The organism is Sulfuricella denitrificans skB26 (genome assembly GCF_000297055.2).
GTDB classification, from domain to species: domain Bacteria; phylum Pseudomonadota; class Gammaproteobacteria; order Burkholderiales; family Sulfuricellaceae; genus Sulfuricella; species Sulfuricella denitrificans.
In genome coordinates this window covers 2,431,198-2,488,868 of the sequence record NC_022357.1, presented here as the reverse complement: position 1 = coordinate 2,488,868, position 57,671 = coordinate 2,431,198, and the positions used below count along the sequence as shown (strand labels likewise).

Below are 57,671 nucleotides of genomic sequence, written 5' to 3'. Positions count from 1 at the left end.
CGGCCAAGTGCCGATCAGGGTCTGGTAGAGCAGATACTCGTCGTTGCGGGATGGCGCCTCGATGCCGTCGATCAGGCGTTTGCGGCCGCGGTTGAGGCGGCTCCAGCGCTTAAGTATCAGCTTCCACGCCGCCGGTATCTCGGAGAGTACGTTGAGTCGGGCGCGCACGTCCTCGGAGCGCTTGCTGTCGTGGGTGGAGGTAGCCAGCATGTTGTGCGGCCAGCGCATGGCGCGAGCACGCGTTGCGGCGTGGAAGGCCGCCACTGAAATGCCGAAGCGACGTGGCTCGCCGCCAACGTCGTTGAGCGATGTCAGGCGGTGGTAGCGGTAAAAGGCCGTGTCCTCGACGCCCTTGGCCATGACTGGAGAAGAGACCTGCTGGAACTTCATGGCGAAAGCCTGCAATGGCTCGCGGAACGAGGCGCTGCGGCCGCAGCCGATATCGGTGGTCAGTACGCTTTCGAGGAAATCGTAGATGCCAGTGTCGGCATCCGGGCTGCGCTTCTTGGCCACCGCCACCGCCCAGGCAATGTGGCGGCGGTCGTCGGCGGACAGTTCGCCGTGGGCGACGTAGCTGCGATAGATCGGGAAACAGGCCACCACTTCTACCAGCGCCTCGCGTAGCCCGTTGAGGGTGAAGTCGAAGGTGTCCCGGCTGGCGGCGGCAATGCGTGCCAGGCGGTTGGCGAGGGCGTTGAACTCGCTCGACAGGGCGGTGTGCATGATCAGCTTCTTGGCGTCGTAGGCCAGCTCTTCGAAGTCGCTGGTTATGCCGCTGAAGTCGCGGTAGATACGCGTCATGCGCCGTTCGGCGGAACTGTCGACGAACAGATTGTTGACCAAGTTGGCGAAGCGGTAGCCGGTTGCACCGTGGATCGGCCAGTCGTCCGGCAGGCGCTCGTGATCGGCGAGGATTTTCTCGATCACCAGGTACAGCGGCAGCGGCTCGCCCGGCGCAAGGGGCTTGCCGCCGACGACCTGCTGCAGGTGACGGAAGTACTCGCCCGGATCGTAAAGCCCATCGGGATGGTCGATGCGTAGCCCCTCGACTTTGCCCTGGGCGACGAGATCGAGAATGAAACGGTGAGTGGCGTCGAATACCGCCGGGTCTTCCATGCGTAGCGCGGCGAGGTCGTTGATGTCGAAGAAACGCCGGTAGTTGATCTCGTCGGAGGCGACACGCCAGTAGGCAGGGCGGTATCCCTGGACCAGGATCAGCTCGTGCAACAGGTCGAAGCTGGCTGGCTGGCTGGGGTTGCCATTGAATTCCGCGAGATTGTCGGCGATGTGATGAGCGATATCGGAACAAGCTTCGCTCAACGCGGCGAGGTGGCGCTTATGCACTTCCTTGTCGCGCTGGCGCTCGGCCATGCGTGCCGGGTCCGTGTCAGTGCGCCCCGGCAGGTGGCCAAAGGCGGTGAGCAGGGCTTCCAGCTCGCCGTAGCGCTCGTGGTTTTCCCCGATGGCGGCCTCCAGGCGCTCACGGCGATGGCCGATGATGCTTGAATAACTCGCCGGGTCCACCGGCAGACGGTGCTGGTAGTAGAAAACACTGAATTCGCCGCGCACTGCATCGAAGTTCAGGCGCAGTTCGCCGCGGTTGAGCACGGCGCCGTAGTGGTCGCCCAGCAAGGGCAGCAGCACTTTGCCCTTGAGCTCCGGATTGAGTGGATCCCAGTCGATGTCGAAGAATGCGCCCCAGGCCGAAGCCGGGCCGTTCTCCAGTACGTCCAGCCACCAGGCGTTATCTGAGCCCATGACACCCATATGATTCGGCACCACGTCAACGATCTGGCCCAGTCCTTTCTCCTTGAACGCGGCAACAAAATCCTCATATTCCTGCGGCGTGCCGATTTCCGGATTGAGGGCGGCGTGGTCAACGATGTCGTAGCCATGTCCGCTACCCGGTCTCGCCTTCAGATAGGGCGAGGCGTAGCAATGGCTTACTCCCAGTTCGGCGAGATAAGGCGCCAGGGCAGTTGCCTGCGCGAAGGTGAACTCGCGGTTGAACTGCAGCCGGTAAGTGGCGCGCGGTATCACCGCCACGCGCGTTGGCAACGGTTCTTCAGCGTGAGGCACTACCGCGCTGCCCCGCTCCCTGAGCAGCATCTCACCGATGGCGGCGAAGCGACTGTCGTCCCGCCAATCCTCCAGATCCAGGGGCAGGCGCCGCCGCCAGTTAGGATGCTGCTCATCGCGGCTCCCTGGCAAGTTGGTCTGCTCGATAATGCCAAGAATGTCTTCGGGCTGCACCACCAGTATCTGTGCCTGCGTCTTCGCCAGGTAAGCATGGATGGCGACCATCAAGGCCGGCGTCATCTCGGGAACAGTATTCGGATGGATGCTCGCCCCCGAGGGCAGTAGTCCCTCGCGCTCCAGTGCCACCAGGAAGCGTGCTCGATCCTGGGCACGCTCCACCACCAGTTTGTTGCGTTGTTCGTCCGAGGGGAAGAGATGCAGGGCGCTACGGGTGTCGAGGTCGCTGCCTTTCCAGAAACCGCTAAGCGTCGGCAGATCGTGGGTGCTCACCGACACCAGGGCCTGACGCATGTACTCGGCTGGCGGCTTGAATCCGCCGTCTTCTGTCCTCTCGAACAGGAAAGGCCGGTAGGACAGCACGCCGATCGTGGCGAGATGGGGTCGGAAGCCATCGGGAACGGTGCCCAGATCCTCGCCAATGACCATGCAGCGATTACGCTGACTTTCCAGCGCGATGATGCCGAGCAGATCATCCAGCGGATAGGCAACATAGGCACCCTGTGTTGGCGACATGCCGACAGGCACCCAGAACAGGCGTATGAATTGCATCACGTGGTCGATACGCAGCGCGCCGCAGTGGCGCATGTTGGCGCGCAGCACATCGATAAACGGCGCGTAGGCCGCCTCCCGCAAGCGATGCGGCACCAGGGGCGGCAAGCCCCAGTCCTGGCCAGCAAGATTGAAGTCGTCGGGCGGTGCGCCGACATAGGCGCCGATCGCGTAGGCATCCTGCCAGGCCCAGACTTCCGATCCGCCCGGATTTACACCCACTGCCAGATCCTGATAGAGGCCCACGCCCAAGCCGCGGCGACTCGATTGCCGGCCCACGGCAGCGAGTTGCTCGTCGGCGAGCCACTGCAGCCAGACAAAAAACTCGACGGCATCGGCATGTTCGGTCGCGAACGCCGCCACTGCCGGCGCTTGCGGATGGCGGTATTCCTCGGGCCATGCCGGCCAGCCCCAGACAGCGGGATTCTCGCGCCGAAAGTGCTCCTGCAAGGCTTCGAAACGCGCGTGGAATTCCAGCTCTTCGCCCATTTTTTCTCGAAACAGACGGAAAGTGCGCGCCCGGTCACTGTCGTTGGCGAGGTGCTGGTCGAGGAAGTAGCGGTAGACTATGCCGAGTACCTCGCGCTTGGCCGCCGCCACCTCCTCATAGGCGACCTGCTCGCTGGCGCGCAGCCGCCTCAATCGGCCCTGAAAGAGATCGGAGGCGACGAGGTTGCGCGCTGCATCGCACTCGATGAATTCCGGAACCGCCTCCACGTCTATGTAGAGGACGTTGACGAAACAGCGACTGGACGGGCTGTAAGGGCTGATTCGATCAGGGGCATCCGGGAACATGGCGTGCAGGGGGTTGACCCCGATTACGCCGCCCCCTGCTTCTGCCGACAGATCGACCAGGGCGCGCAGGTCGCTAAAATCTCCGATTCCCCAGTTGCGCCGCGAGCGCAGGCCATAGAGCTGTACCGTCGGGCCCCAGACGCGGCCTTCCCCTTGTATGGCTTCAGGCTGGTAACAGCTCGAAGGTGTGACGATGAGCGTCATCGCTGCTTGATCTTGTACTTCGCGTCCCGGTTGTTCGACTTCAAGACGGTAGTAGCCAGGCGTTACCAGCGGCGGCAGGCTCAGTTCACCGCGCAGGAAATTTGTGCGGCCCAGACGTTGCTCACCCAGTCGAGGCAATTCGGCTGGCAGAAACTCGCCTGTCGTCTGCACGCCGTCCTCCGCTGTCAGTATCCAGCGATGCGGGCGGCTCGCCCTGTTCGCAGACAGAGAGAGCGGCACCGCCGGCGCCGAGCCGGCCTGCAACACCATGACCGGAGGCAGAGGCCGTCCCCACTCCTGTTCCTCCATATTCCTCAACAGGACCGCAGGGTCCGCCTCGGCAGGGAAATGCATGGCGGCCAGCAGGGCGCGGAGCGTTTGCTCCGAGGTCGCATGGCGCGTGCCCCAGATGTCGATATACTCGGCGGCGATCCCGCAGTGCGCGGCGAGTTGCACCAGCGCATCCGGGGTGTTTGAGGTGGAACGTGTCATGAAGGGTCTCCAGATTGCAGATGCCAGGCCACCGACCAGGGTGGTAGTTGCCCGGCTTTGATCATGGTGTCGTCGAGGTTGGTTGTGGCGAAGATCAAGGAGCCGGTGGCGGGTGCCGCCTCGACCACGTCTTCGCCAAAATTGGCATCCAGCATCAGCAGACTGCCGTCACCGAGACGCCAGCGCAGGTTAAGCGCGCGCGCCGACAGCAGCGTTGTTTTCGGATCACCGTTGCCCATGCCGGCCAGACGCGGAGCTATCCACTGCCGGCGCAGCGAGAGCAAAGCCCGGTGGAGTTCGAGCACGGTGCGGTGAGGTGTGCGATCGAGGCCGCTCCAGTCAAGCACACAGAGCTCGAAGGTGGCCTCGGCATTCGGATCGGGAATGCGTTCGCGCGCGGCAGGGTCGGCGAATCGGGCGAAGCGCGAGAACTCGCGCCGCCGGCCTTCGGTTACGGCACGGGCCAGTTCAGGGCCGAAGTCGCAGAAGAACAGGAAGGGCTGAGCGGTGGCAAACTCCTCGCCCATGAACAGCAGCGGCGGTTGCGGTGCGAGCAGCAGCACCGCCGTGACGGCTTCCATCACTACAGGGGAAGCGAGCTGGCTCAGGCGTTCTCCGAAAGCGCGGTTGCCGATCTGGTCGTGGTTCTGCAGGAAATTGATGAACGCCACAGGTGGCAGGTGGCTGCTCGGTTCGCCGCGCAATTTGCCGTGCGCGAAGGCCGAAGCTTCGCCCTGATAGGCGAAACCCTCGGTGAGGCAGCGGCCCAGTAGCCGCATCGGTTCGGCAGCATAGTCGGCATAGTAGCCATCGCTTTCACCCGTGGCGAGGACATGAAATACATGATGGATGTCGTCGTTCCACTGCGCCGTGGCATGGCGTAATACACCGGTATCTTCGCGGCCCAGGTAGCGGGCCTGGTTGTGCTCGTTTTCCAGCACCATGTGGACGTGGCGCCCGCATCCTCGGACTGACCTGAAAGCTTCGGCGAGTTCCTCGATGATGTCCGGCGAACTGTCGTCGCAGATGGCGTGAATGGCATCCAGACGCAGACCGTCGAGATGAAATTCCTCCAGCCAGTAAAGGACGTTGTGGACGAAGAAGTCGCGTACCGCACGATTATTTTTGCCGTCAAAGTTGATCGCCGCGCCCCACGGCGTTTTATGGTGCGGATTAAAGAAGTCCGGGGCGTAGGCATGCAGATAGTTGCCCTCTGGACCGAAGTGGTTGTAGACCACGTCCAGCAGCACCATCAGACCGCGTTCGTGGGCGGCATCGACCAGACGCTTGAAGTCTTCCGGCCGGCCATAGGCAGCATCGGGTGCAAAAGGCAGCACGCCGTCGTAGCCCCAGTTGCGGCGGCCGGGAAAATCCGACACCGGCATGATCTCCAGCGCGGTCACTCCCAGCTCGGCGAGATAGTCGAGGCGCTCGATGACGCCGTCGAAGCTGCCCGCCGGCGTAAAGCTGCCGACGTGCAGTTCGTAGATTACCGCCTCCTCCCAGGGCCGGCCGCGCCAGCCGCCATCAGACCAGTCGAAGGCGGCCGGATCGACCACCTCGGAGGGGCCATGAATGTCCTCTGGGTTGTAGCGCGAGGCCGGATCGGGCACCAGCAATCCGTCAGGTAGCCTGAAACTGTAACGGCTGCCGGCATGCGCCGTGGGCACCGTCAGTTCGAACCATCCTGAGTCCGCGGCCGTCATGGGCAGTTCCTGCGTCTCGTCGAGTTGCAACACGACGGCCGCGACGCCGGGCGCCCAGAGGCGGAAGCGAACGCCGCCGGCGTCGAGCAGATGGGCGCCGAAAGGCATGCTGTGATGGCGCTTCATGATGAACTCCGCTGGATCAAGAGGGCGAGCGAGCGGCCTGCGAGGGGGTAAGTGTCTCCATCCTGGAATTGGCCGTCAGGTTCCAGGCCGCCGGCGAGGTGAGTGTCCAGGACGCTCTGCCACACGCCGCCTTCACATAGTACGGGCAGGCTGAAGGGTATGTTTTCGTGGTGGCTGTTGAAAAGCAGCAGGAAATTATCGTCGCGTATGGGTTGACCGCGCCGGTCCTGCTCCTGCATGCTTTCGCCGCCCAGAAAGACGCCGAGACAGCGCGCGAAATCGTGAGCCCACTCTTCGTCGTTCATCTCGCTGCCGTCGGGCTTGAACCAGTGAATGTCCTTGGTGCCAGAGCCGTGGATGGCGCGGCCCTGGAAGAAGTTGCGACGGTGGAATACCGGGTGTTCGCGTCGCAGAGCGATGACGCGTTGCACGAAGGCAAGGAATTCCTGGTCGTCCGTGGAAAGATTCCAGTTCACCCAGCTGATCTCGTTGTCCTGGCAGTAGGCATTGTTGTTGCCGTGCTGGGTGCGGCCCATCTCATCGCCGGCAACCAGCATCGGTACACCCTGGGAGAAGAACAGCGTCGCCAGCAGGTTGCGCTTCTGCTGCGCGCGCAGGGCGTTGATGTTGGCATCTTCGGTAGGACCTTCGGCGCCGCAGTTCCAGGTGTTGTTGTTGTCGGTGCCATCGCGGTTGTCCTCGCCGTTGGCCTCGTTGTGCTTGTCGTGGTAACTCACCACGTCGTGCAGGGTGAAACCGTCGTGGGCGGTGACGAAATTCACGCTGGCGTAGGGCTTGCGACCGCTGTGATCGTAGAAATCGCTGGAGCCGGTGAGACGTTGCGCAAAATCGCCGATCAGGCCGCCATCGCCCTTCCAGTAGGAGCGCATGTTGTCACGGTAGCGGTCGTTCCACTCGCCCCAGCCCGCCGGAAAGTTGCCCACCTGGTAGCCGCCCTCACCCAGATCCCAGGGTTCGGCGATGAGCTTGACCTGTGACAGTATCGGGTCCTGGAGCAGGATATCGAAGAAGGCGCCGAGGCGGTTGACTTCGTGCAGTTCGCGCGCCAGGGCCGAGGCCAGATCGAAGCGGAAGCCGTCGACGTGCATCTCCAGTACCCAGTAGCGCAGCGAGTCCATGATCAGCTGAAGTGCGCGCGGCTGCTGCAGGTTGAGGGTGTTGCCGCAGCCCGTGTAATCCATGCAGTAGCGCGGATCGTCGCCGACCAGTCGGTAGTAGTAGGCGTTGTCGACGCCCCTGAAGGAGAGCGTCGGTCCGAGGTGGTTGCCCTCGGCCGTGTGATTGTAGACCACGTCAAGGATGACCTCTATCCCGTTCGAGTGCAGGGTCTTGACCATAGTCTTGAACTCACTCACCACGCCGCTGGAACTGTAACGATGATCGGGGGCAAAGAAACCGATGGTGTTGTAGCCCCAGTGGTTGGAAAGCCCCCGCTCGAGAAGATGGCGGTCGTCGAGAAAGGCGTGCACTGGCATCAGCTCCACCGAGGTAATCCCCAGGCGCTTGAGATGGTTGATGACCGGCGCCGTCGCCAAGCCGGCATAGGTGCCGCGCAGGGGCGGAGGAATGTCGGGGTGGTTCTTGGTTAAGCCGCGCACGTGCAGTTCGTACACCACCATGTCGGACCAGGGGATGTTCGGAGACTTGTCCTCGCCCCAGGTGAAGGCTGGATCGATAACGCGGCACTTGGGCATGTCGGCGGCGTTGTCGCGGCGGTCGAAGGACAGGTCCTCGCGGCGGTGCCCGATCTTGTAGCCGAAGTGCGCATCGCTCCAGCGCAACTGGCCGAAGAGGTCCTTGGCGTAAGGCTCGATCAGCAGTTTGTTGGGGTTGAAGCGGTGACCGTTCGCCGGGTCGTAGGGGCCGTGAATGCGGTAGCCGTAGAGCATTCCTGGGCGCGCCTCCGGCAGGTAGCAATGCCAGATCAGGTCGGTCCGCTCGCGCAGCTCGATACGCTGAATCTCGCGCCGTCCGGTGGGGTTGAACAAACACAGTTCGACGCGTGTCGCGTTCTCGGAAAAGATGGCGAAGTTGACCCCCTCGCCATCCCAGGTGGCGCCGCGTGGGAAAGGGGCGCCGGGCCAGATGGCGCTGATGGGTAGACTCATAACAGATATCCTAGATTTGGTAACGGGTTACGTCTGGTATGTCCAGACCCTTGGGAACCACCACCACACCACCCTCGCTGACGGTATAGCGGGCGCCGTCCGCCGCCGCATCAAAACCGATCCGGCTGTTCGGCGCGATGTCGTTATAACGGTCGACGATGACGCGCTTGAGACGCGAGCCGCGGCGGATGATACTGTAGTCCATGATCACGCAGTCCTCGATCTCGACATCCTCTTCCACAATCACCTCGCGGCGCAGGACGGAGTTGTGGATGCGCGCACCCTTCACCATGGAACCGGCGCCGATGGCGCTGTTAATGATCTCACCCGAGACGATGCGGGGCGCCGGCCCCTGGTAATTGCTGGAATTGACGAACCATTGCGGGTTGAAGAGATCGAATCGCGGATGCTCGCCCAGCACGTCCTGGTGTGCGGCATAAAATGCATCGATGGTGCCGACATCGCGCCAATAGGGCTGCTCCTCGTAGCTGGAGGTGCCGGGGATGCGATTGTCGGCGAAGTTGTAGGCAAACACCCGGTGGCTGTGGATCAGGCGCGGCAGAATATTGCCGCCAAAATCGTGCTCGCCTCTTTCCTTGGCTTCGTACAAAGCTTTCAGCAGGACATCGGTGTTGAACAGGTAATTGCCCATGGAGCCGTAGGCACGGCTTGGATCAGAGGGGATGGGCGGTGGATTTTTCGGCTTTTCCAGAAAACCCTTGATCTGGCCCTGTGCGTCGGCGTCGATGATGCCGAAGGCCGACGCTTCAGCCAGCGGCACGGGCAGCGCCGCTACCGACACATGGGCCGATTTCTGTTGGTGGAAGTCGATCATCTGCCGCACATCCATGCGATAGATGTGATCGGCGCCAAACACTGCGACCATGTCGGGCGCATGGTGCTTGATCAGATTGATGTTCTGAAACACGGCGTCGGACGTGCCTTGGAACCATTCCGGCCCTTCGCGCATCTGCGGCGGCACCACGGTGATGAACTGTCCGGGGCAGGAGTTGGCATATCCCCATGCCTTGTTTACGTGCTCGATCAGCGACTGTGACTTGTACTGCACCAGCAGGTAGACGCCGCGTATATTTGAATTCATCATGTTGCTGAGGACGAAATCGGCGATGCGGTAGCGGCTGCCGAAGGGCACGGCCGGCTTGGATCGTTCCGCCGTGAGGGGATGGAGTCGGGAACCCTGGCCTCCGGCCAGAACCATGGCGAGCACTTTCATGATATTTCTCCTTCTTTGTGGACTAGTGTTCTAAGCAGGCTGAAAAGCGGGATGGGCAGCCAGTCGGGCCGGTTGTCCATTTCGTAGCGCAACTCGTAGAGGGCTTTTTCGATGACGAAAAACTCGATCAGCCGCTCCGCCGCGCCGGGGGCTGCCGGCCAGGACGGGCAGCCCTGAATGGCATCGCGGTAGCCCTTGAGGAAGGCCTCGCTCGCCTCTTTCTCCCAGGCTTGCACCAGGGGGCCGAGACGGTGCCGGTCGGCGGGGCGCTCAGTGGTGGCGCGATTGGTCGCCATCGCCGAGACGTAGCTGAAGGAGCGCAGCATGCCGGCGACATCGCGCAGCGGTGAATGCTTCTGGCGCCGCTCATCCAGAGTCCGGGCCGGTTCTCCCTCGAAGTCGGTAATGATGAAGTCGTTTTCCACCAGCAGTACCTGCCCGAGGTGATAGTCGCCATGGTAGCGCATCTTGGCGGCGGAAATGCCCGCGAGGGCCTGCGGGGAAATTCGATCGAGCAGCGCGAGCCTCAGCGACAGCAGGCGGTCGCAGGCCGAGTGCAATTCGCCCGACAGGCCGTCGCGGCGATTCTCCAGTCCGTCGAACGTGGCGACAGCTTCTGCGTGTGCCCGGGTCGACCAGGCGGCGAGATCTTTCGGCGTGATCGGTTCGGGTTCGAAATCGGGGTCGCCGGTGGAATGGCAGAAAGCCCGGTGCAGTTCGGCGGTGCGGCGGCCGAGCACGTCCATCAGGGCGAGGCAGTAGCCGTGGGGGCTCTCTGTGGATTCAGTCGAATGGGGTGCTGGCTCGGCCAACTGCCCGGCCAGAAATCGTTCCAGGTAATCCACCGCGAAGTTCCAGCCCATGCCCTGGTTCTCAACATAGGCCTGGAGCAGCGCCAGCGTCATCGTCTGGCCATCGGCGCGGCGGAATTCCACCGCACCACCAACGGGCACGATGTGCGGGAAGGGCGATTTCTCGGTAAGGAAGCGACCGACTTCCACCTCCGGGTTGGTGCCGAGTTGCAGGCGACGGTAACATTTGAGGAAGAGCTTGTTGCCGAAATAGACCGCCGTGTTGCTCTGTTCCAGCGCCGGCTGGCGCACCGGCGCCTCGATCCCGTCAGCCAGTTCGCCAAACGCGCTGCCGGCGCGAAATTCGACTTGTCCCTTGCCTAGCGGGAGATCGATATTTTGACCTATGCCTTTAACCAGTTCGCGACAGAACCGGTCGTCGCCGAAGGCGCCGTAGAGCACGCCGATGTGTTCCTTTTGCCGCACCTTTGCCAGCGTCCATGGTGCCAGCGTCTGGAGTTTTTCTTCGCCAGCCTCTTCCTCCCAGCAGATAGCCAGGGGCAGGAAATAGTGCTGGGGTGGCAGGCCGGCGCAATACACCTCGATGATGGTGAGCAGCCAGCTGCCCTGAGCGGTGTTCCACTCACCCTGCTCCAGGATCTCGATGCGGTCGATGCGGCGGCCCTTGGCAGCGAACCAGCGCTTGTTGGCGATGTAGGGAGCCAGTACCTTGTGCTGAAGTTGTTCCTGGGTTGCGGCCGCGATGGCGCCGCGAACGGTGCCGGCCTGGCTTTTCGAGAAAGTGAGCCAGCCCTCGGTGAGCACCAGCACCGGCAACTCGGGACGTGCCAGGCGCTCCTCGTGCCAGTAGGGGACCTCGGCGTCGGTAGCGAGGCGGAACCCGTAGGTGCCGTAACCCTTGAGGGTCAGCAGATAGGGCAGGTCGCCGATGGGCGGAAAGGCGGTGCGCCCGAGCAATTCCACCGGCACCCGGCCCTTGAAGGCGGAGAGATCCAGTTCCACTGGCTGGGCGGTGCGCGAGAGATTCACCACGCACAGCAGGGTCTCGTTCTCCCACTCGCGCACATAGGCGAGGATCTTGCGGTTGCCGGGTTCCAGGAAGGTGATGCTGCCGCGGCCGAAGGCTTTGTAGTTCTTGCGCACGGCGATAAGGCGCTTGATCCAGTGCAGCAGAGAGGAAGGATTGCGCGCCTGGGCTTCGACGTTGATGGCCTCGTAACCGTAGATCGGGTCCATGTTGGGTGGCAGGTAGAGCCGCTGGGGGTCGGCCTTGGAAAAGCCGGCGTTGCGGTCCGGGCTCCACTGCATGGGCGTGCGCACGCCATTGCGGTCGCCAAGATAGATGTTGTCGCCCATGCCGATCTCGTCGCCGTAATAAAGGATGGGCGAGCCAGGCAGGGTCATGAGGAGAAAATTCACTAGCTCGATCTTGTCGGTGTTGTTTTCCATCAGCGGCGCCAGGCGGCGGCGAATGCCGACGTTGACGCGCATGCGCGGGTCAGCGGCGTACATCTGGTACATGTAGTCGCGCTCGCGCTTGGTGACCATCTCCAGGGTCAACTCATCGTGGTTGCGCAGGAAGATGGCCCACTGGCAGTTGGCGGGGATGTCCGGCGTCTGATGCATGATCTCGACAACGGGATGGCGGTCTTCCTGGGCTACGGCCATGAAAATGCGCGGCATGACCGGGAAATTGTAGGTCATGTGGCATTCGTCGCCGTTGCCGAAGTACTCGCGCACGTCCTCGGGCCACTGGTTGGCCTCGGCCAGCAGCATGCGGTTCTGGTAGTGGGCGTCGATGACCGCGCGCATCTGTTTGATTACGGCGTGGGTTTCGGGCAGGTTCTCGTTGCTGGTGCCCTCGCGTACGCACAGGTAGGGAATGGCGTCCAGGCGCAGGCCGTCGACGCCAAGGTCGAGCCAGAAGCGCATGATGCGGATCACCGCCTTCACCACCTCCGGGTTATTGTGGTTCAGATCGGGCTGGTGCGAGAAGAAACGATGCCAGTAGTAGGCGCCGGCCACTTCGTCCCAGGCCCAGTTGGATTTTTCTGAGTCGGTGAAGATGATGCGCGTCTCGGGAAACTTCTTGTCGGTGTCCGACCAGACGTAGAAGTCGCGTTTCTTTGACCCGGCCGGCGCGCGGCGCGCTGCCTGGAACCAGGGATGCTGGTCGGAGGTGTGGTTGATGACCAGTTCGGTGATGATTTTCAGGCCGCGCCGGTGAGCTTCGCGGATGAAGTTGCGAACGTCGGCACGGGTGCCGTAGTCCGGATGGACGTTGCGATAGTCGGAGATATCGTAGCCGTCGTCCTTGAATGGCGAAGGATAGAACGGCAGCAGCCATAAGGTGTTGATGCCGAGATCCTGGAGGTAGTCGAGTTTTTCGGTCAACCCCTGGAAATCGCCGATGCCGTCGCCATTGCTGTCGCAAAACGCCTTCACGTGCAGCTCGTAAATGATGGCGTCCTTGTACCAGAGGGGATCGTTTTCCCACTCTGGATCGTTCGCGGAAATGGCAGCGTGATTATTATTGTTGGTCTTGTTCATCGTGCTCTCTGTTTAAAAAAATCTCCCTCAGCGTTACGATGCTCGGACTCAGGGGGTGCGGTCGGAGCGGTCACGCGGGAACCAGCGTTCAAGGAGCGCTGCTGCATAATCTCGGCCGCCCAGGCCGAATGCCAGCGCACCAGCGAACACAAAGCCTGCCAGGATGATCAGGAAAGTTTGCTGGATCAGGCCACCGCTGATTTCCACATTATCCATCGCCAGCAACAAGACAAAAACCAGAACCGCGTAGCGCGCAACGCGCCCGAGCAGGTCACCGTCGCTAATGTCGGCGCCGCGACAATAGTTCTGAACGGACGTGCCGACAAAGCGTGCAAAATAGCTGCCGAAAACGATGATCAGCAACGCCACCAGGATTTTCGGTACGAACAGCAGTAACTTGCTGAGCAGGTCTGTCACCTGCATCAGTCCGAGACTGTTGAAGGCAATGATCAGGGACACAAGTAGCGCGGTCGCATAGACGATCCAGCCGACCAACTCGGTCGTGTCCTTTTCTGTGCCGCTCTGCTGCAGAAAGCCGTCGACCCCGGCGCGCTCGGTGAGAACGTTGAAGTTGAGCGCACGCAGCGCCTTGACGAGGCTGTAACGAAGCGCCTTGGCGATGAGCCAACCCACGAGAAGTACGCCCAGGGCGATCATCAATCGCGGCATAAAAGCGCCGATTTGATTCAAGAACGCGTGCACAGGTTCCAACAAGACGCTAATGTTATCCATAGTAGTTCTCCATCGGTTTATTCTGAAACACCGGCCAGTCCGGCAATTCCCGCTAATGGAACGCCGATCCAGTCAGGTCGGTTATCCATTTCGTAACGTAGTTCGTACAATGCCTTCTCCAGCTCAAACAGATCAAGAAGCTTTGCCGCCGCCTCAAATTCCGTGACACTGGCGTACAGTTCGCCCTCCACCGCGACTTGCCCGTAGATCTGGAGGAAGCCTTTGCGCATGCTTTGCTCCCAGAGTCGCGCAACGCGTGCCAGGCGGTCAGGATCGGATCCGACTGTGGCGCTTTGCTGCAAAGCGGCATGACGCGCGTAGTCGAACGAACGCAGCATGCCTGCGACGTCACGCAATGCACTGTGCTTGGCACGACGCTCTTCAAGCGTGCGCTGCGGCTCGCCCTCGAAATCGATGAGCAGAAAATCATCGAGGCAGATCAGCACCTGACCGAGATGCAGATCGCCATGCAGGCGCGTCTTCACTCCGGCGGGGGTCGAGAGCAAGTCCCGGTTGATGCGCGCTATGAGTGCGGGGGCCGCCTCAGCTACCTGCTCCGCCAATTCGGCCAGGGGTTTTTCCCAGGCCCCGTGACGTTGAGACAACAGTTCAAGCGTGCTGCGGCACTCATCCTCCACAGTGGCGATCCAGTTCTTGAGATCAACGGACTGGACCGGTTCGGGATCGAATGCCGGGTCTCCAGTGCGGCGAGCCAGTGCGATGTGCAGTTCAGCGATGCGGCGCGCCAGAACCTGCATGCGTTCGACCATCGGACCGATTTCGTCGTGTATTTCCTCGTCAATATTTCCGTACGATTCCAGCAGACGGGCCAGTTGGCCGACCGTATGACTCCACGCATCGCCCTGATTCGTTACCTGGGCCTGCAGTAGCGCCATGGTATAAATCGCACCGTTAGTAGCGTGGAATTCAATGCTCCCAGCGACCGGCACGCAGTGCTCGAAGCCGACGACATCAGTCAGGAATCGCCCCATCTCCAGTTCCGGGCTGATGCCGGCATGCAGGTGCCGGTAAGCTTTGAGAAACAACCGGTCACAGAGCAGGCTGATAGAGTTGCTGCTCGCGGTCAGGCGCTGCAGTGGTGTAGCGCCCTGTAGCGTGTCACCGACGATCTTGGCGAAAGCGTCACTGGGCAAGAATCTCAGTGTGCCGCCCTCAGCCTTCAGCTCGCGGCTCACGCCGATAGACGCGACCATGGTGCGGCAGAATTGTTCGTCGGCCATTGCATCGGTCAGCAAGCCGGTATTGGCCTGCTGACGCACCTTGGCGATGGCTACCGATGCCAGGACACGCTGAGATTGTTCGTCAGATTCCTCAAACACCAGGGCCAGTGGCACGAAATAGCGCGCAGGTTTGGCAGCCCCGTGGATGTCAATCAATGCCAGCAGCCATTGTGTATCTCCCGCCTGGAGCATGACGTGTTCAGCGATGGTGGCCTTTTCCAGAGGCTCGGTTTTGGCCGCGTACCAACGTTGACGCAGCAGGAAGCGCGGCAATATGTCACGCTCGAACTGGGTTTTCGTCTTTTCGGCCATGGCGATGCGCCAAGGCACGACACGGTTACGAAAGAAACTGTTCCATCCATCGAACAGCACCAGCACCGCCAGGTCTTCTACGGGTGTGCGGTCGAGATGCCAGCCAGGCGGTTCGGCATCGGTCGATAGCCGGAACCAGAAAAAGCCGTAGGCCATCAGGGTCAGAAAATAGGGATCTTTGCCGATGGGAGGGAATGCGCTTCGTCCCATCATTTCTACCGGAACGCGTCCCTCGTAAGCGCTGAGATCCAGCTCCACCGATTGGGCGACGCGACTGACGTTGCTGACGCAAAGGATGACTTCTCCCTCGTACTCACGCAAATACGCCAGAATCTTGCGATTGCCCGGATGCATCATGGTCACGCTGCCGCGCCCGAAGGCTTGGGTGGTGTTACGAACCGCCAGCAAGTGACGAGTCCAGGACAGCAATGATGAGGGTTCGCGCGACTGCGATTCGACATTGACGGCCTCAAAGCCATAGATCGGATCCTGTATCGGAGGCAGGTACAGGCGTTGCGGGTCGGCGCGCGAGAAGCCGCCATTGCGATCACTGCTCCACTGCATCGGGGTGCGCACGCCATCCCGGTCACCCAGAAAAATGTTGTCTCCCATGCCGATCTCGTCGCCGTAATACAGCACCGGGGTGCCCAGCATGGACAGCAGCAGGCCGTTCATCAGCTTGATGCGATCAGGATTGTTTTCGAGCAACGGAGCGAGACGACGGCGAATGCCGATATTGATCCGTGCGCGTGATTCCGCGGCATACATGCTGTACATGTAGTCGCGTTCCTTGTTGGTCACCATTTCCAGGGTCAATTCGTCGTGGTTGCGCAGGAATACCGCCCACTGGCAGTTCGGTGGAATGTCCGGTGTCTGGGCGAGGATCTCCACCACCGGATGGCGATCTTCCTGGGCGATGGCCATATACAGGCGCGGCATCAGGGGAAAGTGGTAGGCCATCTGGCATTCGTCACCGTCGCCGAAATACTCGTGCACGTCTTCGGGCCACATGTTGGCCTCGGCCAGCAACAGACGACCTGGATATTTCGCTTCCAGGCGGCGGCGGATCTCCCTGATGACATCGTGGGTCTCGCGCAGATTTTCGTTACTGGTGCCATCGCGCTCGATCAGGTAGGGGATCGCGTCGAGACGAAAGCCATCCACGCCCATTTCCAGCCAGAACTCCATGGTGTTCATTACCGCCTGAAGCACCTCCGGATTGTCAAAATTCAGGTCGGGCTGGTGGCTGAAAAAGCGGTGCCAGAAATACTGTTGTGCGACCTCGTCCCAAGTCCAGTTGGACTTCTCTGAGTCGGTAAAAATGATACGCGTGCCTGCATATTTATTCGGATCGTCGCTCCACACGTAGAAGTTGCGCTCGGGCGAATCTTTGGGTGCCTTGCGCGCAGCTTGAAACCAGGGATGCTGGTCGGAGGTGTGGTTGACCACCAGTTCGGTGATGACGCGCAGATTGCGCTGGTGCGCCTCAATGACAAACGCACGGAAGTCATCCAGCGTGCCGTAAGAGGGGTGTACGTTTTCATAATCGGATACGTCATAGCCGTCGTCGCGTTGCGGCGAAGGGTAAAACGGCAACAGCCAGATCGTATTGACGCCGAGCGACTGGACGTGGTCGAGCCGCTCGGTCAGGCCCTTGAAATCGCCTATGCCATCACCGTTGCCATCCGCATAGGCTTTGATGTGCAGTTCATAGATGACCGCATCCTTGTACCAGAGCGGGTCGTTCCCCCAATTTAATGCGACTGGGGGGGGTGTGTCGTGATTCTTGTTATTGGTCTTACTCATCGTGTCGCCTGTTTAAAGGAAATAGTCGAAGTCGCGTTCACTGCGCAGACGGCGGCGCAGGCGCAGGATGTGCACCGGCGAGGACTGCGGATCGAGACGGACGAAGTTGCGCGCCCCCTGCCACAGGAAGCGGGCACCGGAAAGCAGATCGTGTGCCTGGAAGGGCGCATCGTCGGGCACACCCAGCTCGGTCAGGGGTAACTCGATCCAGCCAGCCTGAACATTGTGCGGATCGAGGTTGGCGACCATGACCAGGGTATCGTCGCCGGCGGTCTTGCTGTAGCAGAGCATCAGGGGATTGTCGATCGCGTGGAAGCTCAGGCTCCAGTCCGACTGCAGGGCGGGGTTTTCACGGCGGACGCGATTGAGGCGAGTAATGTAATCACGCAGGCTATCCGGCCTCTGGAGATCGCGCTGGCGCAACTGAAATTTCTCGGAATCCAGGTATTCCTCGCCGCCCGGCTTGAGTGCCTCATGTTCCATCAGCTCGTAGGCCGGGCCGTAAATGCCGTAATTGGCACCCAGGGTTGCGGCCAGCGCCACCCGCAGCAGGAAGGCAGGCCGACCGCCGTACTGCAGGAATTCAGGCAGGATGTCCGGGGTATTGGGCCACAGGTTGGGGCGGAAATATTCGCGGGAGTGGTGGCGGGCAAGCTCGGTGAAGTACGCTGTCAGTTCCTGCTGTGTATTGCGCCAGGTGAAGTAGGTATAGGACTGGGTGAAGCCGAGTTTCGCCAGACGGTGCATGATCCTCGGCCGGGTGAAAGCCTCGGCGAGGAAGATGACTTCCGGGTGTTCGGTCTTGACGCCGCCGATCAGCCATTCCCAGAAGGGGAAGGGTTTTGTGTGCGGATTGTCGATGCGGAAGATGGTTACGCCCTCGCCGATCCAGTGGTCCACCACGCCTTTCAGTTCGTGCCACAGCGCATCGCTGTCCTCGCACTCGAAATCGAAGGGATAGATATCCTGGTACTTCTTGGGCGGATTTTCTGCGTACTGGATGCTGCCGTCCGGGCGGTGGCGGAACCACTCGGGATGCTCGGTCACGTAGGGGTGATCCGGCGCGCACTGGAAAGCGATGTCCATGGCGACTTCCAAGCCACGGGCACGGGCCTCGGTGACCAGGCGGCGGAAATCCGCCGCGCTGCCCAGTTCGGGGTGGATGTCGCGATGGCCGCCCTCGGCGGCGCCGATGGCCCAAGGGCTGCCGGGATCATTCGGGGCAGCCGTAAGGCTGTTGTTGGGGCCCTTGCGGAAAGTCCGGCCGATCGGGTGAATGGGCGGCAGGTAGAGCACGTCGAAGCCCATGTCGGCGATTTCCGGCAGCCGCGCGATGACATCGGCGAAAGTGCCGTGAGCACCGTTTTCGCCGCAGGAGCGGGGGAAAAGCTCGTACCAGGCTGAGAAGCGTGAGCGCACGGTATCGACCACCACTTCCAGCACGTGGTCGTATTCGCTGACGAACAACCGCTCGCCATGCGCGGCCATCAGAGCGGCCAGGCTTTCGCTTTGTGCCATGGCCTGACCGGCTTCGGGCGCGGCAGCGCCCAACTCGGCGGCGGCCTCCTTGAGGCGGCGACGATCATCACCCTCGGCGCGAGCCGCTGCGGCATCTACCAGCAAGGTGCCGATCCGCAGGGCGATGGCGATGTCGTCGGCCTCATTACGCCGGGAGAGGTCGTGGCGCCAGGTCAGGAAGCGATCCACCCAGGCGACGACGGTGTATTCGTGCCGGCCCAGGGCGGCGACATGGAAGCTGGCCTGCCAGCGGTCGTTGCCGCTGGCCGTCATGGGCACTTCTTCCCAGGCTTTGGTGCCGGCCGGTCGATGCAGCAGCAGGCAGCGCAATTGGTCATGACCATCGCCGAAGACATCCGCCTCGACCATCACTTCCTCGCCGACAACGCGCTTGATGGGGAAACGGCCTGCGTCGATTTCGGGGCTGACCCGCTCGATCATGGCGCGGGAGCGGCTGGCTTGGGGAAGGGTGGATTTCTTCATGCTGCTCCTCTATTTCCGGTTGCCTGTTTCAGATACACCACGCCCAGCGGCGGCAGGGCCAGCGAGAGGGAGTGATAGTGGCCTTGCGCCGCCACCGGCGAGGCCTCAACGCCGCCCAGATTGCCGACGCCACTGCCACCGTAGATTTCAGCGTCGCTGTTGAGGATTTCCTGCCAGTAGCCGCCGCGCGGCACGCCGACGATGTAGTTTTGTCGCGCCACCGGCGTGAAATTACAGACCACCAGCACGCTGTCTTCGGGATTGCGGCCATGGCGCAGGAAACTGATCACGCTTTCTTCCCAGTCGTGGAAGTCCACCCAGCTGAAACCATCACCCGAAAAGTCTTTCTCGTAGAGCGCTGGCTCGGATCTGTAGCAGCGGTTGAGGTCGCCCATCCAGCGTTGCAGGCCGGAATGCAGCGGGTATTGCAGGACATGCCATTCCAGGCTTTCTTCGTGTTGCCATTCTCGTTTCTGGCCGAACTCCCCGCCCATGAACAGCAACTTCTTGCCGGGATGGCCCCACATGTGGCCGTAGAGCAGGCGCAGGTTGGCGAATTGCTGCCATTCGTCGCCCGGCATCTTGCCGATCATCGATCCCTTGCCGTACACGACCTCGTCGTGCGACATCGGCAGGACGAAATTTTCGGTGAAGGCATACCAGATGCTGAAGGTGAGCTTTTCGTGGTGATACTTGCGGAACACCGGGTCCTGCTGGTAGTACTTCAGCGTGTCGTGCATCCAGCCCATGTTCCACTTCATGCCGAAGCCCAGGCCGCCCATGTAGGTTGGGCGCGATACCATCGGCCAGGCGGTGGATTCCTCGGCGATGGTGAGGGTGTCCGGGTGATCGCGATACACCGCCTCGTTGAGGCCGCGGAGGAATTGCATGGCCGCGAGGTTTTCGCGCCCGCCATGGGCATTGGGGATCCACTCACCCTCATTGCGTCCGTAATCGAGGTAAAGCATCGAGGCGACGCCGTCGACGCGGATACCATCGATATGGTACTTGTCGAGCCAGAACAGGGCGCTGGACATCAGGAAGGCGCTTACTTCGTTGCGGCCATAGTTGAAGATGGCGCTTTTCCATTCGGGATGGAAGCCCTGACGCGGATCGGCATGCTCGAACAGGTGGGTGCCGTCGAAATAGGAGAGGCCATGCTCGTCGCTGGGAAAGTGCGAGGGCACCCAGTCGAGTATCACGCCGATACCCGCCTGGTGCAGGTGGTCGATCAGGAACATCAAGTCCTGTGGCGTGCCCTGGCGCGAGGTCGGGGAAAAATAGCCGGTGGTCTGGTAACCCCAGGAGCCAAAAAACGGATGCTCGGTGACCGGCAGCAGTTCGACGTGAGTAAAGCCCGTTTCGCGCATATGATCCACCAGTAACGGCGCGATTTCCCGGTAGCTGAGGGAGCGATTATCCTCCTCGGGCACCCGTCGCCACGATCCCAGATGCACTTCGTAGATCGACATTGGCGCATCGAGCGCGTTGGCCGCCCGTCGCCGCGACATCCATTCCTCGTCATTCCAGGTATAAGTCATATCCCAGACACGAGAACCGGTGAGTGGCGGAACTTCACTGAACATAGCGTAAGGGTCGGCCTTGTCGACCTGATAGTTATGATCACGCGAAGTGATGTGATATTTGTAGCAATCTCCGCTGACCATGCCCGGCACAAAGCTTTCCCATATGCCGGAACCATCCGTTCGCGCGGCCAGAGGATGGGAAACCTTGTCCCAGCCATTGAAATCGCCAAAGACCGATACAGTCACGGCATTTGGCGCCCACACCGCGAAGTGCGTGCCATTTTGTCCATCTCTAGTAATGAGATGGGCTCCCAGTTTTTCGGAAAGACGGGCATGAGTTCCTTCCTTGAAAAGGAATACGTCGTGCTCGGTGAGCGAGCTGGAACTGACGTGCTGGCTGTTTTTATTCCGGGTAGCAATTTCTTCCATCTGAGAACCTCCTGGGTTGTGGTTTATGCCTGCTGGCGAATGTGTTGGCCGTAGCGGGCGAACGAAAGCAGGTGCTCCATGGCGGGTTGTTAGGTCATTCTTAATTGTAGTGCGAGAAAATTATTATCATGAAGTTATGGCAAAACTGTGTTGCTCTTGATATTATGTTTTATGCAAAACATTATTGCACAAAAGCATTATTCGGGCAAGGAAGGCGAGCAGTGACAAAAGGAACGAAGAAGAATATCGAAGGCGAGTCCGATAATCTCGTTGCCAGCAGTCAGCCGGCTGAATTCGGGCCGGATATGGCATCTGCCGAGGAAGCCTTCAGCAAGCTATTGCAACTAGTGCGCACGGTTCAGGCTGGCATGCAGAACATCGAAGGCAGCCACGGCCTGAGCGGTTCCCAGCTTTGGGCTCTGTGGCAAATCTCCGCACAACCCGGCTTACGCGTCACTAAACTGGCCGAGGCGCAGCACATCCATCCCTCCACCGCCAGCAATCTGCTCGACAAGCTCGAGTCGCGTGGATTGGTGCGCAGGGAGCGGAACGACACGGATAGCCGCGTGGTGCGCCTCTATCTAACCGACCCCGGCCTGGAACTGGCCAAGAGCATACCCGGCCCAATGCAGGGCCGGCTGCGCAGCGCACTGCGGGAAGTGCCGGCGCCGGTTCTGGAAGGTTTGCTTAAGGGGTTGACTTCAGTGCTGGACATCATGAGCGAGTCACCTCGCTAGCTGCACGCAGCTTTCAGAAGTTAACTTGGCTCCACTGAATTCATGAGGCGGATCGATATGTCGGCCTCCATGGAAGATGTCGCCTGCCCCCGGTAATTTCCGGAAGTTGGTGAAGCATCCTGGGGGTTATGGCTGGCAGCCACCGCGACGTGATCATCTGAAGTGGTCACGCCGCGACTGGGGTCGAATCCGCGCCACCCTGCACCTGGCAGATAAACCTCGGCCCAGGCATGCATATGATTGCTGGAGGCAATATCTCCGATGCAGTAGCCACTGACAAAACGAGCCGCGATGCCTGCAATGCGGCATACCTCAATAAAGAGCACGGAAAAGTCGCGGCAGGCACCTTCTCCATGTTTCATGGTTTCTTCCGGCGTCCATGAATCGCCATGCTCGCGTAGCATGTAATTCAAACGTGTCGGTATCTGTTCCGCCAGTAGCATCAGGAATTTAATGGTCTCGTACTTCGCCGCCTGCATGATTTCCTGTGCAAATGCATCCACCTGCGGAGAGGTATTATTGTGTCGCAGGTAATGGGCGAGTGCAGTCTCCAGATTGGGCTGATACTTGACAGGCAAACTGAGAGCGGCCGGGTCGGTGACCAGAAAGTTAAATGGATCTACATGGTGGGTTTCCACCACTGTATGGACTTCAATCAACAGATTCTCGTGCAAGCCGCCGAACCAGATTGTTTCATTGTGATTGCCATCGAGCCCGATGCAGTGGGAGACTCCGCTGGGGATCGGGGTGAAATCGATGTTGTAGCTGCGCACGGTCTGATTGGCATCTGAGCGAGGCCGCAGTCTGACTGTAAAGGGTTCCAGAAATACCGGTTGGCTGTAGTGGTACCGGGTGCGGTGGATGATTTTCAACAGCATAAGTTTGAGGGCTTATTTGGGCGACAGCTTGGAGAGCGCAACATCCACCCATTCGTCAGGCATCTCCTCCACCAATTTACGCAGGTTTTCCTGCCACAATTCGGGTAAATGCTGAAGATCCTCGCGCTCAAATCGATGCTGGACTATTTCGTAGGAATCACGCTTGTACAGCACAACATCTATGGGAAAATCCACATCGACCGCACTGATCCGCGTCGAGTCGAAGGCAAGATAGGCCAGCTTGATGGCCATATCCATTGAAGATTCATAGCGCAGAACCCGATCGATGATCGGCTTCCCGTAACTCGATTCGCCGATCAGAAAGTAAGGGGATCCTTTTCCTACCTCCACCCAGTTTCCCTGCGGATAGAGCATGTAGAGCTTGTGCTCCTTGTCTTTCTCCAACTGCCCTCCGATAATCGAGAACAGGTTGAAATCCAGCCCGCATTCCTTGAGTGCTTCCTTGTCTTCAAGTGCAACCAGGCGTACCTGCGCTGCAAAAGCGTTCACGGCTTTGTAGAGCTTGTCAAAGTGTGTGTCTTGCTCTTCCAGCACTTCCTCGAAGTAGGTCAGCGCCTTGTCGCGCACCGACCGTAGTCCGGACGTCATCAGGAACATGGAGTGCTTCCCATGCTGGTGTATGGTTACTTTGCGGGCCGTGGTGCGCTCCGCACCTGAAGTAAGGCGTGTGTCTGAAATGCCGACGAGGCCTTCATCAATTTTAAATGCCGCGCAAAAAGTCATGGTGTTTTATTGTTCCTGGGTTAGATGGGAACTGCTGCCAGTCAAAGGGCGAAGTGTAAAATAACATTCGAAAATTGCACTATCGATGTGATTCAGACGGGTTTGCAGCCCATCGAGAAACTCGTGCAATCCTCCGGCGATTATCTCGTCTATCTGAGTGTAATTCAAATCCGCAAGCAGTTTGCCTAGTCGTTTCTCGGTCAAGTTACTAAAGCCATCCTGTCTTGATCCGGTGATGGCATGCAGCGAGTACGCGGCACGAGCCAGGCAGGATTGCACCGAACGTGGAAAATCGCGGTTCAGCAGCAGAAATTCTGCCACCTTGGACGGGTTGATCTGCTTGGAGTGCTTGCGGTACATTTCCAGTGCGCTAGCTGATTTCAACAGTGCCGACCATTGGATGTTATCTACGGCAGTGCCGATAGCTTGCTCATCCGGCAACAGGATGAAATATTTTACGTCGAGTATACGTGACGTTTTGTCGGCACGTTCGAGCAGTTCGCCCACTTGCAGGAAATGCCAGGCTTCTCCATGAGACATGGTGGCCTCGGTGATGCCATCGAACAGGTGATTCTCCATTTTTACGGCAGTATAAAAGTCGTGGGGGTTGTCGATCGCGGATTTGTTCGCGGCAGCTTCCTTGACCCGCAGGTAGAAGCGGTTAGCCTGTTCCCACATTTCAGACGAAATGATTTCTCGTACCGAGCGTGCGTTCTCACGGGCATGACGAACGCAGCTTAGTATGGAATTCGGATTCTCTCGATCGAAGGTGAGAAAGTGCAAGACATTCTCTCGCGTGGGCTCACCATAACGCTTGGTAAACAGCTCAAGATCACCGGATATGTTGACCAGTGGTGCCCATTGTTCGCCGTACCCTGCGGGCAAATCCAGGCTGAGGTTGAGGTTGACGTCGATAAAGCGCGCGACGTTCTCTGCGCGTTCCAGATAGCGACTCATCCAGTAGATCGAATTGGCGACACGACTCAGCATGCTGATTTACTCCCTCTGATATTTATTTTTTGTGTACTCATTCGCTCAACACCCAAGTGTCTTTACTACCCCCACCCTGAGACGAATTGACTACCAGCGAACCTTTTTTCAGAGCCACACGTGTCAAGCCGCCGGGCATGACGTAAATATCCTTGCCGTAGAGAATATAGGGGCGCAGGTCGATGTGCCGTCCTTCGAAATGATCTCCCATCAAAACCGGCGCTCGCGAGAGTGACAAGGTCGGTTGCGCGATGTAATTGCGTGGATTCTTGCGGATGAGATCGGCAAATTCAGCTTGCTGCGCTTTCGTTGAGTGAGGTCCCACCAGCATGCCGTAGCCGCCGGATTCGTTGGTGGCCTTGACCACCAGTTTGTCGAGATTGGCCAGTACGTACTCGCGCTCTTTTTTGTCTGCGCAGATATGGGTGAGCACGTTGGGCAATATCATGTCTTCACCCAGATAATATTTGACGATCTGAGGCAGATAGGCATACACCGCCTTGTCGTCTGCAATGCCGGTGCCGGGTGCATTGGCAAGGGCTACCCTTCCGTTTCGATAAACCTCCATCAGGCCAGGAACCCCCAGCATAGAGTCGACACGGAATGCTTTCGGGTCAATAAAATCATCATCCATCCTGCGATAAATCACATCCACACGCTGAAAACCCTGCGTGGTGCGCATGTGGACAAAACCGTCCATGACCACCAGATCGCTACCTTCAACCAGTTCCACACCCATTTGTTGCGCAAGAAACGAGTGCTCGAAATAGGCCGAGTTGTACATGCCCGGCGTCAGCACCACGACGGTGGGGGATGATAAATGATCAGGTGCGAGGTACTGGAGCGTTTCGAGCAATCTGGCGGGATAATCGTCCACCGCTCGAACCCGCGAAGCGTCGAATGCGACCGGCAAGGTACGCTTGAGCACCTGCCGGTTTTCCAGCACGTAAGAGACACCAGACGGACAGCGCAGATTGTCCTCCAGTACGTAATGTTGTCCATCACTGTCCCGAACCAGATCAGTGCCGGTGATATGGCACCAGATTCCGCGCGGGACATCGAGTCCAACGCATTGCGGCCGGAACGAGCTCGCCGAGAGGATAAGATCCTCGGGAATAGCCTTATCCTTGAGAATTTTCTGCTCGTGGTAGATATCGTCCAGGAACAGATTCAAAGCGTGGATCCGTTGTTTCAGGCCGCGCTCGATATATTGCCAGTCGCTGGCTTCTACAATGCGTGGAACGATATCGAATGGAAAAATCTTTTCAGTGCCTTCATCGCTGCCATAAACGGTGAACGTGATGCCCATGTTGTACATGGCAGCTTCAGCCGCTTTCTGGCGAGCAATGATCTCACCATCCTGGAGAGATTCGATACGCTCGACAAGAATTCTGGCGCCCGGTCGGGGCGCGCCGGAGGGCTGGATCAGTTCATCATAAAAATTTTTCGTATCGTACGAATTGAAATCTAAGGGCATAGGAATGGGTTCTTTATGAATTAGGGTGTCAGTAAAGTGGCAACGTGATTCGGATATTGTTCATCGGCTGATAGGAGGCTGAGCCGTATATGCCTGAGCAGGCTGCGATTAACATAACTCTTGAACAAGTTAATGACAGCCAATTGCAGTGCGAGAAAATTCTTGCTTTATGTTGTAACAAAGAAGGGTTGTTATTTATATTATGTTTGTGCAAAACATTATTGCACAATAGCATTGTTCGGGCAAGCAAAGAGGACGAGGGATGGCAAGGGTAACGAAGAAGAAAAGCGAGGAAAAATTCGTGAACTCTGGGGCAAGCAATCAGCCGGCTGAATTCGTGCTGGATATCATGAGCGAGTCACTCCGCTAGAAGCCGGCACCGAAACAAAAACAGCGACCAGTTGGCCGCCGTTATCATGATGAATAAGGTCTGTTAAGCTGCTTTTCTCTTGCCAGGAACGGCGAGTTCCCCCAAAAACATGGACTTTCAAGGGTGACGTAAGTTCGTATTGTCCTCTCCCTGGAAACTGCTTTCAGGTTGATGCAGTACAAACACACTTAACGAACTTGCCCCTCATCCACTTCTCGCCGAGCACCCCTACCTTTATTATTTTGCGGCTCAGTGGAATCCTCGTCATCGCTACGCCTTTTTTTGCTGGACTCCTTCTTCTGCTGATCTTGTTGAATCGCAGATTCCCGAGTTTCCTTACGCTCCTGCTGACGGCTCGCTTTGTCCGGCACACCCTGTAGTTTTTCGGGTTCTCGAACCACCTTGCGTTCCTGTTGACGCGTTTCCTTCTCCTGTCTCTCCTGCTGCACCGCAGGTTCACGGGCATCTCTACGTTCCGGCTGACGCGTTTCCCTTTCCTGTTGCATCACCGGCGCACGCTCATCCCTGCGTTCCGACTGACGCGTTTCCTTCTCCCGTCTCTCCTGTTGCATCGCAGGTTCACGGCCATCTCTGCGTTCCTGCTGGCGATATTCACTCCCTTTATTGCTTCGACGAGCCTCGTCATTAATATTCATAAAATTCTTGCCGGACGAACGCATCCGCATCACCTCCTCAGCGGGGTAGCCGTAACGCTCAGAAATAAAGCGCAGGTTGACCAGGTTCACTACATCATCGTCAGCGAGCCTTATCTTTTGCCATTCATTACGATTTCTATTCTGATAATGGCCGTAAGCATGGGTATAAGGCGATCCATAAACGCTTTGTACTGGCACATAGTAAACATCTGGCCCCAGACCAAAACGCAGGCTGATATCCATCCAACTGCTTCCGGACAGTCTTAAGTTAATGATCGCCGAGGGTGTCACCCGTGCTCTCTGCGAAATGAACAATACAACAGGAATCTCATGGTCCGGAATACGCCGTTCACGGATGAAAATAACATCACGCTCTGGCACTCGGTAATACTCGCCCAAAGAAAAGTAGAAACTGTTCAAATCACCATTCACAAATGAACCGCCCATATCGATACGTGAATGCGGCTGACTGGGCGCCACGACGCAGCCGGATAATAAAGTTAACGGGATAGTCAAAAGGAGCAAGGCGGATATTTTATTCACTTAATTTCTCCAAATAGATGAACTGAAAATAGCCCAATGAATTGACAAAAAAATCGCATGCCCCATCGCTATTATGACAATGCCTTAGCGATCACGACCTTGGCCTTGATTGTTGCCATGGCGGTCGTTATTTTGCTTCCCACGTCGATCATCCCTGCGCTCGTCGCGGCGGTCATCCCTGCGATCACGATGTTGCTCTTGGTAACGCGGGACATACTCGCGGTTGTACCAGTTGTCTTGCACAAAGTAGACCCGCTCACCGCAGGCGTTGTATTTGTGGCAGTTCTTGCTCCAATGTTTGGCGTGGCCCGGAGGTACGCGCAGATAGACCGGCGGACGGTTCATCGGCACCCGTTCGATGATCATCGGCTGACGATAGATTACTTGCGGTGGCGGATAGCCGCCGATGTCGATTTGGCCATAGAAACCGGGTTGGCCAATACTGATGGAAACACCGACATCGGTCGCGAGTGCCGGCGCGGCAAGGCAGGCTGTGGTTGCGGCAAGTGCGGCTGCGATCAGAAATCGTTTCATGTTGAGCTCCTGTTGTTTAGGTGTGCTTGATTAACGCATGAAGACATGAACAGATTGCTACTAAATTGTAACAAGATGTAAGTTCACTAATGCTCATGCACCTTGCCGTAATCTTCTTGCGCGGGGTGGTGTGTGTCATCCAGGCACAAGCCATCAATGTCACCCGAGTCTCGCTGGCCAACGGTCATACTTCAGGATTTTCTTAAAAACCCAAGGTTAACTATTGTTCATTTGCAATGAAAAAATGGACGACTATATTGTGAGCATGTGATTAGGTATTTACCCATCGTAATATCTCCTGCGCCAACAGATTGTTACTGCAATGCTTCTCGCGGCAACGTTTGCTTTTACCAATCACAGCAGCAATTTCTGGATGATACGAGGTCTGGTAACGATTTAACTTATCCCCTTTCAATATCGCTGAAACTGGACGAAAAACTCAGGGCAATAACGCGTGTGCCTGAACACATTAACTGAGTAGTCCGCTGCGCATTTCGCATCAACCCGATATTTCGTTGGTGTTTGATTCAACGACCAGGCTAGCCTGGTGGCGTTTACTGGAATACAACTCTTAAAAGGAATAGATCATGCTTAATAATTTTATGCGCGCTACAACCAAAAACAATATCAACGAAACCAGCAACTCGGCTACGGAACCTGCCAAGGCGCCGGCAGAAATCAAACCAGAGAATCCAGCACCTCCCAAAAAAACAGCGCCGCGTGAAGAGGGCAATAAACTGATCGTGGGGCCAAATATCAAACTTAAAGGGACTGAAATCACCGATTGCGAAATTCTGGTGGTCGAAGGCAGGGTCGAGGCATCCATGAATAGCCGGGACATTCGTATCGCTGAAGGCGGCGTATTCTCAGGCAAGGCCGAAATAGATGTTGCAGAAATAAGAGGGTTGTTCGAGGGAGAGCTAACTGCGCGCAAGCAATTGGTGATTTATGCTTCAGGGAAAGTCACCGGAAAAATTCGCTATGGCGCATTAACCATAGAAGAAGGCGGAGTCATCTCAGGAGAGGTGGCTGCAATAATCCAAGACACTCAAAACGTCAAAATGGTGACCGTAGCCGAGCCGATAAAAGCGGTGCCAATCCCGGCAGAAAGACCCGAAGCAGAGCATGTCTATGCATCCTCTGTCCTGGGGCGTTCCAGACTGGGTGGTCGGCGCAGCTAACAACCCGATTGCTAACATGGAGGGGGTGATGACAAGATGTTGTCGCACCATCCTCGCCACATGACAGAGCGGTAAATTCAAGGCCACTTGGAAGGGGTGTATGGCACCGAGGCCTCGCCATCTGATTTTCTCGGTCACGGTGCGTGATGGCTGCGCAGTTAAGGTCGCCAAGGCATCATTCGCTGGGTTTCTGCTTGAAAGGGTTGCTGTCGTTCAGTTCATCTACATACTGGTTCATGCCTTTTGCTTCGCGCTGCAGAAAATCTTCCACGGCACGCGAAAATTCGGGGTGAGCAAGCCAGTGTGCTGACCAGGTTGTCTCGGGTAAAAATCCCCGTGCGATCTTGTGTTCGCCTTGAGCGCCCCCTTCGAACAGGGCGATATTTTGCTCGATGCAAAATTCTATCGCCTGGTAGTAGCAGGTTTCGAAGTGCAGGCCGGGGTGATATTCCAGTGCTCCCCAGGAGCGCCCATACAGGGCGTCTGCGTTGAAGAAATTGAGTGCGCTGGCAATCGGCTCGCCGTTGCGTGACGCGATGACGAGCAGAATGTTTTCGGGCATGGACGCGCCGATGCGCCGGAAAAAGTCCAGATTCAAAGGTTGAGGCGAGTTGTATTGCCGGAAAGTGTGAGTAAAACAACTAAAAAAGAACGTCCATTGTTCTGTTGTAATTTCTTTTCCCCGGATGCGCTCGAAGGAGATGCCGGCATCGCGCACCTTGCGCCGTTCCTGTTTGATCCTCTTGCGTTTGTCGTGGCTCATGCCGGACAGGAAGGCGTCGAAGTCGGCGTAACCTGGATTGCGCCAGTGAAATTGCACGCCCTGGCGCACCATCATGCCTTGCTGCTGCATCTCCCGTACCTGATCTTCGTAAGGAAATAAAATATGCAGGGAGGAAACGCCTGAGCTTTGCGCCATCTCCAGTGCTAAGCGTATCAACTGCGCTCGAATCTCGGTGGAAGTGGCCAGCAACCGCAGCCCCGTTGCCGGCGTGAAAGGCACTGCGCATAGCAGTTTGGGATAATAGTTCAGGCCCTCATTTTTGTAAGCCTCGGCCCATGCCCAATCAAAAACGAACTCGCCATAGGAGTGGTTTTTCAGGTACAGCGGCATCGCGCCAACCAGGGTGTTGTCCTGCCAGAGCGTAAGAAACTGCGTTTTCCAGCCGGTGCGCGGCGCGGCGCATCCACTTTCCTGTAGTGCGTGCAGGAAAGCGTGGGACAGAAACGGATTGTTGCCTGCCAATGCATTCCACTGCGCCTCGGGGATGTCCGCGATGGTTTCGATAATCTTGAGATCAGGGGAGGGGGGCAATTTACCAGTCCGTTTATGAGATCCTCTTGATTCTAGCCGAGTCGGCCCGATTCTCCCAGTAATACACTCGGGATTGAATCGCTCCATGATGAAACTTGATCAGCTGAATTTTCAGAATACCTTTGCGCGCCTGCCGGAGACTTTCCACAGCCGCTTGCACCCCACGCCTCTGCCCGAGCCTTACCTGGTCAGCTTCAACGCGAATGCGGCGGAATTGATTGATCTGGATCCGGATGAAGTGATGTGCGCTGACTTCGCCGAGTATTTCATCGGCAATCGCTTATTGCCCGGCAGCGACCCGCTGGCAATGCTTTATGCCGGACACCAGTTTGGCCATTTCGTACCGCAACTGGGCGATGGCAGGGCGATCTTGCTGGGCGAGGTGAAAAATCGTGCTGGGGAACATTGGGATCTTCAACTGAAGGGAGCCGGGGCCACGCCGTTTTCACGCAGTGGCGATGGTCGTGCCGTGTTGCGTTCCAGCATCCGCGAATATTTGTGTTCTGAGGCCATGCATGGTCTGGGTATTCCCACCACTCGCGCCTTGTGCATCGTCGGCAGCGATGAGGAGATTTGGCGCGAGACCGTTGAAAGTGCCGCGGTGGTGACTCGTATCGCGCCTTCTCACGTACGATTCGGCTCGTTCGAGGTGTTTTTCTATCGGGATCAGCCTGAACCGATTGTCCGGCTTGCCGATTATGTGATCGATAAGCATTTTCCCGAGCTGGCCGATGCGCCTGACAAATATCCCCGTTTTCTGAACGAAGTGGTGATCCGCACTGCCAGGCTGATGGCCAAGTGGCAGGCGGTCGGCTTCTCGCATGGGGTGATGAACACGGATAACATGTCTATCTTAGGGCTGACTTTCGACTATGGTCCATTCGGTTTCATGGATGCCTATAATCCGGGATACGTCTGCAACCATTCCGATCATGGCGGGCGTTACGCCTTTGACCGGCAGCCACAAATCGGTCTGTGGAATCTGACCTGCCTGGCGCAGGCCTTGACGCCGATTATTCCGGTGGAGGAAGCCAGGGCGGTGCTGGGTCACTATGGCCCGACTTACGCCGAGCACTATGTAGACTTGATGGGCCAGAAGCTGGGTTTGACCCATGCAGGTCAAGACGATGTTCCGCTGATAGAAGCGCTACTGGGGTTGATGCACGCAAATCAGGTGGACTATACCAATCTGTTCCGCAGCCTGGGGCATTTCAAATCCGAAGCGGGCGAGCAGAACAGCGTGGTGCGCGATCAATTCATCGACCGTCCGGCGTTCGATGCCTGGGCCGAAACTTATCGCGCCCGGTTGCAAAATGAGCCGGGTACGGATGAGGAGCGCAAGGTGCGCATGGATAAGGTTAATCCCAAATACATCCTGCGCAATTATCTGGCGCAAGTCGCGATCGAAAAAGCAGAGAAGGAGCGCGATTTTTCAGAAGTGGATCGCTTGCTGAAATTGCTGGGCTGTCCCTTTGACGAGCAGCCGGAGATGGCGAATTATGCTGCACCGCCGCCGGACTGGGCGCAGCATATCTCGGTGAGCTGTTCGTCGTGACAGGTTAGGCGCGCTGCCAGACCAGGATACGGTTGTTGGCAGGCATGGCCACGTCCTTCTGCAGTAGTAGCCCGTGCGATTCGGCGAGCCGGTTCAGGGTTTCAAAATCCCGGACACCGCTGTTCAGATCGCGAGATTTGAGCCAGGCATCGAATCGCGCATTGCTTTCAGAAGTGAATTTTCCGCCGTAGTTGAATGGCCCATACAGGCAGAGAAGCCCGCCTTCGTCCAGAATGCGTGCTATGCCTGCAAACATCGTTTCTACTTCTTGCCACGCAACGATGTGCACGGTGTTGGCATTGAACACGGCATCCACGCTTTCGATCGGCCACTTGGGGGCGCTCACGTCAATGGCAACAGGGGGCAGCACATTCGGTAGCAGAGAGTCATCCAGCCATGCCTGAATGCCCGCATGGTTCTGCGCCAACTCGCTGGTCTGCCAGGTCAGGTGAGGTAGTGCCCGGCCAAAATAAACGGCGTGCTGGCCGGTCCCGCTGGCAATTTCCAGCACGCGTTGCCGGTCGGCAAAGATTTCTTTCAGGACTTCGAGTATGGGCTCCTGGTTTTGTTCGCAGGATTCAGCATAAGGTTTCATGTTTAGATGGCAATAGATTTGGACAGGGGTGGTTGGAATTTTACACGCGAATTTCTGTGGGTAAAATGAAGCATGGAAAATGAAGCGATGTGGCAGGCGATCGGAAAAGCAATCCGCGTTGCAACGGGGGAGGAATTTGCTGTCCGGAAATGCCTTGCTATTGGGGGCGGGTGCATCAATTCGACGTATATTGTCGAGGACGGGGGACGCTGCTTTTTCATCAAGCTTAATCATGCGTCTGGCCTGGTCATGTTTGAGGCAGAGGCTGACGGGCTGCGCGAAATCGCAGCAACAGGCGTTATTCGCGTGCCGAATCCGGTATGTACCGGAGTCGCCGCGGATTCGGCATTTCTGGTGCTCGAGGCCGTTGATTTCAGTTCTGGCAGTAAGGGGCGGCCAGAAGACCTGGGGCGCCATCTGGCTGACATGCACCGGGTAAGTGCCACACAATACGGCTGGCGGCGTGACAACACGATCGGTTCCACACCCCAGGTCAATACGCCCACCGACAACTGGCCGGAGTTCTGGCGTGAACGGCGGCTAAGAAGGCAGCTTGTGCTGGCAGCAAGCAACGATTACGGCGGGGCGCTGCAACGCAAGGGAGAGCGTTTGCTGGCGAGGCTGGATGGATTGTTTGCCGGCTATGCGCCGATGCCATCTTTGCTGCATGGGGATCTGTGGGGTGGAAATTATGCTTACTCAGCTGCTGGTGAGCCGGTTATTTTCGATCCGGCGGTTTACTACGGCGACAGGGAAACAGATCTGGCGATGACCGAGCTGTTCGGCGGTTTTCCTGCGGCATTCCATGCGGCCTACCGCGAGTCATTCCCCCTCGATTGCGGTTACCCGATGCGAAAGACGTTATACAATCTGTACCACATACTCAATCATCTGAATATGTTTGGTGAAGGTTATCTTGGGCAAGCAGAAGGGATGATCGAAAAACTGTTGAGCGAGGCAGGATAGCCCCGTGCTTTGAGTGCGTTACAGCGGTAACGAATTGAAGTCAGGCCGACGTATTGATGTTTTGCCCCAGGTGGGAGGGCAAATTTACGGAGGAAGATTTTGTCGGCTGCGTTACGGAATTGATCAGTGCCGCGGCGCTTTTTGCTTGAATTTCCTGAGCCTTCCTCAGCACTTCATTCTCAACCGAGGTGCCTGCAGATTGGCCTGATAGTGCACTGACTGATGATGCGCTGGAGATATCCATGGCAATTTCCCACTAAAATAAATTTTCAAGTTTTAATATAGCACAGGACAGTTTTGCATGCGATAAAAATGATTGTCCCCTGTTAACGCGAGCATCGCGAAGCGACACCTCATCACTCAATCACTCAGATCAAAACAAGCGCCCTTCTCCATTGCCCTTCTACCTCTGGGAGAAGGTATGGATGAGGGTATCCTAGCTGGTGGTTGGCCAGCAGGTGGGAGGGCGCAGCTAGAATTGATGTCGCCGCGAGGTACCTGATTTTGGCCATAATTTTGGGGTCGAGCGACTCACCATGACTAGTAAATTGGTAGTTGGCTATATGCTAATTTTACTAGTACATTTGTACTAACTATCGGAAATAAAACGATAAATTTAAAAAAAAGCTTGCTTTGGCTAAGATAAATTCAGTATGCTTGTTCTACACAAACGGCAAACACTTACCGAGGAAAACGAATGACTTCGGAGAATGCTCGAAAAAATGGAGAAGGAGGAGTGATGCGGAAAAAATTGACTCTTATGTTTGCGCTCATCGCCGGCTTGGGTGTCGTGAATCTGTCCATGGCGGCCGAAGATGCCAAGGAATCCGCCGGACGGGCGGTCGCAATGAATAAGGCGAAAGGTAATTGCATCGCTTGCCATGCGATCCCCAATGACCCGAAGGCCGAGTCGCCCGGTAATATTGGGCCTCCCTTCGTCATGATGAAGGAGCGCTTCCCCGACCGGAACAAGATGCGTGCCCAGATTTGGGATTCCACTGTAGCCAACCCCAAAACCTCGATGCCGCCTTTCGGAAAGCACCAAATACTGACTGAGCAGGAAATCGATCAGGTTGTTGAATATATCCATAGTCTTTAACTTTATTTATTCGGAGATCGAATGATGAATCAACTGCGTAGAACTTTTTTGAAGAGCACTGGAGCCGCCGGGACGGTAGCGGTCGCGATTGCTGCAGGCCTGCTCAGGCCTGGCCAGGTGTTGGCTGCTGAATGGAACAAAGTGGCCTTCGATGCCACGACCACGGCGGATGCAATGAAGGGCATGAATGTTGCGGGCGCCGCCGAGAGCAAGGACATCCTGATCAAGGCGCCGGACATTGCCGAGAACGGGGCGGTTGTGCCGGTAGAAGTGACCAGCAAGATACCCGGTACAACATCCATCATGATATTGGTGGAAAAGAACCAGAATCCCTTGATCGCTGAATTCGAGTTTTCCAATGGTGCTGAAGGATTCGTTTCTACACGCATCAAAATGGCTTCGACCTCCCACGTCAAAGTGGTGGTGAAGGCCGGCGGCAAGGCTTACACCACCTCCAAGGAAGTCAAGGTGACGATAGGCGGTTGCGGCGGTTGATCGGTATTTAACGGATTTGAATATTCACTTTATTTGACAAGGATACGAACATGGCTGAAGGAATGAAAATTCGCGCGACGCTGCAAGGCGATGTCGCCGATGTGAAAGCGCTGATGAATCACATCATGGAGACCGGTTTGCGCAAGGACGCCAATACCGGGAAATTGATCCCCGCCCACTTCATCAATCACGTCGTTGCCACCCTGAACGGCAAGACCGTACTTGAAGCACAGTGGGGTGCTGCAGTTGCCAAGAATCCATTTCTTGGTTTCAGGGTCAAGGGCGCCAAGGTCGGCGACAAGATCGTGATTAATGCTGTGGACAACCATGGTGAAAAGATGAGCGGTGAATCGGCTATTGTCTGATCGAGCTTGGCTGGACGCTTTTTGTCCAGCCAGTTTCTCACGAAAAACTATAACTATTTCTGCGAAAGGAATGATGATGAAACGGAGACTCACCGTTTTGCTGGCCTGCCTATTTCTGGGCGCCAGTCTTGCTGCGAGCGCCGGGCCTGCCGAGGACCGCAAGGCCTTGACCGCGCATTACAAGCAGCTTCTTCCTGGCGTAAAGTTTCAAGATTATGTGCTGGGCGCCCTGGCATTGAATAAAGATGCCCTGGATCAGTATGAAAGCATCATGATGTTCCCGCCTTTCGTCAATGATGTCGATGACGGCAGAAAAACCTGGGAAAAACCATTCAAGAATGGCAAAACTTTCGCCAGTTGTTTCCGCAATGGCGGCAAGAAAGTGGCGGGTGGTTACCCCTACTTTGATAATGGTGTCGGTAAGGTGCTCACCTTCGAAAATGCCCTGAATGCCTGCCTGCGCCATAACGATGAGGCAGAGCTGAAATATGGCAGTACAGAACTCGGGCTGCTGTCGGCTTATGCAAAAAGTCTGTCTGATGGGATGAAAGTGCAGGTCAAGGTAGAGGGCCCTGCTGCCCTGGCTGCGTATGAAAATGGCAAGACCCATTACTATAGCCGCCGCGGTCAGCTGAATTTCTCCTGTGCATCTTGCCATGTCGACAATGTCGGCAAATTTGTCCGTAGCGAGCAGCTTTCTCCGATGATCGGGCAGGCTGCGCATTGGCCGGAATTTCGCGCTGGAACGGAACTGGTTACGCTACAAGGGCGGTTTCGGCAATGCCAAAAGAATGTGCGTGCAACCCCGCTTGACTACAATAGCGAGGAATATAACGATCTGGAATACTTCCTCACCTACATGAGCAACGGCTTGCCGATGCAGACGCCGGTGTTCCGCAAGTAAGACACTAAGGTCTGGGGCGCGAGACTGGAGGCTGGAAGCGCTTGACGCTTCACGGCTTTCCTCTCGCCCCTTGCTTCGCCCTCTTTCCTGATTTGGAGTTCCCATGTCCATGAACCGCCGCGAATTTCTGCAGATGCTGGCAGTGGCCGCCGCATCCGGCTTCGCACTGAACAGCCGGGAGGCCCTGTCGGCCAGCCATGCTGGAAGCTTCTACGATTTGCCTTCATTCGGCAACGTCTCTTTGCTGCACATTACCGATTGCCATGCTCAGCTGATGCCGATTTATTTTCGTGAGCCTAACGTGAATATCGGTCTGGGTGTCAGCCATAATAAGGCACCGCACCTGGTGGGCGAAAACCTGCTTAAGGCGTTCGGCATCCGGCCTGGCACGGTCGAGGCCTATGCTTTCACTTCCCTCGATTTCGAAAAGGCCGCCCGCACCTACGGCAAGGTCGGTGGCTTTGCCCACCTTGCCGGACTGGTTAAGAAGGTTCGCGCCAATCGTCCCGGGGCCTTGTTGCTGGATGGTGGCGACACCTGGCAGGGTTCCGCCACCGCGCTGTGGACCAATGGCCAGGACATGGTGGATGCCTGCAAACTGCTCGGTGTGGACATCATGACCGGCCACTGGGAATTCACCCTGGGCGCAGAGCGCGTCAAGCAGATTGTGGACAACGATTTCAAGGGTAAGGTGGATTTTCTGGCGCAGAATATCAAAACCAACGATTTCGGCGATCAGGTGTTCCAGCCCTATGTTATCAAGCGCATGAATGGCATTCCGGTTGCAATCATCGGCCAGGCCTTCCCCTACACGCCGATCGCCAACCCGCGTTACATGACCCCGGACTGGAGCTTCGGCATCCAGGACGACAATATGCAGAAGATGGTGAATGAGGCTCGCGCCAAGGGCGCACAGGTCGTAGTGGTGCTGTCCCACAACGGCATGGATGTGGATTTGAAAATGGCTAGTCGTGTCACCGGTATCGATGCCATCCTTGGCGGCCACACCCACGATGGCATGCCTGCTCCGTCGATAGTCAAGAATGCCAGTGGACAGACCCTGGTGACCAACGCTGGCTCCAATGGCAAGTTCCTTGGCGTGCTGGATTTCGACGTAAAGAATGGCAAGGTAGCTGGCTTCAAATACAAGCTGTTGCCGGTGTTTGCCAACCTGATCGAGCCGGATGCGGAAATGGCGGGGCTGATCAAGAAAGTTCGCGCGCCGTATGAAGCCAAGCTGGCGGAAAAACTGGCTGTAACGGAGGGGACGCTGTACCGTCGCGGCAACTTCAACGGCACCTTCGATCAATTGATTCTGGATGCCCTGATGGAAGTGAAAGGCGCGGACGCTGCCTTCTCTCCCGGCTTCCGCTGGGGTACTTCGCTGTTGCCGGGCGACACTATCACCATGGAAAATGTGATGGATCAGACCGCCATTACTTATCCGTATACCACTCTCACCGAGATGAGCGGCATGATGATCAAGGACATCATGGAAGACGTCTGCGATAACCTGTTCAATGCCGATCCCTACAAGCAGCAGGGTGGCGACATGGTGCGCGTTGGCGGCATCAGCTATACATGCGATTTGCGCCAGGGCTTCGGCAAGCGCATCAACAACATGGTCATGAAAGGCAAGCCGCTCGATCCCAACAAGAAATACAAAGTGGCGGGGTGGGCGCCAGTGGCCGAAGGTGCTACAGGCGAGCCGGTCTGGGATGTGGTGGCGAGCTACTTGCGCGACAAGAAGGTGATCACGCCGCGCAAGCTCAATTTGCCCAAGTTGATCGGGGTGGAGGGAAATGCCGGCATCGCTTGAATAGGGTAAGATAGACGGGCAACTGCTATAATTTTTTCTTTGCAGAAGACGCCTATGCCCTCAATCCGTTCCATCCGAATTCCGCTGGTTATTCTCGCGCTCATCGTCGCTGCTGGCGGAGCTTATTATTGGCAGAACCAGCGCGCCAACTCATCCCGGGAAAAGTACAAAACCCAGGTAGTCGACCGCGGCGACATTGTCCAGAGCATCTCGGCCAATGGCACCCTGAGCCCGGTGGTGCTGGTGAACGTTGGTACCCAGGTGTCTGGCACGGTGAAGAAGCTCAATGCGGATTTCAACAGCCGGGTGAAAGAAGGACAGATTCTGGCAGAACTTGATCCCGCCCTGTTCGATGCCCAGCTCAGGCAGGATCAAGCCAATATCGCCAATGCGGAGGCCAATCTTGTGCTGATGCGAGCCAAGGAGGAGCGTGCTCGTTTGTTGCAGCAGAAGGGCTTTATTTCTCAGGATGCCGTCGATCAGGCGAGGCAGCAGCTGGATTCTGCTCTGGCGCAGCTCAAGCTGGCGCAAGCCCAGTTGACGCGCTCCCGCACCAACCTGAACTATTCCGTGATCCGCTCCCCGATTTCCGGCGTCGTGGTGGCGCGCAACATCGATGTAGGCCAGACGGTTGCGGCCAGCTTTCAGACTCCCGTTCTTTTCCAGATCGCCGGCGATCTCAAGCAGATGCAGATCGAAACCAGCGTGGCCGAGGCGGATATCGGCAACCTCAACATCGGTCTGGACGTGCGTTTTACCGTCGATGCCTTTGCCGACCGGCAGTTTTCCGGCAAGGTCAAGCAGGTCCGGCTTAACCCTACTGTGCAGCAGAACGTAGTGACCTACAATGTGGTGGTGGCTGTGGATAACCCGGATGAAGTGTTGTTGCCGGGCATGACCGCTCATGTCCAGATCATCGTTAGTCGCCACGAAAACGTACTGCGCGTGTCGAATGCGGCGCTGCGCTTTAAGCCGCTGAAAGAAGAAGGCGACGAGGTCGCCGGCAAGAACAACAAGAAAATAAAAGGGCGCGGCGGCGCTACCGTTTACCGGCTCGATCAAGGGGCGCCGAAGCCAGTGAAGATCAAGGCCGGCATTTCTGATGGCTCATACACTGAAGTGCTGGGTGATGAACTCAAACTTGGGGAGTCGCTGGTAGTCAGGGAGATGGGTGCCAAGAAAGACAAAGGTTCCGGCTTCAGCCTCAGGATGATGTAATGGCCGATCCGCTGATCCGCGTCGAAGGCCTGCACAAACAATACGAAATCAAGGGCGGCCGTGCTGTTCCGGTACTGCACGACGTGAATTTGAGTATCGCCCCCGGCGAATTCGTCGCCATCATGGGCCCATCCGGTTCTGGCAAGTCCACCTTCATGAATATCCTCGGCTGCCTCGACACGCCCACCAGCGGGCATTATTTCCTGAATGGCCGGGATGTCGCAAAGTTGAATCCGGATGAACTCGCTCATCTTCGAAACAGCCTGATTGGATTTGTGTTCCAGGGTTTTAACTTGTTAAAGCGCGTCACCGCACTGGACAACGTCGCGCTACCACTGCTTTACGCCGGCCAGGGGCAAGCGGAGCGGCGTGAACGTGCCCTGGAAACGCTGCGCCAGACCGGCCTGGAAAAGTTTACCCTGTCGCTGCCCAATCAGCTTTCCGGCGGCCAACAGCAGCGCGTCGCCATCGCCCGTGCGTTGATCAACCACCCGCCATTGATTCTGGCCGACGAACCGACCGGCAACCTGGATACCCACACCAGCCAGGAGATCATGGAGATATTCACCCGCCTCAACCGCGAACAGGGCATGACCGTCATCCTGGTAACCCACGAGCCGGATATCGCCCGCTATGCTCACCGGATGGTGCGCTTCGTGGATGGGCGGGTGGAACAGGATGGTGAGGTGTCATGAAGATCATAGCGATCTTCGCCGAAGCCTGGCGCGCCATGGCGATGAATGGCCTGCGTACCGCCCTGACCATGCTCGGCATGGTGATTGGCGTGGCGGCAGTGGTGCTAATGCTCGCCGTTGGCCAGGGGGCGCAATATACCGTCAACCAGTCCATCGCCTCGATGGGCAGCAACCTGCTCATCGTGCTGTCCGGTGCCAGTACTTCAGGCGGACTGCGCTTCGGTTCGGGTAGTGTGCCTACCCTGACCGTTGCCGACGCGCAGGCGCTCGCTCAAATCCCGTCGGTCAAGGCGGTTTCCCCTTCCTATCCAGGCAACGCGCAGATGGTCTATGGTTCAAGTAACTGGAGCAGCATCGTCACCGGTTCCACGCCAGATTACTTTACGGTGCGCAACTGGACGCTCGATTCCGGCCACATCTTCGAGGAAAGCGATGTGCGCGGTGCGACCCGGGTAGTTGTGCTTGGCCAGACTGTGGCGAAGAATCTGTTCGGTGAGGAGGATCCCACTGGTAAGACTATCCGTATCAAGAATATGCCTTTTCTGGTGGTCGGATTGCTTGCCGCAAAAGGACAAAGCCTGGACGGGCGCGACCAGGATGATACTGCCGTGGTGCCGGTCACCACCGCCCAGCGCAAGTTGTTTGGTAACCAGTTCCCGGGCACGGTACGCTATCTTATGGTACAGGCAGGATCGACCGAAACGATGGATGAAGCGGAGCGTGAAATTGCCCAGTTGTTGCGCCAGCGCCATCGTCTGGCCGAAGATGCGGAAAACGATTTTACCGTCCGCAACCTGACATCGGTGGCGCAATCCGCAGCCGGATCGGCGCAAGCCATGTCCTTCATGCTCGGCGCCATCGCCTCTATTTCCCTGTTGGTGGCGGAATCGGTATTATGAACATCATGTTGGTATCGGTCACCGAGCGGACGCGAGAAATCGGCATCCGCATGGCGATCGGTGCACGCCGCCGCGACATCCTGTTGCAATTTCTGCTTGAAGCGCTGATTATTTGTACAGTCGGTGGGTTAGTTGGCGTTCTCCTTGGTGTTGGGGGTGCCTGGCTGGTCAGCTCGATGGCGGAAATGGCGGTGGTGGTCACGGTGTGGTCAATCCTGCTGTCGTTTGCCTTTTCTGCCGCGATCGGCATATTTTTCGGTTATTACCCGGCACGCCGGGCGGCAATGCTTAAGCCGGTGGAGGCGTTGCGCTATGAATAATAAAAGTTTCGATGCTGTGTGGCACCACGCCAAGGTAATGCGCGCTCGTAGAGAGTGCAACTCAACGGTCACAAAAGTGTGGCCGTATGGTTTGTCGGCTTTCCGGTTCGGTTAAGTTGACATTGGCACGCGGTTGAAGAGATGCTGTACAAGATGAGCTGCAGAACCTTTGTTTTCGACACTTTGCGCATTTTTGCCGATACTCAATGAAAATACGCAACGCATTTTACATTTTTGGCGATCAAGGAATTGATAACGTATTAACTTTAATGGAGTCAGCCTGGATTGGAACAGACCTCAAGGTGGCCCAGTTTGGGCGGGATTTCTCATTGTATAAAGGCTCTAAATACTTTGTGCCGCTTAATTCATTATCCGTAGCACCACAAATTAATATCGAATATTTTCTGCATGAAAAAGCTTGTCGATGCTGAAGTCCTTTCGCTAGTCTTGATTGACAAACCCCATGCACACTAACTCCCAAACATTAGTAATCGAAGCCGGTTGCACCGAGCGCCATTATTGGCGAGACCTCTGGCGTTACCGCGAACTGTTCTTCTTTTTGGCGTGGCGAGATATTCTTGTGCGCTACAAGCAAACTGTTATTGGCATTGTGTGGGCATTGGGGCGCCCATTGATTACGATGCTGGTATTTACGCTGGTTTTCAGCAAGCTGGCAAAATTACCTTCTGATGGCGCGCCATATCCGATTCTGGTTTTTGCGGCACTGTTACCTTGGCAGTTTTTTGCTGCGGCCTTTAGCGGCGCCGGGGACAGTCTGATCAGCAATGCCGGGATGATTTCCAAGGTGTACTTCCCGCGTTTGGTTATCCCCGCCAGTGCGGTGATCGTCAGCTTCGTGGATTTTCTTGTTTCGGGAGTCATCCTAGTGGGGTTGATGATCTGGTATGGATTTGAGCCAAACCTGCGCATGTTTACTCTACCCCTTTTTATCTTTGTGGCCTTTGCCGCTGCAATGGGCGCGGGATTGTGGATCGCAGCACTCAACGTCAAATACCGCGATTTTCGAATTATCATTCCATTTGTGGTGCAATTCGGGCTATACATTTCACCGGTAGGGTTCAGTAGCACCATCGTCCCTGAAGAATGGCGGCTTCTCTTTTCCTTGAACCCGATGGTGGGCGTGATCGATGGTTTTCGTTGGGCCATCCTCGGGGGTAGCACCCCACTTTATTGGCCCGGTTTTTTGCTCTCCCTGTTTCTGATTGTGGTAATGCTGATTACCGGGATAGTATATTTCCGTAAAACAGAAAAAACCTTTGCGGACGTAATTTAATGCCGCCTATTATCTCAGTCGAGAATCTATCGAAAAAATATATCCTCCGCCATCAGAAGCAGGAGCGCTACACCACTTTGCGCGACGTACTGGCGAATGGCGCCAAGCGTTTCACAAATAGACTGATTCATCCTTTTGCGGCTCTTGAAAATGATTCAACGCACGAAGAATTCTGGGCGCTCAAGGACGTCAGCTTTGACATACAACAGGGCGACCGGGTGGGGGTCATCGGACGCAATGGCGCAGGCAAGTCCACCCTGCTGAAAATCCTGAGCCGCATTACGGAGCCGACATCGGGAAGAGCCTCCATCAAGGGGCGCGTGGCTAGCCTGCTGGAAGTTGGTACGGGCTTTCATCCAGAGCTCACCGGACGTGAAAACATCTATCTGAACGGTGCGATCCTCGGTATGAGCAAGGCTGAAATAAAAAGCAAGTTTGATGAAATCGTCGCCTTCGCTGACGTTGAAAAGTTTCTTGATACCCCCGTCAAGAGATATTCCAGTGGCATGTATGTGCGTCTAGCTTTTTCTGTGGCCGCACATTTGGAACCGGATATTTTAATCGTGGATGAGGTGCTTGCGGTAGGCGATGCACAGTTTCAAAAAAAGTGTCTCGGCAAAATGGAGGAGGTCGGAAATGACGGGCGGACAGTATTGTTTGTAAGTCACAACATGGCCTCTATACAAAAACTATGCGGCAATGGAATATTGCTTCGGGATGGGGGTCTAAGCGATGTGGGGGCAATTGAAAAAGTGATTGAGCTCTATCTCAGCGACTCATCTTTAATAGGAAAAGAAAGCATTGGGGACATGCCCCGTGCACGACACGATTACGGCCTCGTCGCCAAGTTTACAAACGTGTCGCCTGTAAATGGCAATGGGAAAAAAGTTGTAAGCTTTAAATCGGGTGAGGACATCGCATTTGATCTGGAAATAAAGGCATTCGAGAAAGTTGACGGGTTGTCTATAGTTTTCGGATTGGATACCTACATGGACTATCGGATTACGACCGTGCTAAGTGAGGAAGCAGGATCGCTATTTTCCGCAGACAAAGATTCTTTAATATCAATAAATCTTAAACTTCCAAACCTTCATCTTAAACCCGGGGTGTATTCAGTCACGCTCGGTATCCGACGCAATAAGTTAGCACTCGACCACGTCGTGAGGGTAATCAGTTTCGAGGTCAATGAGATTTCTACAAACAATAAAGATCATGATTCCGCGAAATATGGGGATTTATTAACTGAGTCTCTATGGCGCCTTTTATAAGAGATCATCTTGATTAAATACTATAGCCAGCACGGAGAGGACGCACTTCTGGACCTGATATTTGGGGACCAAAAGGAGGGATTCTTTGTCGAGGTGGGTTGTATAGATGGAAAACGTTTCAGCAACACCCTGTTGTTTGAAGAGCGTGGCTGGAAAGGGCTGTGTGTGGAGGCGCACTCAGGGTATATCGGTATGTTAAAAGCAAACCGGCCCCGCAGCATCGTATGTCACTGTGCGGCAGGCGAGGCCGATGAGGATGCGATTTTCTATGCGAACGCACGCGGGAGCCTTTCAACTCTCGACAAATCTAGCGAGACACGCTGGAAACGTGATTACGCCCACTTTTTTTCCGGGTTTGAAGAGCAGTTGGTGAAAAAGATGCGGCTGAGCACCTTGCTGGATGCCCACCAAATTACTAAGGTAGACATACTTTCCCTCGATGTGGAAGGTTATGAGATTGAGGCGATAAAAGGACTGAATCTTTCCCGCCACCGACCAAGAGTGATGGTTATTGAGTCGGACGAACTTCATCATGAAGCGCAATTGGACGCTTTAATATTGCCGCACGGCTACACTAAATCTATCAGGATGTCGGGAAACTTGTTCTATGTTAGTGATGTGAAGAATGACAAAATACTCAAGGGAAAACGACTTACCGTTCAGTTGACACATACCCGTCATCCGCTGGATAGCGGGGAGGATCAGATAGAGATCGTGACCATCGATACAGCAGTGAGAAGAAGTTTTCTGGCAATGTTTTCCAGATTAAAATCCAAACTATCATCTCTGATGTGCGAAACACCCCCCACAAGAGTGTTGTCGCAGTTTGTTGATGTTGGCTTCCATGGGGACGAATATTTGTTGCGCTTAGTCGAGTATTTGGCAGGCAAGAGTAAGGTCTTCGTTGAAACAGGTGCCAACGTGGGGTCGACACTAGCCTATGTTGCCCGGAGCTACCCGTGGTTGCGCTGCCTGTCCTGCGAATCGGATCTCTCGGCCTACGAGCGGGCGAGTGAGCATACAAAGAAGTACGGGAATGTTTCGCTGTTCCATGGAATGTCACAACAATTCATCGAGCACATTTCAAAACATGAACTGGGGATTTTCACGGAACCATGTTTCTTCTGGCTGGATGCACACGGTTATGGCTTTGAATGGCCATTGAAAAAAGAATTGGAATTCATCACACGGCACTTCAATTCCGCATACATCCTGATTGATGACTTCAAGGTTCCCGGACACGATCAATTCGGATATGACCAGTATCAGGATCAGATTTGTTCATATGATTTCGTTAAGGATGCTTTGACCCTGGACAAAGCTTATCAACTTTATTATCCGACCTACAAAGATAAGACTTCCAAACATCATCCGCTACGCGGCTGGGGTCTGCTGGTATTCGGGCATGCTGATTTACTTATTCCAGAGCAGCTTGCTGAGAAAATAGAGAGGGCGCAGTGATAAATGGGTGGCTGGGTTAACTGACTAGGGACAAATGGCTCTTCAATCGCTAATGAGAAACAGTGGAGGTTTCGTTCGTTAGGACGTTAAAGTGAAATGGGGCTATTGAGAACAATTCTAGCGATTGCCGTCGTATTCGCGCACCTACCCTTTGGCGGGAGTTTTGTCTTTATTGGTGGACTACATGCGGTCCAGCTGTTTTACTTCATCTCGGGTTACCTCATCGCTCATGTAATCGCCACAAACAAGTCCTACGAGAATCCACTGAAATTTTATTTGAACAGGATCCTTCGGATTTATCCAATCTACTTGGCTGTTGCTTTCCTCTCGCTTCTCTACGCTATCTTAATCAACCAGAAATTTCTAGACCTCTATCAAAATATCCCGGCTTCGGCAGACGCTTTACTCATATTTTCTAACCTATTTATATTTGGACAGGATTGGGTAATGTTCTCTGGTGTCAATGAAGGACATCTTGTCGCCACTTCCGATTTTAAAAAATCTGATTTTCTATTGCACACGGGTTTGCTAGTTCCGCAGGCATGGACTCTCGGTGTCGAGCTAAGTTTTTATGCGCTTGCTCCTTATGTATTGCGCGACAAGAAAATGATTTTTGTGCTCTTGATTCTATCTCTCTCAATTAGGTGGTTTTTGTTCAACCAAGGACTAGGTAATAGAGATCCTTGGAATTACAGATTTTTTCCTGCGGAACTGTCTCTATTTTTGATGGGAGCTTTATCCAACCAATATCTGCTGCCGTTCTGGAGGAAGATCATTTCATTAGCCCCTTTTAGGGCGCTCCCGAGGTTAGCAACTTATCTAGTTATTTGTTTGGTCGTGTTCTATTTTCGGATTCCGGTAAATGAAGCCATTAAGGGGCCATTATTGTTTTCCGTGTTTTTATTGTTCATGCCGCTGACCTTTCTTTATCAGAGTACATCAAAAATTGACCAAGCTATTGGAGAATTGAGTTACCCAATCTATATTTGCCATTTGCTGATCATAAGGATAACTAACGACATGTCAGAACGGCTTAATATATTCGATCACTTTGGAATTTTATGCGCATGTCTTTTCATGTCCCTCATGTTTGCGTACTTGCTGAACAGGCATATAGGTGATCGGATAGAGCAGTTAAGAACGAAAATCAGGGGTGTCAGGATAAAAACAGCAAACCAACCGCTATTTGACCGCGCTGGATGAAGTTCTGGCATATTGAAACAACATATTTCTTTCAACAGCAAATAATATGAAATGAGTATGCGCTTGCTAAAGAAAATCATAAACCGGGCCTTGAACTCGGATGGCTCTGTCTCGGTAGATTCCCCGGAAATAATTAAGGCGGTTACAGATAATCCGGCCTTTCCCTATCTGGTAAGTTTTTCGCGAACTGGCAGCCACTGGCTGCGGATGATCATGGAGCTGTATTTCGAAATGCCGTCGCTGGTCCGCGCATTTTATTTCAAGGATGTAGCAGATTTTACCTGTTATCACACGCATGATATGGACTTGAAGCTAAGGCGAGAGAATGTGCTTTATCTTTATCGAAATCCTGTCGAGACGGTTTATTCACAACTTTGTTATTACAAGGAGGATTACAACGACCAGGAAAGGCGGCATTACTGGACGAATCTTTATGCCCAGCACCTCGCGAAGTGGTTGGTGCATGACGATTTCACCAAGAAGAAGACGGTAATCACATACGAGGGGATGAAAGTAGACATGGCGCACGAATTCGTCAAAATATGCCTACATTTTGGGGAAGAACTGGACGTGTGCAAGCTGGAGGCGGCATTGGAAAAATCCTCCAAGGCTGAATTAAAGAAAAAGACGATGCATGACGCGCAGGTAGTGAATTTGACCACAGAATACCAAATTAACCGGAATGTGTTCGCAGAAGAATATACAGATCGGATTTATTCTGAAATTTATTCTTGCGAGCCGGAATTGCAACACTGGCTCCCTAAATTTAGTTAACCGTGAAATCTATCCGAACCGCCGGCACCGGGCGAAAGAAAGTGAAACATCCATTCAGGGACAGCTTGGCTTGTCTCTGAACGAATTATTTCAGGTTGGCTGAAGCCTATTTAGAATAGCTCCTGCTAGCCAGCGTGATCGTTTGCAGTATGCCGCTGTCAACTATAACGGACCACCAACTAGAGAAGAGCAAAGTAGCCAACAAGCAACTTTCCATCAGCGCTACGCAGACGGAGCTGCATTGACCATCGAGTGGTACGGCAGGTTGAATTTTTTTTCGGAAAGCAGGGCATTCACTATATGGACTTGCAACAAGGGACGCTTGATACGGAGACTGGGGTAGTATCAGGTGATTTCCTCAACAACAATCCACTTGATCATCATTTTGATCCGGGGAAAATTGCACACCTATTTACGGTAAAATTGAACGATATCGGGCTTGTTGAGCGACTATTTTAATGAAAGATGCTATGTCACTGCTTGTTAACCCGAAGATTATTTGTCTGACGCCGGTCAAGAACGAATCATGGATTCTGGAACAATTCTTAATGGCTGCCAGTCTTTGGGCTGACCATATCATCATCGCCGATCAGTTTTCAGATGATGACTCACGAGAAATCGCAGAGAAATTTCCTAAAGTAATTCTTATTGAAAACCCATCCACCGAATTCAATGAGCCTGAGAGGCAAAAGCTTTTAATCAATGCTGCAAGAAAAATCGAAGGACCAAGACTTTTAGTCACGCTCGATGCCGATGAATTTCTATCGGCCAATTTTCGTGAAAGCAAGGAATGGCAATTCATCATGCATGCTCCACCGGGAACCGTTATCAGGTTTAAATGGATCAATCTAAAGCCCGGGTTGAAAAAATATTGGTCGCCGGATTGTTATTTCCCATGGGGATTCATGGATGATGGGAGCGAACATACTGGTGCTACCATTCACAGCATGCGCATACCGATGCCATTGAACTCCATGAAAGTAGATTTGGATGAGGTCAAGGTTCTTCATTTTCAGTATACCGACTGGGAAAGGATGGCCAGCAAGCAAAGGTGGTATCAGTGCTGGGAAATTCTGAACCAGCCGGAACGTGGGGCGTTGGAACTATTCCGACAGTACCATCACATGTACGAAGTGAAAGACACGGATCTCCTGGAAGTCAAGAATGAGTGGTTCGATCATTATGGGGAAAATGATATAGACCTCTTTAGCGTCAAGAAAGATGGTGTCTATTGGTGGGATCGTGAAGTGCTTAAATATTTCCAGCGCCATGGAACAGAGAAGTTCAAGAAGTTGAATATTTGGGATGTGGATTGGCGGAAACTGGGCGAGCGTTTCAAACTCGCGGGAGTCGGCAAGATGAATGACCCGAGGAACATCCTTGATAAGAAAGTTCATAGTTGGCTTAGGTCCGGGAAGTATAAAGAACCAGGTATGGTAAATAGAAATATTTTGAAATTGCTAAAACGGTTCGGCTGGTAAAGAGATGCTAAAAAACCGATGCCAGAATAGGCCTTTGGATCAAGAGGTACGACTTTGCGAATAGCAGTGCTAAATTCCTGGCCTAATCTTGCTTACTCTGCAGAGCGTGAATTCATCGCTCGTTTGAAGAGGGCATGCCAACATATGGGCTGGAGATGCATTGAGGTAATTACTTCAGAGGATATTGTCCAAGCGGATGTAGATTGCGTTCTTGTTACCCATGAGTATTCACCCAAGCTAACAGCTGTCCCGACAATAGGCCTTCTTTGGAGTCCCCCAGAGTTTTATCGCGATGATCCATTGAGGGTTCGATCTATCCTAAGCTATGACGGATATCTGGCTGGATCAGATAGTGTCCGACAGTATTTGGATGATTTGCTATTTTCAACCGGAAAAAATAGTCCAATATCAGATTGGAATTTTCTGCCAACGGCCCCCGTGACTGAATTTATTCCGCCAAATTTGAGTAACCCAGCGTTGTTTTATACGGGCGTGCATTGGGATGGCAGTCGCCATAGCAAACTGATGAACGATCTGCGCGCCAAGCTTCCTGTTTCTTTTTATGGTGATCCAGCTAAGTGGGCGCACTACGGTGCCGCCTACAAAGGCGCTATTCCCTTCGATGGGGTATCAATATTTGAAAAAATCAATTCGGAAGGGGTTGTGCTCTGTTTGCACCGAGACGAGCATTTGAAACATGACTTGCCCTCGATGCGAATATTCGAGGCAGCAGCAGCAGGTGCGGTGATCATCACCGAAAAGTCGAACTTTGCGCAACGCCATTTTGGCGGCTCGGCTCTCTATGTGGATCAAGACGCGAGCGTAGCGGAAAAGGTCGCCCAAATCTCCGCGCACTTTGCCTGGATTTGTTCGCATCAAGGTGAAGCATTGGCGATGGCAAGTCAATCCCATGCGATTTTCAACGCAAATTTCGCTCTTGAAAAGTTGTTGGCGCAGCTGCCGGAGTTTTTACAGCAAGTTAAACGTGCCAATTATTACGAAATCGACAATACCACTAATACAGAAGCGCGAGTTGATGTCATTGTCCGTGTCGGTGGAAGGGGGCTGGCATTCATTGAACGTTGTCTTGATTCTTTGGCTGCGCAAAACCATATTAACCTTGGTTTGGTGTTGGTTAGTTATCGAGAAGTCCCTGGTCTTGACGGGTTGCTCGAAAAATATGCCAACAGATTCACATCGATCAAACGGATTGCGTCCGAACCCACCGGCTTCCGAAGCACTGCACTTTGGGATGGAATGCGGGCGATTGATGGCAAGTATTTTTGCAATCTGGATGATGACGATACACTTCATCCTAACCATATCAGTTCGCTTGTTGCCCTGCTTGAGTCGGACAAGGAACACCATGTTGCGTATAGCGGATGGATACAGATTCAGGACGAAGATGGACACTACTATCGACAAGCTAACCATACTGGCCCGCTTGGCAAACAGATAAAAGAGAACCGGCATTTGTTTTTCTTTGATCAGTTTAAAAGGCGACGGCTTTTACAACTGGATAATTATGTAGGGTCTAATGCATATCTCGCCAGAACGTCCTTGCTAGAGGAAAGGGATTTGGTTGATCCGAAATTAAAGGTGGCTGAAGATGTTTATTTGTTTCTTCTATTTCTGCGACGAAGCGATTTCCTGTTCTCATGGAGAGCAACTGCCAATTGGCACTGGCGAACCACAAGTGAGGATAACTCGATGATGCTCGAAACGTGCCACTCAGAATGTGGCAGGCGGGTATTGTTGCGTACCCAATTCTTCTACGAATCACCAGATTCGATAACGATGGAAGAGGTGTTGAAACCGTTTGTTAGCCATGTCTACACAAAATTACCTCGTGTGAAGATGCTGGTTCGTCATTTAAAGAAATGGTTGAGGAACGGCTCTGGTTAATAGTGAAATTCAGCTAAAGGCAAGACGTGCCATCTGGAAATCGAGCGGTGTTTTGATTCGATCATTTGCTAACCCTGCAGATATTACCGATCTACTTAAGGAGAAAGGGGTTGTTAGCCAAACCCAGTTCACTTTTTACTACAGCAATCCAAAGAGCTGGAGACAGTCATAGAAAATGTACGCGTTTTTTAAAGTGTTTGGATTGACTGAGCGCCTGCCATATCGCTCGTTGCGGTGGCTATATCGCAAGTTCGGACCGAAACTTGGGCGTTTACGTCAGTACGCGCCCAAAGATTTACAATTCCCTACAAGTTACTTCAAAACCCCCATGCCGTTGATGGCGCCGAAAATTTCTATAGTAACGCCATCTTTTAACCAGGCTAAATTTATTGAGCGCACGCTAAAGAGCGTGCTTGACCAATCCTATCCAAACTTTGAGTATTTTGTTCAGGATGGAGGGTCAACAGATGGCACCACCGATCTACTCAAGAACTATACTGATCAGCTAACTGGGTGGGCGTCGTGCCCTGATCATGGCCAATCACAGGCAATTAATACTGGATTTGCCAGGACTTCTGGCGATATCATGGCATGGTTAAATTCGGATGATATATTACTGCCTGGCGCGTTGGGCTATGTTGCGGAATACTTCAATCTTCACCCGGAAGTGGATGTCGTGTATGGACACCGTTTGGTTATCGATGAAAATGATCAACAAATAGGCCGTTGGATGATGCCAGTTCACGACAGCAAAGTTCTTTCATGGGCCGATTTAATCCCGCAGGAAACAATGTTCTGGCGAAGGTCTATATGGGAAAAGGCTGGCGGCCGGATTGATGAATCATTTCAGTTCGCCATGGATTGGGATTTGCTGGCACGTTTCCGTGATGCAGGTGCAAAGTTCGTCCGTTTGCCAAGATTTATCGGAGGTTTCCGAGTTCACCCGCATCAAAAGACATCCACAGAGATATCTGATATTGGCATTTGGGAAATGAACCGCATTCGACAACGATTACTGGGGCACATCCCTTCAAAATCAGAGATTCAAAATGCGGTTTTTCCTTATTTGCTACGACATGTTGCAACCGATTTAGGATCGCGAGTTCGGAACATGCTGGGACTTGAGTAGCGCCTTTGAATACTTTAGCCACCCCTCTTGTAAGCATCATTACTGTAGTGCGCAATGGCGCCTCGACTATCTTTGATACTGTGGAGAGTGTGCGTGCTCAGCAGGGTGTGGACGTTGAGCATATCATTATCGATGGCGCCTCAACTGATGGCACTGTCGGAATCATAAATGTTAATCAGTATGATCGACTGCGTTTGATATCGGAGCCTGACCAAGGCATCTACGATGCCATGAATAAGGGGATTTCCTTAGCTCAGGGGGAATGGTTGCTCTTCTTGGGCGCAGATGATGTGCTGGCTGATCCTGCTGTGCTAGTAGACATTTTTCAGAATGAAGACCTGACATCTTACGATCTGGTATGTGGTACTAGCAATTACCATAGCGGTCAGGAGTGTGTGCCTCGGCTAGACTGGCATACGCTCATATTCAATACCGTTCACCACCAAGCGGCATTTTATCGAAGGCGTTTGTTCGATGATTTTCGGTACCGGTTAGATATTCCAGTAGTGGCTGACTATGAAATGAATTTTCTTATACACTTTCAGAGTCGGCCTGCATTGTTTCTGGATCGGCGGATTGCGATTAGTGGCTGCTATGGAGTGAGCCATACTTCAAGTCAGTTATACGGCCAATTCGATGCGTATAGAATACGCGGACAATATGTCAATGTATTGCTAAATATCGTATTATTGGCCGCTGGACTCGGTAATCTTCTTTTCGCTCGTTTGATGGGACGATTCCCGCAGCGTAAGCGGCCATATGGTCATGGGAACTGCTGTCGAAAGCGGTAAGTGCTTTGACGTCTTGCGGCGTCAGCGTTCTGCCAATACAAATGGACGCAATACGGAAGAAATCCTTTAGCCTTGCAAGTGGACTATCTGCCAAACTATTGGTATGTCTACAGGGGCAGGTCACTCTATCGGGTGCGATAGAGCTATTCTCGCCAGCACGGCCCCATGCGGCGTCGCACACCATCCATGAATCCGGCTGCGAAAGCGCGAACCTTGGCGAGGCGCTGTTTTTCCAGAGTGGACATCAAGAGCAGCCCCAACAGCAGGCGAACCGACCGGCGCAGGCACCAGTCGGGCTCCCGTCGCCAGTATTCCACCACTGTCACCACGGTATTGCGGGCAATGTAGTACTTTCGTAGCGGCGGGTGATTGGGCAGGATGCCGAGAAGTGGCAACCATGCCCCCCCCGGTCTGCCTACGCTGTGTTCCATCACCGGCTTGCGGCTGATTACCACCCGATAGCCGTGGGCGCGTACGCGCAAGCAGAATTCATGATCCACCTGGTCGATGAAATAGTCCTCACGAAAGCCTCCCACCGCCCTGGCCACACCAACATCGACCAGGCTACCGGAGGTGATGACCGTTTTCTGTTCCAGGCATTCCGTCTCTCCGTCGGCGGGGACCTTTAATTGATGGTTCTGGGCATCGAAATAGTTGCCGCCGATCACCGCGGCTTTGGGCTTGCAGGCCTCGTGGACTTGGAGCAAGGATGTCACCATATCGGGGTAGCACCAGGTATCCTGGTCGAGGGTAAGCAGCCATTTGCAGCCGATCTGCAACGCATGTTCGAGGCCCTGGTTCAAGGCCGCCGCGACGCCCGCGTTGCGATGATTCTCGATGAGATGAATCCGCCCATCGCTCTCCCCAAGCGCCATGATTTGCTGCGCGCATCCCTGAGTCGGTGTATTGTCCACCACCACCAGCTTACCGACCTGGGGGATGAGGGTTTTCAAACGCTCCACGAATCCATCGTCTGGAAAATACGCCACCACCACCGCGCACACGGCTTCTGCGGCTACTTCCGGGGGGAATGCATGGAAGGGCAAGGTTCGGTGTTCCTGTGTCACGCTTCGTCCAGTAATTTTGTCCAGGTGCGACGCAATCCCTCTTCCAGATCTACCTGCGGCACCCACCCCATTTCGCGGCGGATGCGGTCGACATCCAGCACTACTGCTTTGACATCCCCTCCCCGGGCAGGGCGGTAGTGAAGTTCCAACTGCCGGCTGGTAACCCGCTCCGCCAGTCTGCAAAGTTCGTTGAGGGAATGCCCCTCGCCGCTGCCTACGTTGAAGGTGCCGGATGCGGGGTGGTGCAGCGCCTTCAGGCAGGCCTCGACGAGATCGTCGATGTAGAGGTAATCCCGCACTGTTTCGCCATCGCCCCAGATTTCCATGGGGGTGCCGCGCAGCAGGTGCTCCAGCAAAGTCGGAATCACCCCGAAGCCGGTCTTGAATGGTTGGCCTGGCCCATAGGCATTGGAAGGGCGCAGGATGATGACCCTATGCCCCTGCCGCGCGAACACCCCCAGGAAGTGCTCCGCAGCGGCTTTGCCTGCCGCGTGGTAGGACAGCGGCACCAAACCATGTTCTTCGGTCACTGGCAAGGTTTCCGGATTTCCGTAAATCACACCGCCGGAGCTCAAGTAGACCAGCGGAATCGTCGGATAGGAATCCAAAGCATGCATTAATTGCAGCAAAGGGCGGAGGTTTTCTTCTGCTTCCCGTAGTGGTTCGCGGGAATAGGTTCCCGGGGTGGATGTGGTGGCGAGATGAATCACGGCATGGCAGTCCGGCAACACGTCACCCAGGAGTGCAGCATCGGACAGATCACTCTTCCGCCAGATTACGCCGGGAAGGGCGTGGGGCGGTGCGTTTCGCGCTACCACCATGACCTTTTTGCCGAGCTCGGTAAGACGCCGTGCCAAGGCCTGGCCGATGAATCCGCCCCCCAGGAGAAGGAAATGGCCGCCCATCAACGCGCAACCAGCTGCTGATAGAGCGCGGCATAGCGATCGGCACAATCGTCCCAATCACCGATAGCTTCCTTGGTGCATCGGCGCGCTTCTTCGCCGACGCGCCGATTGGTAGGCATATCTTCCAGAGCGGCAAAGGCTTCTTCCAGCTGGCTGCGCTCCTGCACTAGCCAGCCAGTTTCCCGATGTCGAACAAAATCCCGATGGGCCGGCAAATCCGAGGCAATTATCGGCAGGCCGGCGGCCATGGCTTCCAGCATGACTTGGGGGCGGCCCTCATCATGCCGGCTCAGAGTGATCAGACCGGTGGCGCGGGGGAACCATTGGTCCCTCAATTCGGCTGGATGGGTGGGGCCGTGCCAGATAACCCAGGGAGGTAATTCCAGGTTTTCCTGCATTGGACCGAACAGGTGAAGTTGCCGTTGGGGACCAAACAACCCTTCGCCCCAAGTGAACAAATCGCCGATTTTATTCCGGGTGAGCCGGGTAACGGCGAGCCAGCAACCGATTTCCGCGCCGCTGCGGTCTACCTCGAACCAGCGGGGGTTCACGCCGAAAGGGACTGCTTCCACGTCGGCCACGTCGCCGAAATCGGCCTTAAGTCGTGGGATCATCCATGACGCATTGGGAGCCAGCACAGTCGAGCGTTGCCGGAAAACCGCTCTCAGCATGGCCCTCATGCCGGGTTTGTCCAGCAGGCCGTAATCGCTGCCCAATACGGTGACCAGGGCCGGGGTGGTAGTGCCCCACAGGGGAAGCGCGTTCTGAAGCCAGTTTACATGAACGACGTCATGCCGCGATTGGCGGTAAACTCGGCGCAAGCGTCCCAGTAGATTGAACAGCATGACAAGGCTGCGGAAGTTTTTCTTGCGCAGGAGATGGGCAATTCCACCTTCCCCTAGTATGCCATGGAGAAAGCGTGCGTCGCCGCTCTGCAAAACGTTTTCGACTCCATTCGGCAATTCGCCCGGCGGTGCCCACAGTGCAAGGGAAAGGTCGCAACGTCCGGCCAGAGATTCTGCCATGTCGTAAATGAAACGCCCGCGCCAGTCCTGCAAGTTCTCCGGGTAGGAGGTGCTGACCATGAGGACGTTCAAGCTAACTTCCCTTATCGTCTGTGCGGTCGATGTCTTTATAATGAAGGGCAGAAATTTGCTCCGACACGATGCCGATAAGAAAGGTGAGGATGGCCGAAATGAACAGCAAGGCGCTCATGTTCGTGAAGCGCCCTGTGGTCAGGTAGGTATAGATGTAGTAGCACATTCCTGTCCAGAAGAAGGCCGCACTGATGGGAATGAATAATTTCTGAGGGGAGTAGAGAGTGCCGACCTTGATGATGATCAGCATGAACCTCACTCCATCCCGAATTGGGCGGATATGGCTCTGGCCTGTCGAACGCCGTGGCGTGTGGATGGGCACATAGCTGACGTCAAATCCAGCGCGGAAAAAGCTCATGGTGATAGTGGTCGGGTAGGAAAAGCCATTCGGCAGGAGGTACAGGAATTTGCGGAACTTGTCTGCCTTGACTACCCGAAAACCCGAGGTCAGGTCCTCTACGGGTTGTTGCACCATCCAGGAGGCAAAACGGCTGAATAAGTCGTTGGCTACAGCCCGATGCACACCAGCCTGGGAGCCGCTGGTGCGTGATCCGACCACCATGTCGCAGCCTTCATTGAATTGCTTAAGCAACCGGGGAATGTCTTCCGGTTTGTGCTGGCCGTCGGCATCCATGAAAATCAGCACGCTCCCATTTGCGGCGCGCGCCCCGGATTTTACCGCGGCACCATTTCCTTTGGGGTAGGGGTGGCTGATTACCTTAATCTTGTTGGTTTCGCAGACAGCCAGTGTGTCATCGCTGGAACCGTCATTAACGACGATAATTTCTGTGCCTGCCGGCAAGTAAGCGGGCAGTTCCGGCAACAGACGGCGCAAACCTTCCATCTCATTGCGGGCAGGGATAATCAAGCTCAGCAACACTTGTGTCATGCCAATATCCAGAATAATGTCATCAGATTTCCCGCTTTGTGTATTGTTTCTATGTGTGGTTAATATACTGTATCGTGATCACAAATATTAAGCAGAATAATTTTCACTTTAAGTCTTCGGTTATCTCATCTGCTCACTTACCAATTTGCTATCCGAAGATTATCAAATTTCCCCACACTGAGTACTGTCTCCTTCCAGGCAAGCCAGCAGTTTTTCGGCTGTTTTTTTCTCGTTGCTACTGAGCGGGATATTTTGTAACGCCTTTAATAATTGAGCAGCCTCATCCCTGCGCCCCTCAAGCAGAATCAGTTGCGCCCATTTCAAGCGGTTGCTGGCGTTGGTGGGAGCCAATTGGAGTGATTTGGCTAATGCTTCCTGAGCTGCCACACGATCATTTTCCCGCAGCATCAGGTAATCGGCATACCAGGAATACAATATGGCGAGAACTGACGGAGAAATAGTCGGATTGGAGAATGCGGAAGAAAAAAGCCTCTGCATGTCTGGCCGAGCAAGGCAAATCGTACCGGCGATGGACATTTCCTTCAGGTTGTAGAGCACGTTTCTATCTGCTGGGGCGAAGGGGGTTTCCCGCAGGCGGCGAGACAGTTCGTTGATCCATGCTAGTTCTACCGGTTTTCCTGCCTTGCAATTCAAGTGGATCAGACCGAGCCAGCCAAGCTTGAAATTTGGGTCAAGTTCGCTGGCTAGTTCATAGTGCGCACGGGCGAAAGAGTGGATCGGCGAGTTCGGCGAGGCCGATTCTGGCAGTTCCGCGAAGAAACTACCTGCGTCAAACTGGGCGTGGGCTGATTTTCGGTGATGTTGTGCTTCGATCTGGGTGCGCCGCCCCTCTTCGCCGAACTGCTGCGAGCGCAGTGCAGTTACGAAAGGAAAATAGGCCAGCGCTGCAAGCGCAAGAGTAACGGCGATAGTCTTGCGCGGGCCTGTGCTTTCCAGTGAACGGAGCAGCACCCAGGCTGCTGCCAGAAGAATGCCGAGGATCGGCAAATAGTTGCGGTGCTCGTGGGCAATCTCAAGGGGCAGGACGGTGGATTCCATCGTATGCCCGATCAGGAACCACGCAAGTCCGAACGAAACGAGTGGTGCGCGTGTTCGCATCCGCCAGGCCAGCCAGACAAGGCTAGCCAG

44 protein-coding genes and 1 pseudogene (2 of these 45 only partly in view) are annotated in these 57,671 nt (G+C 55.2%); 22 read left to right on the top strand and 23 right to left on the bottom strand.

The annotated features are described in order from the left end of the window. The 9 genes from SCD_RS12030 to glgB all read right to left on the bottom strand — a co-directional run. A protein-coding gene (locus SCD_RS12030) for a malto-oligosyltrehalose synthase (protein ID WP_009205436.1) crosses the window boundary here: on the bottom strand, nucleotides 1–4,299 show its 5' portion. It extends 840 nt beyond the left edge of the window; the window shows 4,299 of its 5,139 coding nt (coding positions 1–4,299); the start codon lies at nucleotides 4,297–4,299; its stop codon lies beyond the left edge, outside the window. Next, complete coding sequence (treZ, locus tag SCD_RS12025; protein WP_009205435.1) at nucleotides 4,296–6,131, bottom strand: malto-oligosyltrehalose trehalohydrolase; 1,836 nt, start codon at nucleotides 6,129–6,131, stop codon at nucleotides 4,296–4,298. The genes SCD_RS12030 and treZ overlap by 4 nt, the downstream gene beginning before the upstream one ends. Then, the gene (glgX, locus tag SCD_RS12020) at nucleotides 6,128–8,260 is read right to left on the bottom strand and encodes a glycogen debranching protein GlgX (protein WP_009205434.1); all 2,133 of its coding nucleotides are present in this window, start codon (nucleotides 8,258–8,260) and stop codon (nucleotides 6,128–6,130) included. The genes treZ and glgX overlap by 4 nt, the downstream gene beginning before the upstream one ends. 10 nt (nucleotides 8,261–8,270) lie before the next feature. Continuing rightward, complete coding sequence (locus SCD_RS12015; protein ID WP_009205433.1) at nucleotides 8,271–9,494, bottom strand: glucose-1-phosphate adenylyltransferase; 1,224 nt, start codon at nucleotides 9,492–9,494, stop codon at nucleotides 8,271–8,273. Beyond that, complete coding sequence (gene treS / locus SCD_RS12010; protein ID WP_232504405.1) at nucleotides 9,491–12,751, bottom strand: maltose alpha-D-glucosyltransferase; 3,261 nt, start codon at nucleotides 12,749–12,751, stop codon at nucleotides 9,491–9,493. Before treS (SCD_RS12010) ends, SCD_RS12015 begins: the two co-directional genes overlap by 4 nt. Nucleotides 12,752–12,904: 153 nt before the next feature. Next, the gene (locus SCD_RS12005) at nucleotides 12,905–13,525 is read right to left on the bottom strand and encodes a mechanosensitive ion channel family protein (protein WP_198408654.1); all 621 of its coding nucleotides are present in this window, start codon (nucleotides 13,523–13,525) and stop codon (nucleotides 12,905–12,907) included. 80 nt (nucleotides 13,526–13,605) lie between these two features. Continuing rightward, nucleotides 13,606–16,947: a maltose alpha-D-glucosyltransferase gene (gene treS, locus SCD_RS12000; protein WP_009205430.1), complete on the bottom strand. Its 3,342-nt coding sequence runs from the start codon at nucleotides 16,945–16,947 to the stop codon at nucleotides 13,606–13,608. A 12-nt stretch (nucleotides 16,948–16,959) separates the two neighbouring features. Beyond that, nucleotides 16,960–18,948, bottom strand: coding sequence for an alpha-1,4-glucan--maltose-1-phosphate maltosyltransferase (locus SCD_RS11995; protein ID WP_009205429.1), 1,989 nt, complete (start codon nucleotides 18,946–18,948; stop codon nucleotides 16,960–16,962). Beyond that, nucleotides 18,945–20,903, bottom strand: coding sequence for a 1,4-alpha-glucan branching protein GlgB (glgB, locus tag SCD_RS11990; protein ID WP_009205428.1), 1,959 nt, complete (start codon nucleotides 20,901–20,903; stop codon nucleotides 18,945–18,947). Before glgB ends, SCD_RS11995 begins: the two co-directional genes overlap by 4 nt. Nucleotides 20,904–21,124: 221 nt before the next feature. Between glgB and SCD_RS11985 the strand changes: the two genes are divergently transcribed. Further along, nucleotides 21,125–21,640, top strand: coding sequence for a MarR family winged helix-turn-helix transcriptional regulator (locus SCD_RS11985; RefSeq protein ID WP_009205427.1), 516 nt, complete (start codon nucleotides 21,125–21,127; stop codon nucleotides 21,638–21,640). 20 nt (nucleotides 21,641–21,660) lie between these two features. Here the strand turns inward: SCD_RS11985 and SCD_RS11980 are convergent, their stop codons facing one another. The 6 genes from SCD_RS11980 to SCD_RS11955 form a co-directional block, all read right to left on the bottom strand. Continuing rightward, nucleotides 21,661–22,518 (bottom strand): transglutaminase family protein, encoded by an 858-nt coding sequence (locus tag SCD_RS11980; RefSeq protein WP_009205426.1) that lies wholly within the window; start codon nucleotides 22,516–22,518, stop codon nucleotides 21,661–21,663. 12 nt (nucleotides 22,519–22,530) lie between these two features. Continuing rightward, nucleotides 22,531–23,262, bottom strand: a complete 732-nt coding sequence (locus SCD_RS11975; protein ID WP_009205425.1) for a peptidase — start codon at nucleotides 23,260–23,262, stop codon at nucleotides 22,531–22,533. A gap of 6 nt (nucleotides 23,263–23,268) precedes the next feature. Next, complete coding sequence (locus SCD_RS11970; RefSeq protein WP_009205424.1) at nucleotides 23,269–24,252, bottom strand: alpha-E domain-containing protein; 984 nt, start codon at nucleotides 24,250–24,252, stop codon at nucleotides 23,269–23,271. A 37-nt stretch (nucleotides 24,253–24,289) separates the two neighbouring features. Further along, entirely contained in the window at nucleotides 24,290–25,729 is a 1,440-nt protein-coding gene (locus tag SCD_RS11965; RefSeq protein WP_009205423.1) for a circularly permuted type 2 ATP-grasp protein, read from the bottom strand. A 558-nt stretch (nucleotides 25,730–26,287) separates the two neighbouring features. Beyond that, entirely contained in the window at nucleotides 26,288–27,298 is a 1,011-nt protein-coding gene (locus SCD_RS11960) for a hypothetical protein (protein ID WP_023506991.1), read from the bottom strand. 84 nt (nucleotides 27,299–27,382) lie between these two features. Further along, nucleotides 27,383–27,832 carry a hypothetical protein gene (locus tag SCD_RS11955; RefSeq protein WP_009205420.1) on the bottom strand — a complete coding sequence of 150 codons (450 nt, stop codon included), beginning with the start codon at nucleotides 27,830–27,832 and terminating at the stop codon, nucleotides 27,383–27,385. 587 nt (nucleotides 27,833–28,419) lie between these two features. Between SCD_RS11955 and SCD_RS11950 the strand changes: the two genes are divergently transcribed. Further along, the gene (locus SCD_RS11950; protein ID WP_009205419.1) at nucleotides 28,420–29,013 is read left to right on the top strand and encodes a bactofilin family protein; all 594 of its coding nucleotides are present in this window, start codon (nucleotides 28,420–28,422) and stop codon (nucleotides 29,011–29,013) included. Between the two features lie 175 nt (nucleotides 29,014–29,188). Here SCD_RS11950 and SCD_RS11945 read toward each other — a convergent pair whose 3' ends face one another. Beyond that, nucleotides 29,189–30,328 carry a GNAT family N-acetyltransferase gene (locus SCD_RS11945; protein WP_009205418.1) on the bottom strand — a complete coding sequence of 380 codons (1,140 nt, stop codon included), beginning with the start codon at nucleotides 30,326–30,328 and terminating at the stop codon, nucleotides 29,189–29,191. Nucleotides 30,329–30,413: 85 nt separating this feature from the next. Here SCD_RS11945 and SCD_RS11940 point away from each other — a divergent pair, with 85 nt between their 5' ends. Continuing rightward, nucleotides 30,414–31,883 (top strand): protein adenylyltransferase SelO, encoded by a 1,470-nt coding sequence (locus SCD_RS11940; protein WP_009205417.1) that lies wholly within the window; start codon nucleotides 30,414–30,416, stop codon nucleotides 31,881–31,883. Between the two features lie 4 nt (nucleotides 31,884–31,887). Here SCD_RS11940 and SCD_RS11935 read toward each other — a convergent pair whose 3' ends face one another. Then, nucleotides 31,888–32,478, bottom strand: a complete 591-nt coding sequence (locus tag SCD_RS11935; protein WP_009205416.1) for a DUF938 domain-containing protein — start codon at nucleotides 32,476–32,478, stop codon at nucleotides 31,888–31,890. Nucleotides 32,479–32,550: 72 nt separating this feature from the next. Between SCD_RS11935 and SCD_RS11930 the strand changes: the two genes are divergently transcribed. Beyond that, nucleotides 32,551–33,444 carry a fructosamine kinase family protein gene (locus SCD_RS11930; RefSeq protein WP_023506990.1) on the top strand — a complete coding sequence of 298 codons (894 nt, stop codon included), beginning with the start codon at nucleotides 32,551–32,553 and terminating at the stop codon, nucleotides 33,442–33,444. A 40-nt stretch (nucleotides 33,445–33,484) separates the two neighbouring features. Here the strand turns inward: SCD_RS11930 and SCD_RS11925 are convergent, their stop codons facing one another. After that, nucleotides 33,485–33,688, bottom strand: a complete 204-nt coding sequence (locus tag SCD_RS11925; RefSeq protein WP_041673488.1) for a putative motility protein — start codon at nucleotides 33,686–33,688, stop codon at nucleotides 33,485–33,487. A gap of 495 nt (nucleotides 33,689–34,183) precedes the next feature. On the opposite strand from SCD_RS11925, the gene soxX reads away from it, so the two are divergent. From soxX to SCD_RS11835, 18 genes and pseudogenes are all read left to right on the top strand, one after another. After that, complete coding sequence (gene soxX / locus SCD_RS11920) at nucleotides 34,184–34,543, top strand: sulfur oxidation c-type cytochrome SoxX (protein ID WP_009205414.1); 360 nt, start codon at nucleotides 34,184–34,186, stop codon at nucleotides 34,541–34,543. A 24-nt stretch (nucleotides 34,544–34,567) separates the two neighbouring features. Continuing rightward, a complete protein-coding gene (soxY, locus tag SCD_RS11915) occupies nucleotides 34,568–35,038 on the top strand; it encodes a thiosulfate oxidation carrier protein SoxY (RefSeq protein ID WP_041674088.1) in 471 nt (156 codons plus the stop codon). A 50-nt stretch (nucleotides 35,039–35,088) separates the two neighbouring features. Further along, nucleotides 35,089–35,403, top strand: coding sequence for a thiosulfate oxidation carrier complex protein SoxZ (gene soxZ, locus SCD_RS11910; RefSeq protein WP_009205412.1), 315 nt, complete (start codon nucleotides 35,089–35,091; stop codon nucleotides 35,401–35,403). A gap of 76 nt (nucleotides 35,404–35,479) precedes the next feature. Next, entirely contained in the window at nucleotides 35,480–36,307 is an 828-nt protein-coding gene (gene soxA, locus SCD_RS11905) for a sulfur oxidation c-type cytochrome SoxA (protein WP_009205411.1), read from the top strand. A 103-nt stretch (nucleotides 36,308–36,410) separates the two neighbouring features. Continuing rightward, nucleotides 36,411–38,126, top strand: a complete 1,716-nt coding sequence (gene soxB, locus SCD_RS11900) for a thiosulfohydrolase SoxB (protein ID WP_009205410.1) — start codon at nucleotides 36,411–36,413, stop codon at nucleotides 38,124–38,126. Nucleotides 38,127–38,180: 54 nt separating this feature from the next. Continuing rightward, on the top strand, nucleotides 38,181–39,344 hold the full coding sequence (locus SCD_RS11895) for an efflux RND transporter periplasmic adaptor subunit (RefSeq protein WP_009205409.1): 1,164 nt from the start codon (nucleotides 38,181–38,183) through the stop codon (nucleotides 39,342–39,344). After that, on the top strand, nucleotides 39,344–40,039 hold the full coding sequence (locus SCD_RS11890; RefSeq protein ID WP_009205408.1) for an ABC transporter ATP-binding protein: 696 nt from the start codon (nucleotides 39,344–39,346) through the stop codon (nucleotides 40,037–40,039). The genes SCD_RS11895 and SCD_RS11890 overlap by 1 nt, the downstream gene beginning before the upstream one ends. Next, nucleotides 40,036–41,258: pseudogene (locus SCD_RS11885) on the top strand (ABC transporter permease). Before SCD_RS11890 ends, SCD_RS11885 begins: the two are co-directional and overlap by 4 nt. A 206-nt stretch (nucleotides 41,259–41,464) precedes the next feature. Then, entirely contained in the window at nucleotides 41,465–41,689 is a 225-nt protein-coding gene (locus tag SCD_RS16465; protein ID WP_009205405.1) for a hypothetical protein, read from the top strand. Between the two features lie 20 nt (nucleotides 41,690–41,709). Next, nucleotides 41,710–42,552 (top strand): ABC transporter permease, encoded by an 843-nt coding sequence (locus tag SCD_RS11880; protein WP_232504404.1) that lies wholly within the window; start codon nucleotides 41,710–41,712, stop codon nucleotides 42,550–42,552. After that, complete coding sequence (locus tag SCD_RS16200) at nucleotides 42,552–43,820, top strand: ABC transporter ATP-binding protein (protein WP_009205403.1); 1,269 nt, start codon at nucleotides 42,552–42,554, stop codon at nucleotides 43,818–43,820. The genes SCD_RS11880 and SCD_RS16200 overlap by 1 nt, the downstream gene beginning before the upstream one ends. Before the next feature lie 9 nt (nucleotides 43,821–43,829). Next, entirely contained in the window at nucleotides 43,830–45,281 is a 1,452-nt protein-coding gene (locus SCD_RS15850) for an FkbM family methyltransferase (protein WP_009205402.1), read from the top strand. A gap of 96 nt (nucleotides 45,282–45,377) precedes the next feature. Further along, nucleotides 45,378–46,484, top strand: coding sequence for an acyltransferase family protein (locus SCD_RS11865; protein WP_023506989.1), 1,107 nt, complete (start codon nucleotides 45,378–45,380; stop codon nucleotides 46,482–46,484). A gap of 63 nt (nucleotides 46,485–46,547) precedes the next feature. Continuing rightward, complete coding sequence (locus tag SCD_RS11860) at nucleotides 46,548–47,258, top strand: sulfotransferase domain-containing protein (RefSeq protein ID WP_161626940.1); 711 nt, start codon at nucleotides 46,548–46,550, stop codon at nucleotides 47,256–47,258. 458 nt (nucleotides 47,259–47,716) lie between these two features. After that, on the top strand, nucleotides 47,717–48,739 hold the full coding sequence (locus SCD_RS11850; RefSeq protein WP_023506987.1) for a glycosyltransferase family 2 protein: 1,023 nt from the start codon (nucleotides 47,717–47,719) through the stop codon (nucleotides 48,737–48,739). Between the two features lie 438 nt (nucleotides 48,740–49,177). Beyond that, nucleotides 49,178–50,644, top strand: coding sequence for a glycosyltransferase (locus SCD_RS11845; RefSeq protein WP_161626939.1), 1,467 nt, complete (start codon nucleotides 49,178–49,180; stop codon nucleotides 50,642–50,644). 175 nt (nucleotides 50,645–50,819) lie between these two features. Further along, nucleotides 50,820–51,773, top strand: a complete 954-nt coding sequence (locus tag SCD_RS11840) for a glycosyltransferase family 2 protein (RefSeq protein WP_009205399.1) — start codon at nucleotides 50,820–50,822, stop codon at nucleotides 51,771–51,773. Nucleotides 51,774–51,778: 5 nt separating this feature from the next. After that, a complete protein-coding gene (locus SCD_RS11835; protein WP_051338802.1) occupies nucleotides 51,779–52,564 on the top strand; it encodes a glycosyltransferase family 2 protein in 786 nt (261 codons plus the stop codon). Between the two features lie 143 nt (nucleotides 52,565–52,707). Here the strand turns inward: SCD_RS11835 and SCD_RS11830 are convergent, their stop codons facing one another. The 5 genes from SCD_RS11830 to SCD_RS11810 form a co-directional block, all read right to left on the bottom strand. Further along, nucleotides 52,708–53,631 (bottom strand): glycosyltransferase family 2 protein, encoded by a 924-nt coding sequence (locus tag SCD_RS11830; protein WP_148290781.1) that lies wholly within the window; start codon nucleotides 53,629–53,631, stop codon nucleotides 52,708–52,710. Then, complete coding sequence (locus SCD_RS11825; protein WP_009205397.1) at nucleotides 53,628–54,536, bottom strand: NAD-dependent epimerase/dehydratase family protein; 909 nt, start codon at nucleotides 54,534–54,536, stop codon at nucleotides 53,628–53,630. Before SCD_RS11825 ends, SCD_RS11830 begins: the two co-directional genes overlap by 4 nt. After that, on the bottom strand, nucleotides 54,536–55,633 hold the full coding sequence (locus tag SCD_RS11820; RefSeq protein ID WP_009205396.1) for a glycosyltransferase family 4 protein: 1,098 nt from the start codon (nucleotides 55,631–55,633) through the stop codon (nucleotides 54,536–54,538). Before SCD_RS11820 ends, SCD_RS11825 begins: the two co-directional genes overlap by 1 nt. A gap of 1 nt (nucleotide 55,634) precedes the next feature. Further along, nucleotides 55,635–56,522, bottom strand: a complete 888-nt coding sequence (locus SCD_RS11815) for a glycosyltransferase family 2 protein (protein ID WP_009205395.1) — start codon at nucleotides 56,520–56,522, stop codon at nucleotides 55,635–55,637. 162 nt (nucleotides 56,523–56,684) lie between these two features. After that, nucleotides 56,685–57,671 carry the 3' portion of a tetratricopeptide repeat protein gene (locus SCD_RS11810; protein ID WP_009205394.1) on the bottom strand. Its footprint extends 942 nt past the window's final position, so the window shows 987 of its 1,929 coding nt (coding positions 943–1,929); its start codon lies off the right edge, out of view; its stop codon occupies nucleotides 56,685–56,687.

Coding starts and splice junctions, on each gene's coding strand:
- SCD_RS11840 (WP_009205399.1), top strand. CDS start 50,820: ATGTACGCGTTTTTTAAAGTGTTTGGATTGACTGAGCGCCTGCCATAT.
- SCD_RS12015 (WP_009205433.1), bottom strand. CDS start 9,494: ATGAAAGTGCTCGCCATGGTTCTGGCCGGAGGCCAGGGTTCCCGACTC.
- SCD_RS11935 (WP_009205416.1), bottom strand. CDS start 32,478: ATGAAACCTTATGCTGAATCCTGCGAACAAAACCAGGAGCCCATACTC.
- SCD_RS11995 (WP_009205429.1), bottom strand. CDS start 18,948: ATGAAGAAATCCACCCTTCCCCAAGCCAGCCGCTCCCGCGCCATGATC.
- glgX (WP_009205434.1), bottom strand. CDS start 8,260: ATGAGTCTACCCATCAGCGCCATCTGGCCCGGCGCCCCTTTCCCACGC.
- SCD_RS11965 (WP_009205423.1), bottom strand. CDS start 25,729: ATGCCCTTAGATTTCAATTCGTACGATACGAAAAATTTTTATGATGAA.
- SCD_RS11970 (WP_009205424.1), bottom strand. CDS start 24,252: ATGCTGAGTCGTGTCGCCAATTCGATCTACTGGATGAGTCGCTATCTG.
- treZ (WP_009205435.1), bottom strand. CDS start 6,131: ATGAAGCGCCATCACAGCATGCCTTTCGGCGCCCATCTGCTCGACGCC.
- treS (WP_009205430.1), bottom strand. CDS start 16,947: ATGAGTAAGACCAATAACAAGAATCACGACACACCCCCCCCAGTCGCA.
- soxA (WP_009205411.1), top strand. CDS start 35,480: ATGAAACGGAGACTCACCGTTTTGCTGGCCTGCCTATTTCTGGGCGCC.
- SCD_RS16200 (WP_009205403.1), top strand. CDS start 42,552: ATGCCGCCTATTATCTCAGTCGAGAATCTATCGAAAAAATATATCCTC.
- soxB (WP_009205410.1), top strand. CDS start 36,411: ATGTCCATGAACCGCCGCGAATTTCTGCAGATGCTGGCAGTGGCCGCC.
- soxY (WP_041674088.1), top strand. CDS start 34,568: ATGAATCAACTGCGTAGAACTTTTTTGAAGAGCACTGGAGCCGCCGGG.
- SCD_RS11925 (WP_041673488.1), bottom strand. CDS start 33,688: ATGGATATCTCCAGCGCATCATCAGTCAGTGCACTATCAGGCCAATCT.
- SCD_RS11850 (WP_023506987.1), top strand. CDS start 47,717: ATGAAAGATGCTATGTCACTGCTTGTTAACCCGAAGATTATTTGTCTG.
- SCD_RS11815 (WP_009205395.1), bottom strand. CDS start 56,522: ATGACACAAGTGTTGCTGAGCTTGATTATCCCTGCCCGCAATGAGATG.
- SCD_RS11825 (WP_009205397.1), bottom strand. CDS start 54,536: ATGGGCGGCCATTTCCTTCTCCTGGGGGGCGGATTCATCGGCCAGGCC.
- soxX (WP_009205414.1), top strand. CDS start 34,184: ATGCGGAAAAAATTGACTCTTATGTTTGCGCTCATCGCCGGCTTGGGT.
- SCD_RS11975 (WP_009205425.1), bottom strand. CDS start 23,262: ATGACTTTTTGCGCGGCATTTAAAATTGATGAAGGCCTCGTCGGCATT.
- SCD_RS11940 (WP_009205417.1), top strand. CDS start 30,414: ATGATGAAACTTGATCAGCTGAATTTTCAGAATACCTTTGCGCGCCTG.
- SCD_RS11930 (WP_023506990.1), top strand. CDS start 32,551: ATGGAAAATGAAGCGATGTGGCAGGCGATCGGAAAAGCAATCCGCGTT.
- glgB (WP_009205428.1), bottom strand. CDS start 20,903: ATGGAAGAAATTGCTACCCGGAATAAAAACAGCCAGCACGTCAGTTCC.
- SCD_RS11890 (WP_009205408.1), top strand. CDS start 39,344: ATGGCCGATCCGCTGATCCGCGTCGAAGGCCTGCACAAACAATACGAA.
- SCD_RS11950 (WP_009205419.1), top strand. CDS start 28,420: ATGCTTAATAATTTTATGCGCGCTACAACCAAAAACAATATCAACGAA.
- SCD_RS11895 (WP_009205409.1), top strand. CDS start 38,181: ATGCCCTCAATCCGTTCCATCCGAATTCCGCTGGTTATTCTCGCGCTC.
- SCD_RS11980 (WP_009205426.1), bottom strand. CDS start 22,518: ATGCTGTTGAAAATCATCCACCGCACCCGGTACCACTACAGCCAACCG.
- SCD_RS16465 (WP_009205405.1), top strand. CDS start 41,465: ATGAAAATACGCAACGCATTTTACATTTTTGGCGATCAAGGAATTGAT.
- soxZ (WP_009205412.1), top strand. CDS start 35,089: ATGGCTGAAGGAATGAAAATTCGCGCGACGCTGCAAGGCGATGTCGCC.
- SCD_RS12005 (WP_198408654.1), bottom strand. CDS start 13,525: ATGCCGCGATTGATGATCGCCCTGGGCGTACTTCTCGTGGGTTGGCTC.
- SCD_RS11955 (WP_009205420.1), bottom strand. CDS start 27,832: ATGAAACGATTTCTGATCGCAGCCGCACTTGCCGCAACCACAGCCTGC.
- SCD_RS11865 (WP_023506989.1), top strand. CDS start 45,378: ATGGGGCTATTGAGAACAATTCTAGCGATTGCCGTCGTATTCGCGCAC.